We start from the raw sequence: 56,479 nt of genomic DNA, 5'->3' as shown, positions 1-56,479 counted from the left end.
ATGGCTCCGTTAACGGAGCCGCCATGGCGAAACGAAGGGGGGTGCGGTGGCTCGGTGAGGTTCAAGAACCTGAACATGTCCATTTCCTTATTGGTCAGTGCGGCCACGCCTCTCGGTGGCGCGCCAGGTATACGCCATCAGGCCCCCGCGCCACCAGCGGCTTGCCAATGCTTCATTTCCTCAGCGATGAAATGGCCCACCAGGTCGCTGTAGAGCTTTTCGATGGCATCGGCGCTCAAGCCTTCGGCTTCAGCCCATTGCCGGCGTTGTAGCAGCATCGCCTGCAAGCGCTGCGGGGCGCGCACCGAGGTGGCGCTGGTCTTGAATTTCGAGGCGGCGAGCACGTATTGGAACCGCTGGCCCAGCAGGGCAATCACGGCGCGGTCCAGGGCATCGATCTCGTGGCGGATATCGTCCATGCCGGTGCATTCGTCCGGGCGTTTTTGAGCTTCCATGTGCAGCACTCCGAAAGTGGGTAGGCCGGGGATTTAAGCACATCCCAGGCCCAGGCCCGCGTTGCACCGCTGGCCCCACGCCGCTACATTGCCCCTTCGCCGCAGCCCTCTTCCCCACGCATGGAGCGCCCCGTGTCCCAAGCCCTTTTCCTGCGCCACTGGCGCCTGTCGGCCCTGACCCTGCTCGCCACGGGCGTCATCACCCTCGGCGCTTGCCACGCCCCGGCCTCCCACGATTTACCGCCGGAAGTGCCTTCGGGCTATCGCAGCGACCTGCGCTCACAGCACGCCACCAAGCACATGGCCGCAGCCGCCAACCCACTGGCCGCCGAGGCGGGGCGGCAGATGCTGCGCGAGGGCGGCTCGGCCATCGACGCCGCCATTGCCATGCAAGCGGTGCTGACCCTGGTGGAGCCGCAATCCTCCGGCATTGGCGGCGGGGCGTTGATCGTGCTGTGGGACGGCCAGCAGGTGCGCGCCTACGATGGCCGCGAAACCGCGCCGGCGGGGGCCACCGGCGAGATGTTCCTGCACGCCGACGGCAAACCCATGACCTTCGCCCAAGCCCAAATTGGCGGGCGTTCGGTGGGCACGCCCGGCGTGTTGCGGGCGCTGAAAATGGCCCACGACAAACACGGGCGCCTGCCCTGGGCGCGGCTGTTCGAACCGGCCATCGAGCTGGCCCGCAACGGCTTCGCCATTTCCCCACGGCTGCACACCCTGATCGCTAGCGACCCGCATTTGCCGGGTTCGCCGCAGATGGCGGCCTACTTCCTCAACACCGACGGCAGCCCCAAAGCCGTGGGCACGCGCCTGCAAAACCCGGCCCTGGCCAAGGTGCTGGCGCGCATCGCCAGCGAAGGCCCCGATGCCCTGTACCGCGGCGTCCTCGCGGAACAAATCGTCAACCAGGTGCAGCGCCACGCCAACCCCGGCAGCCTGTCCTTGGCCGATCTGAGCGCCTACACCGCCGTGGAGCGCACGCCCCTATGCAGCGACTACAAACGCTGGCAGGTGTGCGGCATGCCGCCGCCGTCCGCGGGCGGCATCGCCGTGGCGCAGATCCTCGGCACCTTGCAGGCCCTGGAGCAGCGCGACCCGCGCTTGGCCCTCGCCGCCCTGGCGCCCCGTACCGCCGACACGCCGCTGGGCCTGGAACCTGCGCCCGAGGCCGTGCACCTGATCGCCGAAGCCCAGCGCCTGGCCTACGCCGACCGCGCCCAGTTCATCGCCGACAGCGACTTTGTACCCGTGCCGGTGGCCGGCCTGCTCGCCCCGGATTACCTGGCCCGGCGCGCCGCGCTGATCGGCGAGCGCAGCATGGGCACGGCCCGCCCCGGCAACCCGGTCGGGGTGCAAGTGGCCTACGCGGCGGACCGCTCGCCGCTGCGCATCTCCACCTCACAAGTGGTGGCGGTGGACGACCAGGGCGGCGCGGTGTCGATGACCAGCAGCGTGGAAGCGGCGTTCGGCTCGCACCTGATGGTCGAGGGCTTTTTGCTCAACAACCAGATGACCGACTTCTCGTTCATCCCCCAGGAAAACGGCCAACCCGTGGCCAACCGCGTCGAGCCGGGTAAACGCCCGCGCTCCTCCATGGCCCCCACCCTGGTGTTCGACCGCGCCAGCGGGCAGTTCCTCGCCACCGTCGGCTCGCCGGGCGGCTCGCAAATCATCGAATACGTGACCAAGTCCCTGGTGGCGATGCTCGACTGGAACCTCGACCCGCAAACCGCCATCAACCTGCCCAACTTCGGCAGCCGCAACGGCGCCACCGAATTGGAACAGGGCCAGTTCAGCCCCGACCTGGCCAAAGCCCTCAAAGCCCGCGGCCATGAGCTCAACCTGATCGACATGACCAGCGGCACCCAAGCCATCCGGCGCGTACAAGACAACCAAGGCCGCCCCGCCCTATCCGGCGGCGCCGACCCACGGCGCGAAGGCGCGGCATTGGGGGATTGAACGGGTGTGGGAGCCCGCATCGCGAGTAGCCGACAGGGCCCCATCGCGGGCGGGCCCGCTCCCACAGTTGCACTGTGATTTCTCCTCTGGGGGAGCGAGCCTGCTCGCGATGGCAGCACTGAGTGACGGTGACAAAGGGTAGGACCGGTTTGTCGGTGATTTAGCTGGCGGCTCGCTCCTACCCCGCTCAGGCCTTGGCATATCGCAAATGCACCAACGCCACTCGCTCCCCCTGTTTGTTGGCGCGTTCTTCGATGGCGTAAGGGGTGAAGCCGAGTTTGGGGTAAAGCAGCAGGCCGGCGACGTTGCTGTTGAAGCACGACAGGGTGATTTCCCGAGCCTGGTGTTTGTGCTGGGCGATGCCGATCATGTGGCGGATCAGCGCGGCGGCCACGCCAGTGCCGCGGGCCTGGGGATCGACAATGACGTTGCCGATGGTGCAGGTGCCGTGTTGTTCCCACTGATAGAAGTTGGCAAAACCCACCGCTTGCCCGGCCTGCTCGATCACAGTGGAGTCGCTGCGCTGGTCGATGGCGTCTTGCAGTTGCTCGGCAGTCAGGGGCCAGGTGGCGGCGGGGAAGAAAAAGTACAGTTCTTCCACGCTGCCGGCAAAGCTGCAAATGCGGGTTAAGTCACGGGGCTCTACCGGGCGGAAAGTGAAAGTCATCGGGGCGCTCCTTGTCATGGTGAAAGTCATCTGGCTGACCTTTCTACCCCATCACGGGCGTTGCTGACAGAGGGCGCCACGCAGGTTACCGTGGCGGGCACCGCGCAAGGAGAATCCCCATGGCCAAGCCAACCCGCGCCCACGATTGGGTTTACCGCGCCCCTTCAAGCGGCGGCGTGGAGCGTATCGAAGCGTTTTTCGCCGGCCACGGTTTCGCGCCGCACCGCCATGACACCTACGCCATCGGCCGCACCCTCAAGGGCGTGCAGAGTTTCCAATACCGTGGCGATTGGCTTCACGGCTTGCCGGGCACCACCATGGTGCTGCACCCCGATGAACTGCACGACGGCGAGGCCGGCACCGAGGCGGGGTTCCACTACCGGATGATGTACATCGAGCCGGCGCTGATCCAGCAGATCCTTGGCGGCCAGCCCTTGCCGTTTATCCAGCAAGGCGTGTCCAGCGACCCGCGCCTGGCCGCCGCCACCGAGGCCTTGTTGCGCAGCCTGGACGATGCCCCCGACCCGTTGCAGGAACAGGACGCCCTCTACGACCTGGCCCAGGCCCTGAGCCTGGCAGGCGGCACCCGCGCCAATGAGCAGCGCTTCGATTACCTGGCAGCGCAACGGGCGCGGGAGTTTATCCACAGCACCCTGGAGCGCACCGTGACCCTGGAGGAATTGGCCGAGCACAGTGGCCGGGACCGCTGGAGCCTGTCGCGGGATTTTCGCTTGCTGTTCGGCACCAGCCCCTATCGCTACTTGACCATGCGGCGCCTGGACCTGGTGCGGGCCTCACTGCTTCAGGGCCTGCCGTTGATCGACGCGGCGATGAACGCCGGGTTCACCGACCAAAGCCACATGACCCGCCAATTCGGCAAGGCCTACGGCCTGTCGCCGGCGCGCTGGTTGCGCATGCAACGGCGCTGAAGGCCGCTAGCAGCGCGGCGCTCAGGTCGACAGTTGGTTGGCGAACTGGCCCACGGCGCTGACCACTTTCTGCGCGCCGTCCTGGATTTCCACGATCACCGTGCCGGCCTCAGCGGTCAGGGCCAGGCCTTGTTCGGCCTGGACGATGCCGTCGCTCATCAGCGCCACGGCGTCGCGGGCCATGTCCTGGTTTTGGCGTACCACGCCGACGATTTCCTCGGTCGCCTTGCTGGTGCGCGAGGCCAGTTGCCGCACTTCGTCGGCGACCACGGCAAAACCACGGCCCTGCTCGCCGGCACGCGCCGCTTCGATGGCGGCGTTGAGCGCCAGCAGGTTGGTCTGTTCGGCGATGCCGCTGATGGTCTTGACGATGCTACCGATCACCTGTGACTGGGCGTTAAGCGCCTCGATGCCTTCCCCGGCCTGTTGCATGTGGGTGGCCAGGTCGCGCATCACCTTCACGGCCTCGGTTACCACCGCCGTACCACGCTGGGCGCTGCTGTCGGTTTGCAAAGAGGTGCTGTAGGCGATGTTGGCGGCGTCGGCCACCGCTTGTTCCTGGTTGATCTGGTCGGTAATCACCGTGGCGAACTTGACCACTTTGTAGAGCTTGTTGTTGGCGTCCACCACCGGGTTATAGGACGCCTCCAGCCACACCACGCGGCCATGGCTGTCGATACGTTTGAAGCGCTCGGCGACGAACTCGCCGGCGTTCAGGCGTTTCCAGAAGGCCTGGTAGTCGGCGCTGTTGGCGTCTTCCGGGGTACAGAACATGCGGTGATTCTTGCCCTGGATCTGCGCCAGGGTATAGCCCATACCGCTGAGGAAGCGCTCGTTGGCCGTGAGCACGTTGCCATTGAGGTCGAACTCGATCACCGCCGTCGAACGCACCAAGGCGCCGATCAGGTTTTCGTGCTCGCGGGAGGCCTCGATGGTGCGGGTCAGGTCGCTGGAGTAGATCGAGAAATTCCGGATATCGCCGCGCGAGCCGCGTACCGGCTGCATGATCGAGCGCAGCCAGGCTTCCTGGCCGTTGCCGCGCAGCAGGCGCACCGCCCCGGCAAAATGCTCGCCGCGGGTCAGGGCGTTCTTGAAGCGGCGGTGGAACTCATCGTGTTTGAGGTGGGCCGGCACGAAATCCTCGATGTGCCGCCCCAACAAATCGCTGCTCTTGTAGAACATCTCGCCCAGGAAGTTCTGGTTGACCGACTGCACGCGCCCCTCGGGGTCGAGGGTCAGGACCAGCATCTCGCTTTCCAGGCTGTCCTTGACCTGCAGGAGGCTGGAGAGTTCTTCGCGAAGAGCCGAGAGCTCCTGCTTCAAGCGTTTGTTGAACATGGGGGATGCACCGATGGGCAAGATTAAGAGCAGCATTCGCCTAGCCATCGGCCTACGGGGGATTTTCTGAAGAGCGCGTAGGGGTTGCCCTACAAAAATAAATTTACGGGCACACCGCCCAACCTGGGGAACGGGCTTGTATGGGAGCAGTCTTGACCCCCCTCGTACGCAAGCCCGGCCCCCGCCGGGCAGGAAGGGAAACTACCAAAGCGCCACATCGTACGTCAGGTACAACCGGTAGTTATCGCGGTCACTGGCATAGGTGGAGCGGTAGGTGGCCTTGCGCAGTTCCACGCCCAGGCCTTTGAGGGCGGTGTTCTGGACCACGTATTTGAGGTGGGTGTCCGATTCCCACTCGCGGGTTTCGCGGCCCTTGAGTTCACCGTTTTCGCCCTTGTAGTAACGGGTCATAAACGTCAGGCCCGGCACCACGGCGGCGAAGTCGTAGTCGTAGCGCAGCATCCAGGTCTGTTCGCCGGCCTGGATGAACTTGCCCACGCCGGCGTTGCTGAATGAGTACACCGTCGACACGGCTGCGTAGGGCAGCGCGGTGTCGCCCCGCACTTTCTGGTAGCCCAGGCCCAGGGACTGGGCGCCGAGGCGGTAGGTGAACAGGCCACTGAACATGTCGGCATCGACCTTGCCGCTACGCGCCTCGCCGGCCTGGTCGCTGATGAAGTAACGCAGGTCGCTGGTCAGGCTACCCGCGCCCACGGGTTGCTTGTGCACCAGGCCGAGGAAGTTCTGCCGGTAGAAGTCGCGCATTTCCCCGTAATACCAGATGCCGCTGAGGTTGGGGGTGAACTTATACACAGCCCCGGCGAAGTCGAAATCGGTGCCTTTGCCGCCGTAGCCCTGTGGGTAAATATCCACGCTGTCGGTGGAGTTGCGCTGTTTGAACTTGTCCAGGTGGCCGGCGTGCAGGTACAGGTCGGAAATGCCCTTGTACTCGATCTGCGTGCCGCGATAGGTCTGGGGCAGCAAGCGGCCATCGTTCTGCACCAGCACGGGGATTTTCGGCAGCAGGGTGCCGGTTTTCACCACGGCATCGCCAAAGCGCAGCTTGGCGGTCAGGCCCAGGCTGGAAAAACCGTCCGCCGCATGGCCGTCATCGTGCACCGGCAACAGCCCGGTGCCGGCGTGGGTCGGGCTGGAATCAAGCTTGAGCCCGGCCAGCCCCAAGGCATCCAGGCCAAAGCCCACAGTGCCTTGGGTGAAACCCGATTGCAGGTTGAGCAAAAAGCCTTGGGCCCACTCTTTGCGGTCTTCGCCACCGTCGCGGTAGCCATCGTTGAAGTAGTAGTTGCGCAGGGTCAGTCGGCCCTGGGCGTCGTCGAAGAATCCCTCGGCCAACAGGCCCGGCGAGAAGCTCGCCAACAGGCCTGCACAGGTCAGGCCGCGGGGGGTGAAAAGCTCACGCATGCTGATGTTCCTCAGTGCCGTTTTATCGGTTTTATCGGGCAGTGGCCGGCGCCGTCGTGCTGGACGCAACGCCGTGTCGGGGCGGACACTAACGGCTCGCCTTGACCTGGACAACGGTATGCGCGAAGCGCATCGGGCTATGCGCAAAACGGCTTGCGGGCACACGGACCAGAGGACAACCAGGATGAATCTCAAACAACTCGAAGCCTTCAAAGCCATCATGGCTACCGGCTCCACCATCGGTGCCGCAGCGCGCCTGGGCCTGTCCCAGTCGGCGGTCAGTCGCCTACTGACCCAGCTCGAAGAGGCCCTGGGCTTTGCCCTGTTCCTGCGCAAAAAAGGCCGGCTGATGGCCACTGCGCAAGCCGACGAACTGCTCGGCGAAGTCGCCGCCCTGGTGGACGGCATGCAGCGTGTGCAGCGCCTGGCCGACGAACTGCGCATCGGCCGCTCGCAAAAGAGCCTGCTCAAGGTTGCCGTCCCCACCAGCATGGCCCAGGAGTTGTTGCCACGCATCGTCGCCGAGTTTCTCAAGGGCCACGACGAGATCGTGGTGGAGTTGCTCACCGGCTCCTACGACATGATCGAGCGCGCCGTGCTGGACCGCTCCGCCGACCTGGGTTTCGTGCGCCTGCCCACCGAGCTGGCGGACTTCGACACCGAGCCACTGCTGCACAGCGAAGGCGTATGCGTGATGCCCGCCGACCACCCGCTGGCCCGCCACGAATGGATCGAGGCCCGCCACCTGCACGATGTACCGCTGGTGATGCTGGGCCGCCAACGGGCGGTGCGTGCCGAGTTGAACCAGGTATTCCGCGCCGCCAACCTGACGCCCCAGGTGCGGGTGGAAGTGCACTCGGTGGGCGCCGCGTGCAGCTTCGTCGCTGAAGGCCTGGGGGTGTCCATCGTCAATGGGTTGCTGGCCAGCCATTTCAGCCACTTGCCCATCGTCACCCGGCCCTTCCGCCCGGCCCTGCCCTATGCCTTCGGCCTGGCGTTTCGCCGCGACGAAGCGCGCTCGCCGGTGGTCAGTGCGTTTGCCCAGCACCTGAAACATCGCCTGGGCGATGGCACGCGCTGAGGAGGGCCCTGGAGGGGAGAACTCCCCTGTGGGAGCCACGCTAGCGCCCACACAAAATAGCTCGGCAATGGGCCATCAACCCCCGAAAACGCATAGCCCGACCCGCTCCACGCATAACGTTGTCGGCCCCCGACGTTTGCCCTAGTGTCCGCGTCACCAAGCATCACCAGCCAAAACAATAACAGCGCATGACACCCGCCAGACGGGGCGCGAACCGGGGCCACCGCCATGACCGAACCACGTCACACCACCATCACCCAACCCGCCGCCGGGGCCTCGCCCGGCAAGCCGGATGCCATTGGGCAACGCAAGCAAATCAACCCGGCCATCATCTTGCTGAGCATCGTCCTGCTCGCAATTGCCTTCACCTACGCGGTCAATTCCGGCAAGTTCCAGCGCCAAAATGGCCTGGTGGTGCCGGGCTCCTACCAGGTGCTGGAAAAACACGATTCCCTGAGCCAGTTGTTCTCCATCGAGCCGCGCAAGGCCGGTGATGCGGCGCGCCCCGTGTCGCTGGTGGAAGGCTTCATGGCCATTCCCCAGGGCATCGAAAAACGCGCCGGGCTGATTTTCATGGTGCTGTTCATCGGCGGCATGTTCGGCGTGCTGAACAAGGCCGGGGCCATCGACGCCGGGCTGGAGCGGCTGCTGGGGATGACCCGGGGCAATATCTACGTACTGGTGCCCACCTTGATGCTGGTGTTTTCCGCCGGCAGTACCTTTATGGGGCTGGCCAAGGAATTCATCCTGATCGTGCCGCTGATGGTGGCCATGGCCAATCGCCTGGGGCTGTCGAACCTGATCGGCCTGGCCATCGTCACCATCTCGGTGAAAATCGGCTACCTGGCCTCGATCACCAACCCGGTAGCGCTGTCCGTGGCGCAACCGATGGTGGGCCTGCCGATTTTCAGCGGCATGAGCATGCGTATCGCCGCCTACGCCACCTTCTTGCTGGTGGGCATCGTGTTCGTGCTGTGGAGCATCCGCAAGCAGGGCTTCGACGCCACCGCGCAGATCAGTTTCGAGCACAAACCGTTGTCGGTACGCCACCTGCTCAACCTGTTGGTGCTGGGCAGCGGCGTCGGTTTCATGGTCTATGCCTCCAATCGCTGGGGCTGGAAATACCATGAGCTGTCGGCGTTCTACCTACTGCTCAGCGTGGTATTCAGTGTGATCGCCGGCCTGGGCGCCAGCGTCGCCGCCAGTGCCTTTGTCGATGGCATGAAAAAAGTGCTGATCGCTGGTGTGTTGATCGGTTTGGCCACTGCCGTGGAGATCATCCTCAGCACCGGCCAGGTGCTGGACACCATCGTCAACAGCCTCGCCAGCGTCGTCGCCGACCACGGCCCGATTGTCTCGGCTTATGGCATGTTCCTCGCGCAACTGGGCCTGGATGTGCTGATCCCGTCCACCTCCGGCCAGGCTGCCGTGACCATGCCGATCTTCGGGCCGCTGGGCCAGTTGTCGGGGGTCAGCCCGCAGACCACCGTCTACGCCTTCCTCCTGGGTAACGGCCTGACCAACATGATTACCCCGACCTCCAGTGGCTTGCTGGTACTGCTGGCCACCGCGCAAGTGGGCTGGGGCCAGTGGGCGCGTTACATCCTGCCGCTGTTTTTGATCTACACCGCGCTGGCCATGGTCCTGCTGGCCATCGCCGTCACCACCGGCTACTGACCTCGATTGTGTAGCAAGCGGGCGAGCCCGCTTGCTACATCCGCATATTTTTACAAGACGAGTGCCTGCAACGATGCTTATTTTGCGCAACCAAATGATCGCCATGCGCGACGGCGTCCATCTGGCCACCGACATTTATCTGCCCGACCCAAAGTCCGGGCCATGGCCGGTGGTGATCGAGCGCACCCCTTATGACAAATGCAAGCCGTCACGCTCCGAGAAGCAGCTCGACGGCCAGCACCTTTCCCGCGAGGCCATGGCCCAAGCCTTTACCGCCCAGGGTTTCGTCGCCGTGTTCCAGGATTGCCGCGGCCGCTACGCCTCTGAAGGGGTGTTCACCAAGTACACCGCCGAAGGCGAGGACGGTTTCGACACCCTCGCCTGGCTCATGGCCCAACCCTGGTGCAATGGCCGCATCGGCAGCATGGGCCTGTCCTACGCCGCCCACACCCAACTGGCCATGGCCTGCCTGCACCCGCCGGGCTTGAGCAGCATGGCCCTGGATTCCGGCGGCTTCGCCAATGCCTTCCAGTGCGGTATTCGCCAGGGCGGTGCCTTCGAGCTCAAGCAAGCCACCTGGGCCTGGCGCCAGGCCAAGGAAAGCCCGGCGGCCCTGGCCGACCCGGCCATCGGGCATGCCTTGGCCGCCGAAGATATCCATGAGTGGTTCGCGCGCATGCCCTGGCAAAGCGGGCAATCGCCACTGCGCCATGTGCCGGAGTACGAAGCCTACTTGTTGGATCAATGGAGCCAGGGCTGTTTCGGCGAATATTGGCAAAAACCCGGGATCTACGCCCAGGGCCACTACGCCAACCTGCCGGATATCCCTGTGCTGTTCATGTCCAGTTGGTATGACGCCTACGTCAGTTCGACCCTGGCCAACTACGCCGCTTTCCAGGCCAACACTCAGCGCGCCCAGCGTTTGGTGATGGGGCCGTGGTTGCATGGCGACCGCAACATCACCCACAGCGGCGATGTCGAGTTCGGCCCGCAGGCGGCCTTCGACGGCCAGGTCGGCGCCACTTGGTTGAGCACGCGCCTGGACTGGTTCGAGCGCTCCCTCAAACCTGGCACCGAACCCGCCCCAACGTCGGTGCAGGTGTTCATGATGGGGGGCGGCAGCGGCGCCAAGGATCACAATGGCCGCTTGCAGCACGGCGGGCGCTGGCTGCACGGCCAGCAATGGCCCCTGTCGGGCAGCGAGCCGCTGACCCTGTACCTTACCGAGCAAAAATGCCTGAGCCGCACCCCGGCCACGCAACCCGAGGCGCACCTGAGCTACCTCGCCGACCCCGCCCACCCCGTACCAACCATTGGCGGCGCGCTGACCTCCGGGGCGCCGGTGTTCGTCGGCGGTGCCTTCGACCAGCGCGAACGGGCCGACTTCTTCGGTACGCGGGGCGACAACCGGCCGCTGGCCGAGCGTGATGACGTGCTGAGCTTTCAGACGGAACCGCTGACAGAAGACCTGATCGTCGCCGGCCCCCTGCGCATCGAGTTGTGGATCGACAGCGACGCGCCCGACACCGACTTCACCGCCAAGCTGCTGGACGTCTACCCGCCCAGCGCCGATTACCCCGAAGGCTTTGCAATGAACATCACCGATGGCATCCGCCGCTGCCGCTATCGCGACTCCTGGGAAGCCCCGACCCTGCTGCCCCCCGGCGAGCGAGTCAAAGTGGTCATCGAACCCTTTGCCACCTGCAACCTGTTCCAGCGCGGCCATCGCCTGCGCCTGGACATCGCCAGCAGCAACTTCCCGCACTTCGACGTCAACCCCAACAGTGGCGAAGCCGAAGGCCAGGCCCGCCACCCGCGCGTCGCACGCAACACTTTGCACCTGGGGGCGAACAATCCCTCACGCCTTGAACTGACCGTATTGCCCCGCAGCGCCCTACCGTTGCCGCAATAAGCAGGCCCGCCCCGGGCGGCGTTTCGACGCTCGGGGCACATGCCGCAACAGTCGTCTACAACTATGTACCGCTCCTGTTCGCCCACGGCTGCGCACCCTTGAAGGCTCAATTAACGCCTCAAGGATGATGTACTTAATGAGTTGGCTCACCCCCCCGCTTCCCGAACTCTCCGCTGCCGAGCTCAAGCCCCGGCTGATGCAAATCGGCCATCAGCTCGGTGCCATCGACGCCCAAGCCCACCCGCTGGACACGCCCTCACCGGAACTCACGCGCCTGAACGCGCTCAATGAACGCCTGCGCAAGGAGAACCTGTGGATATTCCAGAACGCGCAACTCAAATACTTGTCCGTCGGCGCCCCAACGGTCACCGATGACAGCCGTCCACTGGTGCTTGAACGCAGCAAGACGGCCCTGCGCAACTACCTCGCCGAGGCCGCCGAAGCAGTGTCCGACGCGGGGCAGGCCCATGGCCAATTCGTACTCGAGGCCCACCGCCAAGCGCTGGAGGCGGAAGCCGCGCTCAGGGTGCAGGACCTGACGCTCAGCCCCAGCGATCAACTGCTGGTCGACAACCTGCTGCGCGGCCCCCAATCGCGCCCGGGCCTGTATGCGCTGCGCTTCACCTATCAAGGCCAGGACGTCGAGTGGGCCGGGGCTTTCGTGGTCACCACCGCGACCACCGCGGTCACCACCCTGGACACCGATACCCAGGTCGGCGATGTGCTGCTGTTCACCCCGCGCCATGGCCTGGAGTCCTTCACGTCCCTTAGGCAACTGGATCGCAACCTGCGCCAACGCATGGAGCATCCGCTGTCGCGCAAGGCCTTCCTGAGCCTGCTGCCGCGCAGCTATCAAGGCCTGGACAGTGACGGAATCTGGCCCCTCGAACTGGCTCCCATCAGCGACAAACCACTGTTCGAGCACACCGAGGCAGCGCTGCGCCATAAGCAGAGTCTGGACATCGATTTCGCCTTCGCCCAGCCCAGCACCGAGCAGATCATGAGCGAGCTGGACGACGCCGTGCGGTGCGCCGAGCTGGACCTGACGTCACGCCTGCAAGCCCGGGCCCAACGCCTGCTGGAACGGCTGGTGCGCCTCTCTGCACCCGACTGGTACCGCAGCGCCAGCGAAGCACAGCGTGAGACCGTCGCACAGCGCATCCAGGCCTACAACCAGGCAAGCATGGAGGTCCTCACCGTCATGGGGCCGGCCCTGTCGCCCCAGGCCCTGGCCATCGTGCAACTGACCCAACGCCTGGAGGCCGACCTGGACATCGACAACCTCAACCCTGACGAAGTGCAGGTCAGCACCGATCGCATCATCCCCAACGCCGGCGTCTACAGCCAAACCCTGAGCCTGCCGGAACTGGCCCTGCAAGGGCTGCTCAAGGGCGATGAGCTGGAGGGTTCGGACTTCCTCACCCGCAGCCACATCACCTATGCCGGCCAACCGCTGCCCGAGGCCTACGAAGACCTGACACCCGCCTACCTGGCCGAAATGCTGCCAGCCCTGCAACCGCGCATCGATTTCGCCCCCCTGCAAATCCAGGCCCTGGCTTCGCAGACGGTGCAAAGCGCCACGGCGGCCCTGCTGGACGCGCGCCTGATGCTGCTGGCCTACACCGCGCGCCTGCAAAACCACCTCACCGAGGCCGACTACCAACTGTTCGAAGCCCTGCGCAGTGGCGCCGATGCCAGCCTCACGGCCAGCAGCGTGCTGCTCAACGCCTCGCCCCTCAAGGATATCTGGGTATTGCGCCACACCAACCCGCAAGGTGCGACCGTGCGCGTGCTGCTATGTACGCCACAAGCGCCGCGGGCCGAGCAGTTTCTGGCCTTCGACAGTGAGCGCGACTGCCAGGCGCACATCCTGGGCTGGAGCCTGGACAAGCATGCCGACCCGGACACGCCGAGCATGCACCGCTACCTGCTCGACCAGTTGCTCACCCGCGTGCGCCCGGAATGGAATGAGATGCTCAACGCCCTGTCGTTCAAGCCCGACGTGCAGGAGTACCGCAAGGTGACCTTCACCCCGCCGGCGAGCCACGCCGACACCCTCAAGCAAATGGCCGTCGCGCAATTGGCGATGCAGGCCGACGAGTACAAGCACCGCACTCCGGATTGGCTGCGCAGCGCCTCGGCAGCGGACCGCCAGGCCCTGACCACCTACACCTGCCACGCCATCGGCGCCGAACAGACCTACACCCAAAGCCCCGGCTCCGTGGCGCAGCTGCAACCCTTCGACGATTACGTCCACGAGCGCGCAACACCCATTCTCAACCGCTTGCTGGGCAACCCGACGCCAGCGGTCGACCCCGATCACATAGGCGTGGTGACCCGCGATGCGACCTTCTCCCTCACGACTCTGTATCGCAACGGCTACGACAAGAATTTCGATTTTTTTCTGCCCGGCATCGACTACATCACTCGCTTCAAGGGCCCACCCGGCGTCGACCTGAGCCGCCTGACCCCGCAAAACGTTATCGAACCCCTGGCCGACAGTTCGTTTGCCGACGACTACATCACCCTGGTCGAAAGCCGCTTGTTCAATGTCCATGACCAACACTACGGCCTGCGCCGCAACGGTGCGTTGGTGCTCAACCAACTGCGCATGAAACAGGCCGCCCAGGCTGCCCGGATGCAGGGCGTGCTGGCCAGCAGCGACCAGGCGTGGCTGGAACGCAGCATCGATGCGATGGACAGCAACGACCCCCAGGTACGCCTCAATTACCGGATCTATGGCCTGCACATATTCGGCACGCTCATCCACGGCTGCTTTGTATTCCAACACCAGCAGAACCCACCGTTGCTCTACACCCCGGGCGCGCCGGATGGCGTGGATTTTCGCCTAGCCAAGGAGTTCAACGAACGCCTGAAGAACCTCGATGCCATGGAGTATTACTACACGCACCGGGTAGTGCCCTCCGAGCGCGGCTGGTTCGCGCCCAAACTGGCCGAGTACAAAAGCGCCATGGGGCCGCAATTACGTGGGGTCTATTCCAAGCCCCTGTTCGATGAAATCACCCGCACCACCGCACCGCTGAGCGACCTGCGCTTCCAGTTCTACGACCAGTCGGTCAACCACGTCATTGCCGAGGTCAAGCACACCACCACCAGCCAGGCGCAGCGCAACCTCAAGTTGGTGGAGTTCATGGCCGAACTGATTCTCTCGGTGGCCACCAGCCCCTTCCCGGTGCTGAGCCTGGTGGTAGGCAGCGTGCTGGCGTTCAAGGACGCCATGGTCGCGCTGTATCACTACAACCGTGGCGACTCGGCCGCGGCCCTGGGGGCCTACATCGGTGCCGTGCTCAACCTGGGCGGTGCGTTCCTCACCGACCTGCGCCCCGTGCTGGCATCCATTGGCAAGACCGGCAAGGCCGTCAGCCAGGCTCACAAGCCCTTGTTCAAGATCGCCAGCACTGGCGGCAAAGACCAGACCCGCAGCATCGTCGAGCAACTGGACCCGCCGCCCTCGGTCTTCGACAACTTGCAACCTGTGCAATATGGCGGCCGCTCACTGTGGGCACCCATCACTGCCGACAGCCTGGGGCGGCACCTGCTGCTGCGCCATGACGCGGCCAGCGGGAAAATGCTCTCCACCGGCATCCTCGCTCAACGTAACCGCACCGGGCAGTGGGTCCGCACAGGCGTCGCGGGCGGTGCGCCGCAGCCGCCGACCACGTCGCTGAGCAAATATGAATGGCCCTATGAAGCCAGGAATGACATCCGCATGGGCGCCGACAGCCGTTACACGCCTCCCGAGCAGGACTACTTGGGGTACTCCGATGCCCAGATCCACAGGATGACCTCACCCCACGTCGCCAAATACAACAGCCTGTGCCAGGCCTTGTCCCAGGACGCCGATGCCTTCTTCAAGGATCTGCCCCCCTTGGTGCCCAGGGTTGAGACCCCGGCCCCGCCGCCGAACCTGACCGCCGAGCAGATACTGCGCAGGGGGTTCGACGAGGCCCCTGAAACCGATGGCCTCGTCGTGGGCCACGCCGAGGGCGCCCTGGCCGGCATAAAATACCTGATCGACAACATGGGCGAGCTGCAAAAACTGGATGTCCGCACGCTGTACATCGACTTCCTGCTCAAGGACCTCCACGGAGAAAAGCTCAAAAGTTTCCTGAGCAAAAAAAAGTGGTCGTCAAGCACGGTCAAGGATTTCCTGCATACCCTGGACCGCAGAAATGCCATTCCCAAAGGCGCCTACACCTACCGCAAACTGCTCAAGGCGGCCCACGCCCACAAGATTCGCCTACACCCCATTGGCGTCTCCAGCGGCTATGACTTCGAGCGCGGCCTGGGTTACGTCCTGGCAGACGAGGTCAAGAACCTGCCCAATCGCCACCAGATGAAAGTCTTCTTCGCCCACAAGGCTATTGAAGCCGACCGGGCGAGCAACCCCGGCGGCCGCTGGGTGGCCCTGGTCGATCAACGCGCCATGAACAGCCATGGCGGTGTGCCCGGTATCGCCGACCTGCAAAAGAGCGCCAGCATCCGCATTGAAGACGTCGGCCTCGACGCACCCACCGGGATCTGGCCCGACAGCCCCGGCGCAATCCCACTGGACCCCCAGGCCAAGGCAGACTTCAAGCTCAGCCTGGCCACCAACCACAAGGCAGCACCACAACCCGGCCCGGCCCCACGCCCGGCCGTACCCGAAGCCGATGCCCATTTCAGCGACTTCGACCTGTCACCCCAATTCAGGGAGTTCTACACCCTGCATGCGCTCGAACCTAAAACCAGCAAAAGTTTTTTCAGCGGCATCTACAAGGAGCCAAACCAGGGGCAAGCGCTCACGGCGTTCCAACACACCCGCGAGAGACTGGCCCAAGCGGCCGATACCTTCTTCACGGACTACGCCCCGCCACCGCGCGTGGCTCTGCCGGCCGTGGACGACACGCCGCTGCCCAAAGCTTTTATCGACCGGGTGTACGACAGCGGCATCCGCGGCCTGGTGATCGCCGAAGAGCATCGGGCAACCGCCAGCAAGGCCTTGCTCATCGACCACATGAAGTACCTGGCGCGTGAAAAAGAGGTCAAGACCCTCTACCTGGAGCTGCTCACCAGCGACTTGCACCAGGCCGACCTCGATGCCCTGCACCGCAGCCGCATATTCTCCGACAACCTCAAGGCCTACCTCAGGGGGCAGGACCTCGGCCACCAGGTGGACCCCGCCAGCCGCTACAACTACACCAACCTGGTACAAACCGCCGCCAAATACGGCATCCGCGTGCGGGCCATCGACTGCCTGGCGAGCCTGCGCCTGGACAACGCCAGCAACCTGTCGCGTACCCGCCTGATGAACTACTTCGCCCACCAGACCATCGCCGCCGACCAGGCTGCAAACGGCCCGCACCCGTGGGTGGCATTAGTCGGCAGTTCCCACGCCAACCGCTTCCAGGGCAATCCCGGCCTAGCCGAGATGAACAACGCCGTCGCCCTGGAGGTGCGCAACGTTGCCGCCGGCCAGGGCCGGGCCGTGCACCCCGGGCCGCGCTACGTAGGCGAGATCGGCGTGGGCGACCGGGCATCGGTGAAAATCGATTTTCGCCTGGACGTCGACACCCCCGGCAAACGCCCTCCTGCGGCCATGCGCCCGTACGATCGCAGCAAACTGGCCAGCCCCGGCCACTACACAATCGAACAGGTCTCGGACAGTGACATTCACCTGCTACACCACTCCAAGAACGGGGATATCGTCGAAACGCCGATTCAGGCCGACGACAACGGACTGTTCTTCATCGACCGCTGGGAACTGGCCAGCCGCCGTTTCTATAGCATCAAGGAAATCGAATTCGCCCTCGCAACCCTGGTGGCCGGCATGCGCTGGGTTCCCTGACCTCAACCCTGAAGCCGCCTGACAGCGGTGACAAAAAAGGCCCCCGTTCGGTGACGAGCGGGGGCCTTTGCATTGCGCGTAAATCAACCCGGGACGTTGAACGACAGGGTCGCCACATGCACCACGGTGTCGAACTTCTGCCCCTGGACCGTGACCGCGCCGTTGACCTGGGCCACCACTTCCAGCACGTACTGGCCGGGAAACGGCGTGTCCAGGGTCACGCTGCCATCGGCGGCAGGCTTGATCGTGCGGTTCCACTGCCGGGAGGTGTAGACGTTGACCTGGGACGCCGACACCACACCGCCCTTCCAGTACAACTTGAACGTGTTGCCATTGGCGGTGGTGGGCACCAGTTCCAGGTCGTTACGGGCCTTGGTTTCGCTGCGCCCTTCCTTGGCTTCGTAGAGGGTCAGCTTGCCCGGCTCGGTTTGCTTGGCACTCACACGTAAATCCCCGGCCACGCTCTGGGCAATCGGAAAACCATCGCCACTGGCCGCCAGCGGCACACGTTTGCCCTCGCCCAACAACGCCTCGACCTGAATCAGCGTACTCAGGGCCAAGCGCTCGCTGGGCTGGAAGTTACTCAAGTACGCCTTCGCCGGTTGCCCGGCACCGCGCTCCAGCCACAGGTAGTCGGCAAACGCGGCCGGCGTGGCCAGGGTGACAGCCAGGGCAACGCTGCCCAGCCAGAAAGAGCGGCAAGAAGTGACAGGCATGCAAAGTCCTTTTTATGAAGACAAACGCGAAAACGCGTTGGATGGCGTGGGGTTCACTAGATAAGACGAATGAGCCGGCAAAAACCCGCAACCTCAATCCTGATAATTTTGCGCAACCGCGCCGCAGGCCTCGGCACAAGCGAAGACGGGCCCCACCCTTTGACCGTCCGTCGCCAGGCAAAACTTCCCTGCGCAAAAACCGTTTCAGCTCTCGCCCCAGCGGCCGATAAACCGCTGCGATACAACCTTGCTGGCACTTAAAAACAACAACCTTCCAGCCAACCGACGAAAAAAACTCAACGTGACTGGAGCACTTCAATGAATAGCTGGTTCGGCAACATCAGCGTCAACCTCAAACTGGGCCTGGGCTTCGGCCTGGTGCTGGTACTCACCAGCATCCTCGCCCTGACGGGCTGGACCAGCCTGGGCGGGTTGATCGACCGCAGCAACTGGATGAGCGACATCACCCAGCTCAACGCCGGCCTGACCAAGCTGCGCATCAGCCGCTTGCAGTACATGCTCACCAATGGCGATGAAAGCGCCGCGCAAAACGTGCAGGGCACCCTCGACGAATTCAGCGCCCAACAACAGGCCTTGCTCAAGAGTTTCAAGAGCCCGGACAACCTCAAGCTGCTGCGCGAACAAGGCACCACCATCGCCGCCTACCAGCAGTCGCTGAACAAAATGCGCAGCGCCTACCGCGACGGCAACGCGGCGCGCCAGGTCATGGGCCAGAACGCCGAAACCGCCAACAGCCTGATCGAAGCAATCAGCACCCAGGTCAAGCAAATGCCCCTGAGCGACCAACGCTTCGAGCAGTTCCAAACCATCACCCAGGCCCGCGAAGCCTTCCTGCTGGCGCGCTACGAAGTGCGCGGCTACACCGCCGACACCAAGGCCGAGACCGAGCAAAAAGCGCTCAACCAACTGAACCTGGCCATCGCCAGCCTCAAGGACCTCAACAGCCACTTCGCCGACACCCAGCAAGTGGCCCTGCAACAGCTCGAAAGCGCCCTGCTCAACTACCGCGCCGCGTTGCAGGCCTACAAAGCGGCCTACAGCCAAGCCGTGGACGCCCGCGCGGAAATGACCGTGCAAGGCGCCGACATCGTCAAGATCAGCGACCGCCTCTACCAGGTCCAGCTCGACCGTCGCGACAGCGAAAGCGCCCAGGCCCGCAGCCTGCAACTGGTCAGCACCTTGCTGGCGCTGCTGGTGGGCATCCTCGCTGCCGTACTCATCACCCGCCAGATCACCCGCCCGCTGCGCGAAACCCTGGCCGTGGTCGAGCGCATTGCCAGTGGCGACCTGAGCCACACCCTGCACGTCACCCGCCGCGATGAACTGGGCGTGCTGCAACAGGGCATCGCACGCATGGGCGTGACCCTGCGCGAACTGATTACCGGGATCCGCGACGGCGTCACCCAGATCGCCAGCGCCGCCGAAGAACTCTCGGCCGTGACCGAAGAAACCAGCGACGGCGTCAACCGCCAGAAAGTCGAAACCGACCAGGTGGCCACCGCGATGCACGAAATGACCGCCACCGTGCAGGAGGTGGCGCGCAACGCCGAGCACGCCTCCCGAGCCGCCGCCGATGCCGACAGCGAAGCCCGCGCCGGCGACAAAGTGGTGGCCCAGGCCATCGAGCAGATCGAACGCCTGGCCAGCGAAGTGGCGCGCTCCACCGAAGCCATGAGCGTGCTGCAACACGAAAGCGACAAGATCGGCAGCGTCATGGACGTCATCAAGGCCGTGGCCGAACAAACCAACCTGCTGGCTCTCAACGCCGCCATCGAAGCCGCCCGTGCCGGTGAAGCCGGGCGTGGCTTTGCGGTGGTCGCCGACGAAGTACGCGGCCTGGCCCAACGCACGCAAAAATCCACCGAAGAAATCGAAGGCCTGGTGGCCGGCCTGCAAAACGGCACCCAGCAAGTGGCCACGGTGATGAACAACAGCCGCAGCCTCACCGACAGCAGCGTCGAACTGACCCGCCGCGCCGGCACCTCGCTGGAAAACATCACCCGCACCGTGTCCAGCATCCAGTCGATGAACCAGCAGATCGCCACCGCCGCCGAACAGCAAAGCGCCGTGGCCGAAGAGATCAGCCGCAGCATCCTCAACGTGCGCGACGTGTGCGAACAAACCGCCGCCGCCAGCGACGAAACCGCCTCGGCCAGCGTCGAACTGGCGCGCCTGGGCAGCCAGTTGCAGACCATGGTCAGCCACTTCCGGGTGTGAGCAGAACCCGCCCGAGCCTCCTGCGGGAGGGGGCTCGCCCGCGAGGGCGCCGGGTCAGTTAACATTCACGCCGACTGACACTCAGCCATCGCGGGCAAGAGCCCGCGCCCACAAACGCTTGTCTGCGCCAAGGTGCCCCATGAATCGCCACCGCCTGTTCGCCCCTCTCCTGCTTCTGGGCCTGTGCGCCACCGCCCAGGCCAACCCCGACGCCGACAGCCCGGCCTACAGCCAGTGCATGAAAGCTTCCGGCGGCGTGACCGTGGAAATGCTCGACTGCCAGGCCGCAGAGATCAAACGCCAGGACACCCGCCTGAACCAGGCCTACAAAGCCGCGATGGCCGCCCTGGACGCCGACAAAAAAGCCCCGCTCAAGGACGTGCAGCGCCTGTGGCTCAAATACCGCGACGCCAACTGCGGCTTCGTTGCCAGCCTGACCGGCGGCACCATCGATGCCATCAACGCCAGTTCCTGCTTCCTGGACATGACCAAGACCCGCGCCCGGGAACTGGAAAACCTCGTCGGCCCATAACCCCAAGCGCTGTAGCACGCGGGCTTACCCGCTGCTACAGCAGCGGTCTGCCCCCTATCGCGCCCATCCCCTGTAAACTCCCGCCCCCCGTTTTTGTTACCAGATAAATCACCCTGGACCTGCCCATGCTCGCCTCCCTCCAACACCACTGGTTTTCCAATGTCCGCGCCGATGTGCTGGCCGGGCTGGTGGTGGCCCTTGCGCTGATCCCCGAAGCCATCGCGTTTTCCATCATCGCCGGGGTAGACCCCAAGATCGGCCTGTACGCCTCCTTCAGCATGGCGGTGGTGATCGCCTTCACCGGCGGGCGCCCAGGGATGATCTCCGCGGCCACCGGGGCCATGGCCCTGTTGATGGTGACGCTGGTCAAAGACCACGGCCTGCAATACCTGCTGGCCGCCACGCTGTTGTGCGGCGCACTGCAAATCGGCGCCGGGTATCTCAAGCTGGGGTCGCTGATGCGCTTCGTCTCGCGCTCGGTGGTCACCGGTTTCGTCAATGCCTTGGCGATTCTGATTTTCATGGCCCAGTTGCCGGAACTGACCCACGTCACCTGGCACGTCTACGCCATGACGGCGGCGGGCCTGGGCATCATCTACCTGTTCCCCCACGTGCCCGTGATCGGCAAGGTCATCCCCTCGCCGCTGGTGTGCATCCTGGTGCTGACGGCCGTGGCGATGGGGCTGGGCCTGGATATCCGCACCGTCGGCGACATGGGCGCGCTGCCCGACACCCTGCCGATCTTCCTCTGGCCGGACGTACCGCTGAACCTGGACACCCTGAAAATCATCTTCCCCTACTCCGCCGCCATGGCCGTGGTCGGCCTGCTGGAGTCGATGATGACCGCCACCATCGTCGATGAAATGACCGACACCCCCAGTGACAAAAACCGCGAATGCAAGGGCCAGGGCCTGGCCAACATCGCCACCGGCCTGCTAGGCGGCATGGGCGGTTGCGCGATGATCGGCCAGTCGGTCATCAACGTGAAATCCGGCGGGCGCACGCGCCTGTCTACGCTTGTCGCCGGGGTGGCGCTGTTGTTGATGGTGGTGTTCCTCAGCGACTGGGTCAGCCGCATCCCCATGGCCGCGCTGGTGGCGGTGATGATTATGGTGTCCATCGGCACCTTCAGTTGGGACTCGCTGCGCAACCTCAAACGCTACCCGCTGTCCACCAACATCGTCATGGTTGTGACCGTGGCCGTGGTCGTCGGCACCCACAACCTGGCCTACGGCGTACTTGCTGGCGTGCTGCTGGCCGCGCTGTTCTTCACCAACAAGATGGGCCACTACCTGACCGTGGAGTCGGCCCTACAAGACCACGGCCAGTGCCGGGTTTACCGGGTGGTCGGCCAGGTATTCTTCAGCTCGGCAGACAAATTCCGCGCCGCCTTCAACCTCAAGGAACACCTGCCCCGCGTGTGCATCGACCTGACCCAGGCGCACTTCTGGGACATCACCGCCATCGCCGCCCTCGACAGCGTGATCCTCAAACTGCGCGCCAACGGTGCCGAGGTGCAGGTGCTCGGCCTGAACCAAGCCAGCGCCACCCTGGTGGACCGCTTTGGCCTGCACGACAAGGAAGGCACAGCGGCCAGCGCTTAGCTGTCAGCTTGCCGCTCCCCCCTATCCCCTGAACTCCGCCAGCGCATAACCCGCCAGTTTGTCCTGGATAAAGTCCAGGAAGCACTGGATGCGCAACGCCAATTGAGAGTTGCGGTAATACACCGCGTTGATCGGCTGGCGGTAGCCGCTGTTGGCCTCGGCCAGCAGCACCTGCAAGCGCCCGGTGTGGATGTCGTCGCAGGTCATGAAGTGGGACAAGCAGACGATGCCCTGCCCCGCTAGCGCCAGGTGGCGCAGGGTTTCGCCGCTGGAGGCGCTGAGGCTTGCCTCGATCTGCCAGCGGTCGCCGTGGGCGTGGCGCAGGGGCCAGTGGTTGAGGGTTTCGGTCTGGGTGAAACCGAGCAACTGATGGTCGCCCAACTGCTCCACCGTGGTCGGCGTACCGTGGCGCGCCACGTAGTCGGGGCTGGCGAGGATATGCAGCGGGCTACAGCCCAGGGAGCGCGCGTGCAGGGTGGAGTCGGCCAGGGCGCCGATGCGGATGGCGATGTCGGTGCTCTGCTCCAGCAGGTCGATTATCAGGTCGTTGCTGTTGAGTTCCAGTTGGATATCCGGGTAGAGCCCGCGGAATTCGGCGATGTAGGGCACGATGGCGTGCAACATGAAGGGCGCCGCCGCGTTGATCCGCAAGCGCCCGGAGGGGGTTTGCTGGCGGGCACTGAGGCGCTCTTCGAGTTCGTCCATCTGGTCGAGGATGCGCTTGGCGTGCTCGAAAAAGTACTTGCCCTCTTCGGTCAGGTCCATGCGCCGGGTGGTGCGGTTGATAAGCGTGGTGTCGAGCTTGGCCTCCAGGCGCGACAGGCTGCGGCTGACCGCCGAAGGGGTCTGGCCAACCTGCTCGGCGGCGGCGGAAATCGAACCGCATTCGATCACGCAGACAAACATCTGCAACTCATCGGATCTGGCTTTCAACGGGCGTCCTCTGCGGCTGGGGGAGGCTGCTTGTAGCAGGCAGGCGAGCCCGCTTGCTACCGACAACCAGTGCGCCGCAGATAGTAGCTTAAAGGCCGAACACCTTGGCCAGGTGCGCCTCGTAACGCTGCACGTCGCCGGCCACGTCGGGGCGTTTCATCACGTCCACGCACAGGAAGGTCGGCAACGCCTCCAGGCCGAGGAAGGCGTTGGCCTTGTGGAACGGGAAGTACACCGCGTCCACGCCCTTGCCTTCAAAAAAATCCGCGGGGTCGTCGAAGGCTTGCTGCGGGGCGTTCCAGGTCAGCGACAGCATGTACTGCTTGCCCTGCAACAGCCCACCGCTGCCGTACTTCTGCGAGGCGTCGCTGCGGGTGCGGCCGTCGTTGGCGTAGAGGCTGCCGTGACCACGGGTGAAGACCTCATCGACGTACTGCTTGACGATCCACGGCGCGCCCATCCACCAACCCGGCATCTGGTACACGATGACGTCGGCCCAGAGAAACTTCTGCACCTCTTCATCGATGTCGTAGCCGGCGTCGATGTGGGTGACTTTCACATCCACACCGCCACGGTCCAGCACGGCGGCGGCGGCTTCGTGCAGGGTCAGGTTGTAGCGGCCATCGGAGTGGGCGAATTGTTTGCCGCCGTTGAGCAACAGGACTTTCTTCATGGTGAGTAGCCTCATCGGGTATCAATGCGCGCTGCACGGGGCAGCGGATCGAGAAGAGTGAAAAACGATGAGGCCAGGTTATAGAGCGACCGCACGCGGAATAAGCCCGCCATCGGCAAAATACATTTGACCCATAAGCACGAATCGATAGCAGATTGTTGTCGTAAAGTTGGCACCCTCAAACCAGAGGAGATCGCCATGAGTGCATTGCACAGTTTCATCCTGCACGCCCACACCCAAGCGGAAACAGCCGACGCCTTCGAGGCGTTGTTCCGCGCCTATGTGCAGCCCAGCCGCGCCGAGCCGGGCTGCATCGAGTACCACATGCTGCGCGACCGCGAAGACCCGACGCTGTTTATCTTTTATGAGGTGTGGCAAAGCCGCGCGCACTGGGACATCCACGCCAACCTGCCCCACATGCGGCAGTTTTTCGAGCAACGCATGGACTACCTGGCGCGGGATTTCGAGACCCGCATGATCGACATGCTCAGCCCCGCCTCGGCTAGCCGCTGACCAGCAAGTGCGCCCCCAGCAGGCCGAGGCCGACAAAGAACACCCGTTTGAACAGCACAGCGCTGATGCGCTGGCGCAACCATTGCCCCAGCCACATGCCCAACAGGGCCGGCACCAGCGCCAGCAATGACGCCCCCAGCTCAGCGCCGCCCAAGGCACCGCCCCACGCCAGGCCGGCCGCCAGGGCCAGGGTCGAGACGCTGAATGACAGGCCCAAGGCTTGCACCAGTTGATCCCGTTGCAGCCCCAGCGCCTGTAGATAGGGCACCGCCGGGATCACGAACACCCCGGTGGCCGCCGTAATGGCACCGGTCAACACGCCACACAGCGGCCCCAGCCAGGGTTCGTGCCGCGCCGCCAGGCGCAGGGCCGGCAGGCACAACCCGCTCAGGGCATACAGCAACAGCGCCGCGCCCAACCCCCGCACCACCCACGGCCCGCCCTCCATGCCCAGCCACAGCGCCCCCGCCCCGGTGCCCAGGAAGATTGCCAGCAGCATCGGCCACAACCGCCCCAGCAGCCCACGCAAATGCCCGCCAAACGCCAATTGCCAGAGGTTGGTCAACGCCGACGGCACAATCAGCAGCGCCGCAGCCTGCGCCGGCGCCATAGCCAAGCCGAGCAAGCCCATGGCGATGGTAGGCAAGCCGAGGCCGATCACGCCCTTGACCGTACCGGCCAGCAAGAAGGTCAACAGCACCAGCGCCATAAGGGCCGGGCCGAGGTGTTGGTAGTACGCCAGGACAGTATTCATGGCGCCCATAATCCCCCCTGCACGCGAGGCTGGAAATGCGCGATTGGCGCAGGCAGACTCTTGTTTCCCGATAGGCACACGCATCAGTAACAAGCGGGCTTGCCCGCGCTGGAGTGCGTAGCGCGCCTCGGGTTTTAGGGCCGCTACGCAGCCCAGCGCGGGCGAGCCCGCTTTCTACAGGGCCAAACCATGCACTTCGACCTGACTGACCTGCGGCTTTACCTGAACATTCTCGACTGCGGCAACATCACCGCCGGCGCGGCGCGCAGCCATTTATCGCTGTCGGCGGCCAGTGCGCGGGTGCGCGCAATGGAGGTGTCGGCGGGGGTGGCGTTTTTCGAGCGCGGGCGCCGTGGCGTCTACCCGACGCCCGCCGGCCAGGCCCTGGCACGGCATGCCCGGGCGTTGCTGCAACAGGCCGAGCACCTGCAACAGGAACTGGCGGAGTACGCCAGCGGGGCCAAGGGCCAGGTGCGCTTGCTGTGCAACACCACGGCCCTGAGCCAATACCTGCCCGAACGCCTGGCGGATTTTCTACACGCACACCCCAACCTCACTATCGACGTGCAGGAACTGCCCAGCCAGCGCATCACCCACGCCCTGCGCCAGGGCGCGGCGGACCTGGGCATCATCTGCGACGCCGTTGACCGCCAGGGTTTACACAGCCGCGCCTTTTGCGACGACCCGCTGGTGTTGATCCTGCCGCTGGACCATCCCCTGGCCGGCGCCCCTGAGTTGACCTTCGCCCAGACCCTGGGCCACGACTATGTAGGCCTGAACGCCAGCAGCGCCCTAGCGATTTACCTGGAGGAACAGGCTCTGCACTGCGGCCGGCGCATGCAGACCCGCATCCGCGCCGAGGGTTTTGATGGGGTGATACGCATGGTGGCCCGTGGCGCCGGGCTGGGCATCGTCCCCCTGGCCGCCCTTGAACGCGGGCCGGCACCACAGGCATTGCACCGCCGCGAGCTGCAAGAACCCTGGGCACGGCGCAAATTGCTGCTGTGCGCCCGTTCGTTCGAGCAACTGCCCGGCTATGCCCGGGCGCTGCTGGAGGCGTTGACCGCCCCCGCAGGCTTTTCGGCGGCTTGAGAACCGCCATCGCGAGCAGGCTCGCTCCCACTGGGGGATAGGCCCCTCAAGCGCAACCCTTGTTGGAAGTCGTCACGCTAGGTGCCTCTTTATTAGTGTGGTTGCACGCGATTGGGGGTGTATCAGACTAACTTGCCATCCACCCTGTGGGAGCGGGCCTGCCCGCGATGGCTATGCTCCAGCCGCGAGAGTTCTGCTGGCTGTACTGGCCTAATCGCGGGCAAGCCCAGGCCCACAAGGAGTGTCACGTCACGCTATGGCGCACCTGGAATTCTTCCCGGGCCCAGGTTTTCTGGTCGAGGATCTCGCCCAGGATCTCGACCGCGTCGAACACTTCGCTAAAGCGCGTGTACAGCGGCGTGAAGCCAAAACGCATGATCCGCGGTTCGCGGTAGTCGCCGATCACGCCCCGGGCGATCAAGGCCTGGACCACCGCGTAGCCCTCGGGGTGCTCGAAGCTGACGTGGCTGCCGCGCTGGGCGTGCTCACGCGGGGTGACCAGGGTCAGGCCGTGGGTGGCGCAGCGTTTTTCCACCAGCGCGATGAACAGGTCGGTCAGGGCCAGGGATTTACGGCGCAGGCTGGCCATGTCGGTCTGGTCGAAGATGTCCAGGCCGCATTCCACCATCGCCAGCGAGGTGATCGGTTGGGTGCCGCACAGGTAGCGGGCGATGCCGCTGCTGGGCGCGTAGGCGGTTTCCATGGCGAACTGGCGGGTGTGGCCGAACCAGCCCGACAGCGGCTGGTTGACCAGGTCGCACAGGGCCGGCGCCACCCAGACGAACGCCTGGGAACCCGGGCCGCCGTTGAGGTACTTGTAGGTGCAGCCGATGGCGTAGTCGGCACCCGCGCCGTGCAGGTCCACCGGCACCGCGCCGGCCGAGTGGGCCAGGTCCCAGATCGTCAGCGCGCCGCATTCGTGGCTCAGGGCGGTGAGGGCCTGCATGTCGTGCATGTGGCCGCTCTTGTAGTTGACGTGGGTGAGCATCACCACCGCTGTGTCCGGGCCGATGGCTTGCGGCAACTGTGCCGGGCTGTCCACCAGGCGCAGGGAGTAGCCCTGTTGCAGCAGGTCCGCCAAGCCTTGGGCGATGTACAGGTCGGTGGGAAAGTTACTGCTTTCAGTGACGATCACTCGCCGCTCGGGCGCCCGTTGCGCCTGCACTTGCAGGGCCGCGCTGAGCACCTTGAACAGGTTGATCGAGGTGGTGTCGGTAACCACCACTTCCCCCGGCCCGGCGCCGATCAGGCCGGCGAGCCGGTCCCCCAGGCGCTCGGACAAGGCGCGCCAACCGGCGCTGTTCCAACTGCGGATCAGGCCATTGCCCCATTCCTCGGCGATCACCTGTTGGGCCCGGGCCAGGGCCGCCACCGGGCGCGCACCGAGGGAGTTGCCGTCGAGGTAGATCACCCCCTCGGGCAAGGCAAACTGCTCGCGCAACGGCGCCAGCGGGTCTTGCGCATCGAGCGCCAGGCAATCGGTTCTGCTAATCATGGAAGGTCCTGTCAGGGAAACACGCATCGGTGCGGCCAACCGCAGCCGGCCTCGTGAAGCAGATGATGAACCAGGAACCGGAAAATTTTCGTGCAAAGTGCAGCGTTGCATCGGCACTATTGCGAAGAAAATTCGATTCCAACTCCAATAATCGCGGATTTATTCAAACCATGACTCTGGACTCCACCGACCTGCGCATCCTGCATTTCCTGCAACAGGACGGGCGCATCAGCAATCAGGAACTGGCCGAGAAAGTCGCCCTCTCCCCTTCGGCCTGCCTGCGGCGCCTGCGCCTGCTGGAAAGCGAGGGCATCATCACCGGCTACCGCGCGGTGCTCAACGCCGAACGCCTGGGCATCGAGCTGGAAGCCATCGTCCATGTGTCCCTGCGCCAGGACGTGGCCGACTGGCACGAAACCTTTATCAAGAAGGTGCACTCCTGGCCCGAAGTGGTCACCGCCTACGTCATCACCGGCGCCAGCAACTACGTGCTGCGGGTGCAGGCGCGCAACCTCAAGCACTTCTCCGATTTCATCGTCAACCACCTCAACCGCACGGCGGGCGTCACCGACATCCGCTCGGAAATCGTGTTGCAGAAGATCAAGGAAAAGGAAGAGTTGCTGGACTTGGTGGTGCGCAAGTAGGGGCGGTGACCACGCCCCTCATGGCCGCGAGCCTCTGTGGCGTTCAGTTCAACCCTGGTCCCCACCGCCCACCGGCATGACCATGCCGGTGATGTACGAGGCGTCGTCCGAGGCCAGGAACAGGATGGCGGCGGCCTGTTCGTCGATGGTGCCGTAGCGTTTCATCAGGGTGCTGTCGCGGGTCTGGTCGACGATTTGCTGGTACCAGATTTTCTCTTGCGGTGACTGTTCGGCGCTGTTGCGCGGGATGCGCCGTGGCGGCGCTTCGGTGCCGCCCGGGGCGGTGGCGTTGACGCGGATGCCGCGTTCGGCGGTTTCAAAAGCCAGGCACGCGGTCAGTGCATTCACGCCGCCCTTGGCCGCGCCGTAGGGCACGCGGTTGAGGCTGCGGGTGGCGATCGACGACACGTTGACGATCGCCCCGCTGCCCTGCGCCAGCATGTACGGCAGCGCCGCGTGGCAGCACCAAAGCGTGGGGAACAGCGAGCGCTGCACTTCCTTGGCGATTTCGTGCGCTTGGTAGTGCTCGAACGGCTTGGCCCAGATCGTGCCGCCGACGTTGTTCACCAGAATATCCAGGCGCCCGAAGGCCTCGATGGCCGCCGCCATCACGCGGCTGCATTCTTCGTACTGCTCCAGGTCGGCGGTCAGGGCCAGCACTTTGCCGGGCAGTTCATCGCGCAACTCAAACAGCAATTCGGACCGGTCGACCACCACCAGATGCGCGCCTTCGGCGGCCATGCGCTCGGCGACGCGGCGGCCGATGCCCTGGGCGGCGCCGGTAATCAGCGCGACCTTGCCAGCAAAACGTGCAGTGCTCATGGGCTGTCCTCAGGCCGCGCTGGCGGCGAATTTTTCGTAGTAGAAGTTCGCCGGGGCCACGCCCTGTTCGGCGAGGAAACGGCTGACGCCATCGACCATTGGCGGTGGCCCGCACAGGTACACGTCGACATCGCCGCCGTTCAGGTGCTGGGGCTCGATGTGCTGGGTCACGTAGCCCTTGAGCGGGTGGGCGCTGTCGGGGCTAGCCACGCAGGCGCTGAAGGTGAAGTTGGGAATCTGCGCGGCGAAGGCCTGCAAACGCTCCAGCTCGACCAGGTCGTGGTCGTGGGTGACGCCGTAGATCAGGTGCAAGGGGTGCTCGCTGCCCTGCTCGGCAATGCGCTCGAGCATGGCGGTGAACGGCGCCAACCCGGTGCCGCCGGCCAACAGCAGCAGCGGGCGGCGGATATCGCGCAGGTAGAACGAGCCCAGGGGCCCGGCCAGGTTGATCGGGTCGCCGGCCTTGGCCAGTTCGGTAAGGAAGCGGCTCATCAGCCCGCCCGGCACGTTGCGGATCAGAAAGCTGACTTCGCCGTCATGCTGCAACGAGCTGAAGGAGTAGGCGCGGGTCTGTTCGCTGCCCGGCACTTGCAGGTTGACGTACTGGCCCGGCAAAAACGCCAGTTTGCTCAGGGCCTCGCCCTTGATCGACAGCGACAAGGTGCTGTCCGACAACTGGCGCACCTGGCTGATGGCCGCGGCGTAGCTGGCCTGCTGGGTGCGGCACACCTCGGAGGAGGCCGGCACCCGCAGCACGCAGTCGCTTTGCGCGCGCATCTGGCAGGTCAGCACGTAACCCTGGGCGGCTTCGTCTTCGCTCAAGGCGTCGTCGATGTAGTCCTCGCCCAGTTCGTAGCGGCCCGCCTCGGCAAAGCACTTGCAGGTGCCGCAAGCGCCGTCACGGCAGTCCAGGGGGATGTTGATGCCTTGGCGGTACGCCGCGTCGGCCACGGTTTCGCCGGTTTCAGCGGCGATGAAGCGGGTGACCCCGTCTTCGAAATTCAACGCAACTTGATAGGACATGGCCCCAGCCTCACAAATGGTAGATGTCGATGACCTGGCGAACGTAGTCGTTCTTCAGGATGACCTTCTTGGCCTTAATCAGCGGGGTCTGGCCGCGCACATCCAGGGTGTAGAAACTGCTGCCGAAGTAGCTGTCCACGGTTTTGTAGCGAAAGCTCAGGGTGTGCCAGTTGAAGCGCACCTTGCACAGCCCGTCGGCCTGTTCCAGCACCTCGACGTTGCTGATGTTGTGGGAGGTGCGGGTGTCGGGCACGGTGGCGCTGGAGCGCTCGGTCTTGATGCGAAACACGCGGTCTTCCAGGCCGCTGCGGTTGCCGTACCAGATCAGCGAGATTTCGCGTTGGGGGTCTTGGGTCAACTCGTCGTTGTCGTCCCAGGACGGCATCCAGAACGAGGCGTCGGCGGCGTAGAGTTCCAGCCAGTTGTCCCAGTCCTTGTCGTCCAGGTAACGCGCCTCGCGGTAGAGGAAGGCGCATACCGCTTCATGGGCAATGCTCATCACAGGGCCTCCACGGGGATGTGCTTGGCCTGCTCGGCGGCCAGGGCCTTGAGCATGGTTTGCTGCCAGTATTTGTGTTGCAGCACGAACAAGCCTTCGTCTTCGGTGCGCACGCCGCTGAGCAACGGGTGCAGGTCGATTTCCCGGGCGGCGGCGTCGGCGCCTTCGACCCAGTGCTCGGCCCCGCGGGACATGTCGTTCCAGCCTCCGGCGCCCTGGTAGCCGAGCTGGCAGGAGCGGAACTCTTCCAGGTCATCCGGGGTGGCCATGCCGCTGACGTTGAAAAAATCTTCGTACTGGCGGATGCGCTTGGCGCGTGCCTCGTCGCTCTCGCCCTTGGGGGCGATGCAGTAGATGGTGATTTCGGTGCGGTTGACCGAGATCGGCCGGGCAATGCGGATCTGCGAGCTGAACTGGTCCATCAGGTAGACGTTGGGGTACAGGCACAGGTTGCGCGAGTTTTCGATCATCCAGTCGGCGCGGGCCTTGCCGAAGCCTGCGGCGAGTTCGTCGCGGCGCTCGTAGAGGGGGCGGTCCTCGGGGTTGGCCCAGCGGGTCCAGAGCAGCAGGTGGCCCTTGTCGAAGGAGTAGAAGCCCCCGCCCTGCTTGGCCCAGCTCCCGGCGCTCATGGTCGGGTTGCAGTCGCCGGCCTCGCGCTGTTTGCGCTGGTTCTGGGTGGCGGCGTAGTTCCAGTGCACGGAGCTGACGTGGTAGCCGTCGGCGCCGTTCTCGGCGGTGAGTTTCCAGTTGCCCTCATAGATGTAGCTGGAGGAACCGCGCAGCACTTGCAGGCCATCGGCGGACTGGTCGACGATCATGTCGATGATTTTCGCCGACTCGCCCAGGTGTTCCACCAACGGCACCACATCAGCCTTGAGGCTGGCGAACAGAAACCCCCGGTAGGACTCGAAGCGCGCCACTTTGGTCAGGTCGTGGGAGCCTTCGCAGTTGAAACTCGACGGGTAGCCCGCTTCGGCCGGGTCCTTGACCTTGAGCAGCTTGCCGGAGTTGTTGAAGGTCCAGCCGTGGAACGGGCAGGTGTAGGTGGCACGGTTGCCGGTCTTGTGCCGGCACAGCATGGCGCCGCGATGGCTACAGGCATTGATGAAGGCATTGAGCACGCCGTCTTTGTTGCGCGCGATAAAGATCGACTGGCGGCCCATGGTGGTGGTGTAGAAGTCGTTCTTGTTGGGGATCTGGCTCTCGTGGGCCAGGTACAGCCAGTTCCCTTCGAAGATGTGTTCCATTTCCAAGTCGAACAGCCGCGGGTCGGTGAACATCTCGCGCTTGCAGCGGTAGACGCCCTGTTCGGGGTCATCCTCGAGCATGGAATGAAGGTATTCGGGTCGCAAAGACATGGCCAAAGCCTCCGTTGTTATTGTTCAGGCAAGGCTCATGCTAGGCAGGCGCAGGTGGCGGCAATATCCGCTTTGTGCAGATCGCTATCCGTTTTGTGCAGGGAGGGCCTTTGAAATCGCTATCGCAGGCAAGCGCAGCGCCACCCGGCCCGCTCCGTGGGAGCGAGCCTGCTCGCGATGGCGCCCGCTCAGGCGCCACGCAACCTCAATGCCGGCGCTTGAGGGTATCGGAGGGCAACTCGCCAAACTGCTGGCGGTAGCTTTGCGAGAAGCGGCCCAGGTGCAAAAAGCCGTAGTCCATGGCCAGTTCGGTGACGTTGCGCACGTTGCAGGTGTCGTCGCTCAGGCAAGCGCGCACGCGTTCGAGTTTTTTCAGGCGGATGTAGTGGCTCGGTGTGGTGTGGGCGTGGCGCTCGAACAGCGAGTAGAGCGAGCGCAGGCTCATGCGCGCCTGGCGCGCCAGGGCTTCGCCGTCGATGTCCTGCTTCAGGTGCTGGTCGATGTAATCGACTATGTGCTCGAAGGTCGCGTCCCGCGAACTCAGGTGGGCGCGGCGCACGTTGGTCTTCATCAGGCTGAGCATTTTGCCGGCGACAATCTGCGCGTAGTGCTCCTGCACCTTGGGCATCGGCTCGCCCGCCTCGGCTTCCAGGCAGACCATGGCCAGCAGGTTGACGAAGCCGTCCAGCTCGCCAAGGGTGTAGCGGTTTTGCAGGAAGCGCACGCCGGTTTCCGGGTAGAGCCAGCGTTGCTCCAGGCAAGCGGCTTGCATCAGGTGCGTGGGGATCTTGAGGATGAATTTTTCGCAATCGGCGGAATAGGTCAGGTCCACCGGATCGTCGGGGTTAATCAGCAACAGCTCGCCCGGCGCCAGGTAGTGTTCCTGCTGGTGGCCGCGCCACAGGCAGTGGCCGCGCAGCAGCACTTGCAGGTGGTAGATGGTTTCCAGGGCCGGCGAGGTGACGTGCACGCTGCCGCCATAGCTGATGCGGCACAGGTCCAGGCTGGCGAATTTGCGGTGGTTGAGGCTGGCCTCGGGGTTGGAGGCCCTGGGCAGATGGATGCAATGGGCGCCGACATGCTGGTTGACGTAACCGGACACCGCGTAGGGGTCGGCCCGCTCAAACACCAGGCTGCGCTCGCTCAGCAGATGACTTTCCATAACCAGGCACTCTAATTGTTGTTATTTAGCCGCGAGTCTATCCCAGTGGCCTGTACTGCCCGCGCCAATAAAAATGCCGCGAGATAAACGGTCGGTTATCTCGCGGCGGGGCACAGGGCCGGGGTCAGTCTTCCAGGGCGCGCACACGCTCCATGCGTTTTTGCTCCACGGGCGCGGCGGCCGGCTGCAGGGTGAAGTCAAAATCGATCTGCGCGAAACGGCCCTCCACACCCAGTTCACGGGCCTTGGCCTGGTCTTCGCTGAAGCGGATCTCGGCGATCAGCTCATCGCGGGTGGCGTAGGCGAAGTCGTCATGCAGGTACGGGTCGCCCGACAGGTTGATCTGGGTGGTCAGGTGGCGGTGGCCCGGTGCGGAGATAAAGAAGTGGATGTGCGCCGGGCGCTGGCCGTGGCGGCCCAGTTGATCGAGCAGTTGCTGGGTCGGGCCGCTCGGCGGGCAACCGTAGCCGGACGGCACGATGCTGCGAAAGCGGTAGTTGCCTTGGGCGTCAGTCTCGATGCGCCGACGCAGGTTGAATTCCGACTGGGTGCCGTCGAAGTAGGAGTAGGTGCCGCCGGTGTTGGCTTGCCATACATCGACAATCGCGCCCGCCAGGGGCTTGCCGTCGGTGTCGCGCACCTGGCCCTGCATGAACAGCACCACGCCTGGGTCCTGGCCGTCGTCCAGCCGCGCTTCGTACTTGGACAGCGGCGCGCCGGCCACGTACAGCGGGCCTTCGATGGTGCGCGGGGTGCCGCCGGATTTACCGGCCTGCTCGTCCTCGGCGTCCATCAGCAGGTCCAGGTAGTGCTCCAGGCCCAGGCCGGCGGCCAGCAGGCCGGCTTCCTGGCTCTGGCCCAGTTCGTTGAAGTAGTTGACCGCTTTCCAGAATTCTTCCGGGGTCACTTGCATGTCTTCGATGATCGCCACCGAGTCCCGCAGGATGCGGTGGATCAGCGCCTTGGCACGCGGGTTGCCGCCGTCGTTGAGGCTGCCGCTGGCTTCTTCGAGAAACTTCTGGGCGTGGGCAGTGTGGGAGATTCTGACTGACATGGTGTTAGGTCCTCATCTTGTAATTATTGGGTGCAGCACGGCATGGAGCCTGATGCGCTGCCCTGTAGGCACCGCGCCTCAGGCGATGGCCCTTAACGGTCGTCTTCGCGAATCGAGGAAGGGTGCCGGCACAGGGCATTGACCTCGATGGCCATGTAGGGATAAAGCGGCAATTGCATCAGGGTGTCATGCAGTTCCTGCACGCTGTCGACATCGAACACGCTGTAGTTGGCGTACAGGCCGGCGATGCGCCACAGGTGGCGCCACTTGCCCTGTTCCATCAGGCGCTGGGCCAGGGCCTTTTCGTCGGCCTTGAGGCGCGCGGCGTGCTCGGGGTTCATGTCGAGCGGCAGGTTCACGGTCATCTTTACGTGGAACAACATGGGGCTCTGTCCTCAGGCGTGGGAAAGGGTCACGGACGACTTGTCGCGGCGGAAGAACGCCAGGCGTTCTTCATCCAGGCTCAGGCCCAGGCCCGGCTCGGTCGAGACGTGCAAATGGAAATCGCGGTAGACCAGCGGCTCGGCCAGGATATCTTCGGTCAGCAGCAGCGGGCCGAACAATTCGGTGTCCCAGGCCAGTTTGTTCAGGGTCAGGAACGCATGGGCCGAGGCCAGGGTGCCGATGCCGCCTTCAAGCATGGTGCCGCCGTACAGGCCGATACCCGCCGCTTCGGCAATCGCCGCCGTGCGCAATACCGCACGCGGGCCGCCGTTTTTCGCGATCTTGAGGGCGAACACCGAGGCCGCGCCTTCGCGGGCCAGGTTGAAGGCGTCTTCCACGCACTCGATGGATTCGTCGGCCATGATCGGCGCCGGGCTCGACAGGTTGAGGCGGGCCATGCCGGCGCGGTTGTTGCGCGAGATGGGTTGCTCGATCAGGTCGATGCCGTTGCTGCCCAGCACTTGGCAGGCCCGCAGCGCCACGGCTTCGTCCCACGCCTGGTTGACGTCCACCCGCACGCTGGCGCGCTCGCCCAGGGCTTTTTTGATGGCGATGACGTGGGCCAGGTCGTTGTTCACCTCGCCGGCGCCGATCTTCAACTTGAAGATGCGGTGGCGGCGCAGGTCGAGCATTTTTTCGGCTTCGGCGATGTCTTTCTCGGTGTTGCCGCTGGCCAGGGTCCAGGCCACCGGCAGCGCATCACGCACCCGCCCGCCCAGCAGTTCGCTGACCGGCAGGCCCAGGCGCTTGCCCTGGGCGTCGAGCAAGGCGCTTTCAATGCCGGACTTGGCGAAGGTGTTGCCACGGATGCTGCGCTCCAGGCGCAGCATGGCGGCGTTGATGTTGCACGCGTCCTGGCCGACCAGCAGCGGCGCGAAGTGACGGTCGATGTTGGTCTTGATGCTGTCGGGGCTTTCGTTGCCATAGCTCAGGCCACCGATGGTGGTGGACTCGCCGATGCCTTCGATGCCATCGCTGCAACGCAGGCGGATAATCACCAGGGTCTGATGCTGCATGGTGTGCATCGCCAGCTTGTGCGGGCGGATGGTCGGCAGATCGACGATGATCGTCTCGATCGATTCAATGGCGCTTGCGTGCATTTCTATACCCATCAGGTTCTTTACTTGTTTTGCCCGATTCTGCCCGCCATTTTTTTGGGCTGCCAATATAGAATTGGTCTCAATCGATACCTACAGGGTATTGTTCATCGTCATCACCGCGTTGCGAGGACTGTCCATGGAGCTGCGCCATCTGCGTTACTTCCAGGTGCTGGGGGAAACCCTCAACTTCACCCGCGCCGCCGAACGCCTGCACATCGCCCAACCGCCCCTGAGCCGGCAGATCCAGCAACTGGAAGACGAGTTGGGCGTGGTGCTGCTCGAGCGCGGCCGCCCGCTGCGCCTGACCGAGGCCGGGCGCTACTTCTATGAGCACGCCAAGCTGCTGCTGGAACAACTGGGCAAAACCTGTGACGACACCCGGCGCATCGGCCTGGGGCAAAAAACCTGGCTGGGCATCGGCTTCGCGCCCTCGACCCTGTACGGCATGCTCCCGGACCTGATCCGTCGCCTGCGCACCGACGACACCCTGGAGCTGGAACTGGGCCTGTCGGAAATGACCACCTTGCAGCAAGTCCAGGCCCTCAAGGCCGGGCGCATCGACGTGGGGTTCGGGCGGATCCGCATCGACGACCCGGCCATCGTCCAGCAAGTGCTGATCGAAGATCGCCTGGTGGCCGTGCTGCCCACCGGCCACCCGCTGCTGGCCGGGCCGACCACCCTGGCGGAACTGGCCAAACAACCCTTCGTGCTCTACCCCGGCAACCCGCGCCCCAGCTATGCCGACCACGTGATCGCCCTGTTCGACGCCCATGGCCTGGTGGTCAAGGTGTCGCAATGGACCAACGAATTGCAGACCGCCATCGGCCTGGTCGCCGCCGGCATGGGTGTCACCGTGGTGCCCGCCTCCGTCCAGGCCCTGCACCGCGCCGACATCGGTTACACGCCCATCGTGGAAACCACCGCCAACTCACCGATCATCCTCAGCCGCCGGGTCAACGACCAATCGCCGGGGCTGACCCATTGCCTGCAATTGGTGCGGGAGATGCTGTGAGGGGGGATTTGATTGTTGGGTGAACAACACCTGTGGGCGAACCTGGGTGGGAGCGCGCCTGCTGGCGATGGCGATGTGTCAGCTAGCCACTGCAGTGCCAGGTGCGCCGCCATTGCGGGTAAGTCCGCCCTCACGGTAAAAATCCCGACATAACAGAGCAATGCTTCCCACACAAAAAACACCTATTACCTACTATCCGGACTCCCTTCGCCCATTAACCGGATAGACCCCCGCCCCCGCCGGTCCTTCTAATGCACCTACCGATTGGCCCTGGAAGGCGTTCAGCTGTGTTCCGAAAAGTTTACCGAGGGTAATATCTGACCCCTCTGTGAGAGAGGTGTGTCAAACGTGCAGGATTTTTCCGACCACGCCTGAAAAAACAACAAGTAAAAAGGGAATGTAATGGCCGATGACATCGTAAATCCGGTTGGCCTCAAGCGCGGCTTGAAGAACCGGCATATTCAACTGATTGCGCTAGGAGGTGCGATTGGCACCGGGCTGTTCCTCGGCTCGGCGGGCGTACTCAAGTCGGCGGGGCCGTCGATGATCCTCGGCTATGCGATCGCCGGTTTCATCGCGTTCCTCATCATGCGCCAACTGGGTGAAATGATCGTCGAAGAGCCCGTGGCCGGCTCGTTCAGCCACTTCGCCCACAAATACTGGGGCGGCTACGCGGGCTTTTTGTCCGGCTGGAACTACTGGGTGCTCTACGTGCTGGTGGGCATGGCCGAGTTGACCGCTGTAGGCAAGTACATCCAATTCTGGTGGCCGGAAATCCCCACCTGGGTCAGCGCCGTGGTGTTCTTCGTGCTGGTCAACCTCATCAACACCCTGAACGTGAAGTTCTTCGGTGAAACCGAATTCTGGTTCGCCATCATCAAGGTGGTGGCGATTGTCGGCATGATCGTGCTCGGCTGCTACCTGCTGTTCAGCGGCGAGGGCGGCCCGCAAGCCTCGTTCAGCAACCTGTGGAGCCACGGCGGGTTCTTCCCCAATGGCTACAGCGGCCTGCTGATGGCCATGGCGTTCATCATGTTCTCCTTCGGCGGCCTGGAACTGGTGGGCATCACCGCCGCTGAGGCCAGCGAGCCGCGCAAAGTGATCCCCAAGGCCATCAACCAGGTGGTGTACCGGATCCTGATTTTCTACGTCGGTGCCCTCACCGTGCTGCTGTCGCTGTACCCGTGGGACCAGTTGCTGCAAACCCTGGGCGCTTCGGGCGACCCATACAGCAGCAGCCCGTTCGTGCAAATCTTCTCCCTGATCGGCAGCGACACCGCGGCGCACATCCTCAACTTCGTGGTCCTGACCGCGGCGCTGTCGGTGTACAACAGCGGCGTGTACTGCAACAGCCGCATGCTGTTTGGCCTGGCCGAACAGGGCGACGCGCCCAAGGCGCTGATGAAGCTCAACAAACAAGGCGTGCCACTGCGGGCCCTGGGCGTCTCGGCGCTGGTAACGCTCTTGTGCGTGGTCATCAACTACGTGGCGCCCCATAACGCCCTGGAGTTGCTGTTCGCCCTGGTGGTCGCGTCCCTGATGATTAACTGGGCGCTGATTAGCCTGACCCACATCAAGTTCCGCAAAGCCATGAAGGAACAAGGCGTGGAAACCGGGTTCAAGACCTTCTGGTTCCCGTTCAGCAACTACCTGTGCCTGGCGTTCATGCTGGGGATTATTGGCGTGATGCTGGCCATCCCGGGCGTGCGCGCCTCGGTGTATGCCATCCCGGTGTGGGTCCTGATTATCTGGGGCTTCTACCTGCTGCGCATGAGCAAGGCCAAGGCCCTTAGCACCGCGCAGTAACGCCTGAGCGCAACATCAAAAGCCCCGGCACTCGCTGAGTGTCGGGGCTTTTTTGTGGGTGGGTGAATCAAGATCAAAAGCCAAACTTCTAGGCGCATGGCTACCACACGGGCGTGGTTATCACCGCCCTGTGGGGGCTGGCTCCGCCTGCCATGGCGATTTCAAGCCTGCGCCCACAAAAACACCCACGGGCCGTGCTACCGGGCTCGCACGTTTCAGCAGCCCGAAGGCACCGGCTCCTGGCTGGCGCCGGGCAGGCGGGTGCCGAAGTACAGGGCGCTGGCGATACCCACCGCCCCCATCACGGCGCTATAGATCACGCACACCCACGGGCTCCAGGGCATCAGGCCGATCAGCAACAGCGGCGTGGTACTCGCCCACAAGGCATAGGCGATGTTGTAGGTGAAGGAAATGCCCGACACCCGGATGCGCGCCGGGAACAGGCTGACCATCACCGACGGCACCGCCCCCACTACGCCGCAGCCCAGGCCTGCGATGGCGTAGGCCAGGCCCACCCACGGGCTGCCCGCAATCAGGCTGCTGTAGAGCACACCAATCCCCAGCGGCAGCAGCAGGCTGTAGAGCATCACCGTGCGCCAGGCGCCGATGCGGTCGACGATCAGCCCCGCCAGCACGCAGCCGATGTTCAGGAAGACGATGCCCAAAGCGCTGAGGGCAAAGGTGTGGCTGGCGCTCATGGCAAAGGTTTTTTGCATCATGGTCGGGGTAATGACCACGAACACCACCACCGCCGACGTCAGCACGCAGGTGAGGATCATCGCCGGCAGGATGGCCAGGCGATGCTCGCGCAGCACGGTGCGCAGGGGCAGTTCGAGGTCGGCTTCGCGGCGTTCCTGCATGGCCATGAACACCGGGGTTTCACTCAGCCAGCGGCGCAGCCACACGCCAATCACGCCGAACACACCGCCCAGCAGGAAGGGGTAGCGCCAGGCGTAGTCGAGGATTTCCGCCGGGCTGAACAGTTGGGCCAGGGCCGTGGCCGTGAGGGCGCCTATCAGGTAGCCGAAAGTCAGCCCGGCCTGTAGGAAGCCCAGGGCATAGCCGCGATGGCCCCGGGGCGCATGCTCGGCGACGAACACCCAGGCGCTGGGCACCTCGCCGCCCACCGCCGCCCCTTGCAGGATGCGCAGCGCCAGCAACAGCAGCGGTGCGAGGTAACCGATCTGCGCGTAGGTGGGCATGATGCCGATCAGCAGGCACGGCAGCGCCATCATCAGGATGCTCAGGCTGAATACCTTCTTGCGCCCCAAGCGGTCGGCAAAGTGCGCCATCAGGATGCCGCCCAGGGGCCGCGCCAGGTAACCGGTGACGAAAATCCCGAAACTTTGCAGCAGGCGCAGCCATTCGGGCATTTCCGGGGGGAAGAACAACTGGCTCAGGGTCAGGGCGAAAAAGACGAAGATGATGAAATCGTAGATTTCCAACGCGCCGCCCAGGGCGGCCAAGCCCAGGGTCTTGTAGTCGGACCGGGAAAACGGTGCCGGGCGCGGGTCAGGGGTGGCGGTCATGCAAATACACTCGCAAGTGGGGCAAAACGATGGCGCCAATGGTCTACGCAAAAAACCGCCGAAACAACCCAAACACAGCGCTGGGTCGGTTTTTAGCCCCAGGCTGTGCATTGAATCGCGCCGCCGGCGGCCAATAATCGGGCGCTTTCCCACCCCGCAGGAGAGCCGCCATGAGCACTCATTCACGCACCACCCGCCTGACCGTGCCGCAGTTGGTGGCCATGAAAGGCCAGCAGAAAATCGTCTCGCTGACCGCCTACAGCAGTGCATTTGCCCGTTTACTCGACCCCTTCGTCGACTTCATCCTCATCGGCGATTCCACCGCCATGGTCGGCTACGGCCGCGCCAGCACCCTGGACATGAGCCTGGAAGAAATCATCGGCCACACCCGCGCGGTGGTCGCCAGCACCCGCCAGGCCTGCGTGATCGCCGACATGCCGTTCGGCAGTTACCAGGAATCGCCGCAACAGGCCTACCGCAACTGCGCCCAGGTGCTGGCCCGCACCGGGTGCGACGCGCTCAAGCTCGAAGGCGGCCAGGCCCTGGCCGGTACGGTGGAGTTTTTGGTGCAGCGCGGCATTCCGGTGATGGCCCATATCGGCCTGATGCCCCAGTACGTCAACGCCATGGGCGGGTTCAAGGCCCAAGGCCTGAGCGACAGCGGCGCCAGCCTGATCGAGCAGGACGCCCGCGCCCACCTCGACGCCGGGGCGTTCAGCCTGTTGCTGGAGGGAGTGGCCGAAGGCGTGGCGCGGCGCATCAGCGGGTTTTCGCCGATGCCGACGATTGGCATCGGCGCCTCCCCGGCCTGCGACGGCCAGGTGCTGGTCACCGAAGACCTGCTGGGCCTGGGCGGCTCGCGGGTGCCGCGGTTCGTCAAGCAATACGCCGACGTCGGCGCGCTGATAAGCCAGGCCTGCGAAGCGTTCGCCCATGAGGTGCGCAGCGGCCAATTCCCCGAGCCGCGCCATTGCTACGGGGTCAGTTGAGCGCTTCTTGATCCAGGGCGTGGGCCAGGTGTTGCAGGGCCGTGGCGATGTCTTGCTGCCAGTCCAGGGTGAAACTCAGGCGCAGGTGATGGCGCCAATGCCCGGCCTGGCTGAACACTGCCCCCGGCGCAATGACGATGCGCTGCGCCAACAGGCGCTCGAACACCCGGGCCATGTCCACCGGGCGCCGCGCCCGAGCCCAAAGCGTCGCACCACCGGCCGGGGCGAGCCAGTGCAGGCGTTCGCCGGTGTGTTGGCTGAGCATCTGGGCCAGGTGTGCCGCCCGCCCCTGCAATTGCCCGCGCAGTGCCGCGAGGTGGGCGCCCATGCGCCGCGAGCCGAGGAGCCGGGCGATGGCTTTCTGGCGCATCGGTGACAGGCGAAAGGCCCGCGCCAGACATTCGCGCTGCAACGCGGGGGCGAGTTGGCGGCTGAGCAGGTAGCCGAACGGGGCTTCGGCGCCGATGGTTTTGTCCAAGGCCGAAAACACCATCAACCGCTCAGGGTCGGCGAAGTCGCGAAACCGCGCCGGTTGTGGCCCGAAGTACAACTGGCCGTAGCTGTCGTTCTCCAGCAACCAAATGCCCCGCGCGCTCAGCCAGGCGCACAGTTGCTGCTTGTCGGCGGCGGGCATGAGGCTGGCGTGGGGGCTGGCGAAGGTGGACGAAAACACCGCCAGGGCCACGGACCGGCGTTGCAGCAGGTGCTCGACCTGCATCAGGTCCACCCGGCCATCGTCGCCCAACGGCAGTTCGACCACCTCCACCCCGGCGCTGTGCAATTGGCGCAGCACGGCCCAAGAACAGGGCGACTCCACCAACGCCACGCGGCCCTTGGCCGCCAGCGCCGCCAGGGCAATCTGCAAGACGCTGTGCAGGTCGGCGCCCACATACACCTGCTCGGTTTGCCAGGCCTGGTCGGGCGAACGGGTGTACTGCGCAGCCACTACGGCGCGCAACTGCGCCTCGCCAAACGGTTGGTACAGCGGCGCTGGCGGGCGCGGGTACTGGCGGGTGAGTTCGCGCTCGGTCATCAGCAGCGGGTTTTCCAGGGACAGCAGCATCGCCGGGCTGTCGCTGGACAGCGCCAACATGCCCGGTTGCCGGGCGCTGGCGTAGACCCGGTCGAGCAGGCTGGCGGGCGCGGCGCCGGTGGCCGGCAGTGGCGCTGGCCGGCTGAAGTAACCCAGGCGCGGCCGCGACAGGATACGGCCCTCGTCTTCCAGCAAGGCGTAGGCGTATTTGGTGGTGGACACCGACACCCCGAGGCGCTGGGCCAGTTGCCGCAGCGAGGGCAGGCGCTGCTCATGGCGGTGGCTGGCGATCAGCTCCAAGACGTAGCGATAGACCGCTTGATACGCAAACCCCGCGCCGCCCTTCAACGGCTCAACGCGCCTTGGCCATGGCAATGGCCGCTTGAATCGCCGCCCGCGCCTGGGGGCTGTTCTTCCAGCACGTCGACCCCACCAGGGCCGAAGCATTGGTGACAATCTCCAGGGCATCGGCCTCGGCCAACTGGCCCAACGAGGCAAAGCCCATTTGCTCCAAACGGCTGACCACCGTCGGGCCAACGCCTTTGACGGCCAGCAGGGCAAGGCGTTCTTGATCGGTAAAAGCCATGGTTCAGTCCTTTGATCGATGATGAGCGGACGGCATATTGCCATGATTTGTGGCCATCTTGCCCCCGGTCGTGCAGCGCCCGCCTATTCTTCACGCGCAACACCCGCCCCTCACTCAAAATGTCGACAAGGAGTCCCCCATGCACAAACTCGCCGCCCTGACGTTGACCCTCGCCACCCTGGGCTTGAGCAGCCATGCCTTGGCCGACGCCGAACTGGCGCTCGGCAGTACCGAGCGGGTCACCCGCCTCTTCGCCTACCCGAACAATTGCGCGGTGATCTGCTACCGCGACTGGACCCTCGCGCAAACGGTGGAGCATTACCTCAAGCAAAGCGTGAAACGCGACGGCTACGACACGGCGACAGTGCGCGTCACCGCCGACAACCAGCAGCTCTACGCCAGCATCACCGGGGTGCCCGCCAGCTACGGCAAGCCCTTGGCGGCCCTGCTGAAGGCCGGCGACCTGGCCTACGAAGGGGCGCGGCGCCTGAATGCCGAGGGCAAGTGGGCCTATGACTGGTATTTCTTCCTGCCCCTGGGCATGGCCCTGGAAAAACGCAAAAGCGTCGAACTGCTGCACTTCCCACCCGATTACTCCCTGACCCGCGCCCAGGACTATCTCGACTCGGCCACCACCGACCGCTGGGCCACGCTGCTCACCGCCAATGGCATCCCGGCCGAGCAAACACCCGCGTTCCAGACCATTGTCGATATCGCCCCGGTGGCCGCACCCTCCAGTGCAGGCAAGGATCTAGAGGGCATTTACGACTATTTCAAGGACTATCAGGCCACGATGGTGCGCGAACTCAGCCGTGGCGAGGGGGATACGGGCCTGCCGATGGTGGCTTTTGGCGCGCCGGTGCGCAATTGGCTCAAACAGCAATACGGGGTCACGGTGACCGTGCTGGGCCTGGCGCAGATCAACCCGGTGGCCGCGGTGAAGGTGCCGGTGCTGGGGGCCAATCACCCCAGCTATATCTGGTATGCCGCCGACCCCGAGAACTATGACGGCGACCAGGCCCGCGCCGACGCCGTGGGCCTGAAAACCATGGGCCAGGACCTCAGTGCCGCGTGCTGGCAGGCTGCGATGGGCTCCCAGCCCGGCGCCGACCCCGCCGCGCAACTGCAACGCTGCACCCAAACCTGGCAGGACAGCCAGAAAACCCAGACCTGCGAACTGTTCTATACCTCGATCCGCAAGCTGTCGCCGGCCGACGCCCAAACCCAGTGCGCGACCCCGGCCGTCAGCGTACAACTCCAGCAACTCCAGGCTCCCGCCACCGATGCAGCCGTCACCCCGGCCTTGTGATAACACCTCGCGTCAGCCATGGCTGACGCGATAACTAGCGGATATCTACTGTCAGAAATGACAGTAGACCCTGGTGCTTTTTTGCGCGAGGCTTGGCCAGCACCGACTGCTGCACCAGGGCTGGAGCGCTCTGGATGGCATTGATGCACCCGTGCCGGAACAAGGACCGTTATGAAAATGGACAAGCTCGGCAAAAGCACCCGCGACTGCCTCTATCCTTTTGACGAACTGCAGGTCAGCGATGGCTATCCCTCCAGGCAAGACTTCGCCGTCAGCACGCCCACGGGCGGGCAGATTTCGGGGCTCAGCAGCCTGCAAACAGTTCGGCATATCTGCCGCGTGTGCCGGTTTTCCGGGGTAATGGTGCCGGCCCGCGGCCCCTGGACCCGGCAGATGATGCACGGCGTGCACCTGCACGACCCGTGGTTCACCGGGTTACTGGCGCACTCCTGCGACCCCAATGTGTTTTTGGACATGAGCGAGCTGTGGATGTGGTCGCTCAAGGACATCGCCCGGGGCGACCTGCTGTATATGGACCTGGCCAGCACCGAGGAGCAATTGCCGGCCCAGTTCGCCTGCCAATGCGGCTCGCCCCAGTGCCGTGGCTGGATCACCGGTTACGAAGAGGCCCCCAACGCCCAGGGGCAACTCTTCCTACAACACTGGTACCGGCAGAGCCGTTGTTGACGCTCCCTACGGTGCGCCCGCCGGACGCAGCCGATACTGCGGCGGCAATTGCTCGAAACCGCTGATGGTGGCGTTCAGGCTTTTCCAGCGCCCGTCCTTGATCCCGTAGATGCAGCCATGGATCGACAGGCTCTGGCCGCGATGCCAGGCGTTCTGCACGATGCTGGTATGGCCGACGTTGGCCACTTGCTGGATCACGTTCAACTCGCAGAGGCGGTCAACCCGCTCTTCTTCGGTGGGCAATTGGCCCAGCGCTTCGCGGTGTTCGTAGTACAGGTCGCGGATCGAACGCAGCCAACCGTCGATCAGGCCCAATTGGCGATCCTGCATCGAGGCACGCACACCGCCGCAGCCATAGTGGCCGGTGACGAGGATGTGTTTGACCTTGAGCACGTCCACCGCGTACTGGATCACCGACAGGCAATTGAGGTCGGTGTGCAACACCACGTTGGCCACGTTGCGGTGTACGAACAGATCGCCCGGCAGCATGCCGACGATCTCGTTGGCCGGCACCCGTGCGTCGGAACAGCCGATCCACAGGTACTCGGGGGTTTGCTGGCGGGCCAGTTTGGCGAAGAAATCCGGGTCTTCCTGGGTGATCGCGTCGGCCCAGCGCTCGTTGTTATCAATCAGGTCTTGTAGTTCGTTCATGCTGTGAAGCCTCAAGAATGATGCGCAGCTTTGACAGACGAGCGCCGTTCGGCGTCACGTTGGCCAGGCAGATCGTCGCACGCCTGGAAAATCTCTGAATCTTCGGGGGGTGTGCCTGTCCACCGTACACACCCTGGGAGCAATTGCCATGACCGAATCACGACGCCCCTACGGCGCGCCGCAGCCCGAACCCATCGATGACAACGAGGATCGCATGGGCTCGATGAACGAACTGGACTTCGACCGGGACGACAGCGGCGAACACCTCAATGAACTCACCCCCGAAAGCGAACGCCAGCGTGACGCCCCACCACCGCGGCATCATGAAGCCGGAATGACCGGTGCTACCACGCCCGACCACGAACTGACCGACGACGACCTCAGCAGAGAAACCCTGATCCTCGAAGACGGCGCCCGCGACGCCCAGGAAGCCGGCGAAGACAACCCCGCCGATTGGGACCTGAGCATAGTGGACGAAGACGACATCGGCGGCGGCAATGGCTGGGACGAAGCCGAACTGGCCGAGCGCGAACCGGTGGATGGCAACCGCTAGCCAAGCGGTACCTGGGCTGACGCCATCGCGGGCGAGCGGAGCGCTGCCCGGCCCGCACCCACCAAAGCGCAGAGTCTTGTGGAAAACCCTTGTGGGAGCAGGCTTGCCCGCTCCCACAACAAACCCTCTCACAGAAGGTTGTTGAGCCGGCCACAAAGCCCCTGCTCGCGATACTTTCAGTCAGTCAACCAAGGTACAAGCCATCACCACCGCATCCTCGCGCCCGCCCACGGCCGGGTAGTAGTCGCGGCGGCGGCCGATTTCGTTGAAGCCGTAGCGCTCATAGAGGCGAAACGCCGCGCGGTTGCTGTCGCGCAGTTCCAGGAAGCACTCGCGCGCCTTGGCCTTGTAGGCGATGGACATCAGGTGTTCCAGCAGCGCCAGGCCCAGGCCACGGCCCTGGTTTTCCGGTTTGACGGTGATGTTGAGCAGGTGCGCCTCGTCGAGGATGATCTGCACCACCCCGTGGCCGACCTGCTGCTGGCCCTCGAACATCAGCCAGATGTGGTACTTGCCCAGGCCGTCGAGGAAGATCCCCCGGGTCCAGGGGTGGCTGAAGGCGGCGTATTCGATCTTCAGTACAGCGTCCAGGTCCGCCTCGGTCATCGGGCGGAAGGTTACAGCGTCACTCATCGGTGGGTTTCCAGCGCGCCATCAGCCGGCGCATCGCTTGCCAGACATCAGCCTTACGCTGTGGCTCTTCCATTAACAGTTCAAGGCCGGGCAAGGCCCAGGCAACGCCCAGGCCTTCGATCTCAAGTTCGCGGTGGTACGACTGCGCATCGGCCTCGCCGGCAAAACGCACCGCCGGCAGGCCGATCAGCCATAGGCAAGCACAGGCCTCTTCTTCCAGGCGCGCGGCGACGAAGCCCTGGACGAAGTCCCGTGCCGCCTCCGGGCCCTGGTCCATGGTGCCGCGCACCAACAGCGGCCAGCGCACCGGCTCGCCGACGATCTGCGGGCTGTCCGGCAGGCCGGCGGCGCGCAGCATGTCTTTGAGCAGCAGGTAAGCCGGGTCGCGGCTCTGGAAGGGCTCGCCGGTGGGCAGTTCCACCAGCAGCAGGCAACGCCCAGCGCGCAGCAATTGCAGGGCAAAGCGCGGCGGTGGCACCTGGGGTGCGCGGGCCGGGGCGGCGGGCTTGGCCTCCTCCACCGCTTTGCTCGCCGGGCGTGCCACCGCAGGCACAGGCCGGGGCACTTCGACCCGGGGGCGCTCGCTCGGTGGCGTGGGCGTGGGGGTTTCGATCAGGTTCGGCACGTCGGGCGCGGCTTCTTCGCCCAGCAGTTCGGGCATCGCCAGCAGCTCTGGCCGCGACGGCGCGGCAAAGGGCAATTCGGTGCGCGGTAGCCAATTGACCACCTGCATGGCGCTTAGGTAAGCGCGGCGACGGGACTCGATAAGCAAAGCTCGGCCACTTTTGGATAACGGAAAGTGCGGGGATTCTACCGCCCTTCGCCCAAGATCGCCCGCAGTTGATCGCCACAAAAGCGGCTACTCGTCTCAGCGATTGACCCGCGGCGCTTGCGGACCCGTGCGATGCAGTACAATCGCCGCTTTTAATCGCTAACCAGCCGGCCATTTTGATGATCGAACCCAAGCGCGTCTTGCGCGCCCTCGCTGAACACTGGGCCCTCCTGGAGCCGCTGTGCGAGCACTTCGACCAGGGCACCCTGAGCCTCAACGAATTGCGTTCACAGTTGGCCGCCCAGCAACTGGACAGCACGCCGCAGGACATCACCAGCCTGTTGGACGTGTGGATCCGCCTGGACATCCTGGTGCCCGTGGCCAAGAGCCCGAACCGCTTCGAGCTCAACGCCCAGATCCACGACTTCCTCGCCTACCTGCGCCGCGAGCATCGCCTGGGCCTGTGCCTGGAAATCGAAGCCTACCTGCGCCACCTCGAACGCCTGGCCGGGTACATCCAGGATGCTTTCGACATCCGCGACGGCAATGACCTGGCGCGCCAGTTGCGCCTGCTGGACATGCGCGTGCGCGATGTGCTGAAAAAGCTCGCCAACGACGAGCAGGCCCTGGTGGCCGTGGCCGAGCGGGCCAAGACCAGCGACCGGCAGATCCCCCTGCGCCAGCGCTACGCCGAAGTGCTGGCGACCTGGGACGAGTACGTCGAGCCGATGATCCAATTGGTCAACGCCGACGGCGCCTTCGAGCAAGGCGTGCGCAAAGTCGAAAACGTGCTGCTCAAGATGCTCAGCGAGCAACAGCGCCTGGGCCACCTGGTGGACGACGACATGCTGCTGCGCACCCACGCGCGCATCTTGGAAATGCAAACCAGCGCCCAACTGACCCTGCGCCACGCCCGCGAGCTGCTGTTGCCCCTGCGCGAAGAAGCGCGCCGGCACAACGCCGTGACCCGCGGCGCGGCGCTAGCGCTGGCGGCGATCCGGCGCAAAGGCATCGACGCCGTGCCCCAGGCCGCCCTGCCGCTGTTCACCCGCCCGCAGAGCACCTTCCTCGGCAGTTCCGGCCAGGTCGAAGCCTACGTCTATGCCCTGGCCCGTTTCGAGCCCAAGCCGGCACGCTTCCCCAAGGCCCACAAGACCCACAAGGGCGAGGCCCCACGGGCACCGCGCACCGTGCGCGAGATGCTCGAGCGCTGCGAAGGCGCCCTGCCGATGCCGGACCTGATGAGTTGGCTGCTGGAACAGGAGCCCGACGGCGCCACCGACGAATTGCTCTACTGGTTCTCGCGCCTGTCGCGGGAAAAACGCTTCAAACGCGAGCGCCTGGAGCGCCGCGACTACCACACCCACGAGCACCAGGTCAGCCTGCGCTCCTTCGCCCTGCTCTCGGCCAGCGACGATACGCCCGAGCATTCTGCGAGCACTCCTCATGCATCTTGATCTTTCCGAACTGTCCCAACTGGCGCCGATCTTTCGCGAGTTGTTCAAGGGCTACCACGTCAGCCGCCGCGACCCGGAGCTGTATGCCCAACTGTCCAATTGCCAGGACCAGTACCGCACCCTGTTCAAGGCCCTGGGCTTTGAGCTGGTGTGCGACACCCGCGGCTTCTACTACTTCGTCCCGGAACTGGCCGCCGCGGCGGTGAACAAAACCGCGCAGCGCCTGGCGCTGTTCACCTTCATCCTCGTCGAGCACCTGGCCGACCAGGGCCGCGACCCGGTGGCCGTGCTCGATGGCGGCAGCCTGGGCCGCGACGAGTTGCCCTCGCTGCTGGACAAGTACCGCGACCTGTTTATCCAGGCCGAAGTGCAGACCCAGGAAGAGCTGGAAGAAAAAATCATGCGGCGCATGACCCAACTGGGCTTTGCCGGCGAAGAGAATGGCGTCTACCGCTTCCTGCCGCCGATGCACCGCTTCCTCGACGTGTGCCTGTCGGTGCAACAAGACCGCGACCTGGCCGCCAGCCTGCACAGCGTGCTGCCGTTGCCGGCGCCGGTGCTGGTCGATGACGACAGCGACGAACACCTGCTGCACACCGACGACCCCCTCGACCTCAGCCCGTTCGGCGCCGCGGACGAAAGCGAAGAAGACGCCCTGGCCCGCGCCATTGCCGAAGAACAGGAGAATGAAGCATGAGCCAGGAACGCTACGGCATCCGCCGCTTTGCCCTGTTGAACACCGCCGGCTACAGCCTGGGCCTGTTCCCCCTGGAAGAGCCGCTGTCGGTCTACGGTGCGAACAACCTGGGCAAGTCCGCCTCGATCAACGCCTTGCAGTTCCCGATCCTGGCGCGCATGTCGGACATGAGCTTCGGCAAGTACAGCCTGGAGCAATCGCGGCGCTTCTACTTCGCCTCCGACACCAGCTACATCCTCGTCGAAGTTGCCCTGCCCCACGGCCCTCACGTCATTGGCGTGGTCGGACGCGGCCCGGGCGGCGGTTTCGGCCACCAGTTCTTCGCCTATGCCGGCAAGCTCGACCTGGCCCATTACCAGAAAGACGACACCTGCCTGCGCCACAAAGAGCTGTTCAACAACCTCGAACGCCTGGGCATCAAGGCCTATGACCTCAAGCCCGACGAGCTGCGACGCCTGTTGGTGGGCGGCCACACCTCCATTCCCCTGGACCTGACGCTGATCCCGCTGCGCTCGACCAGCGAACAGAGCCTGAAAACCTTCCGCGCCCTGTTCATCAACCTGCTGCACATGCGCGAAATCACCGCGGCCAAGCTCAAGCAATTGTTCCTCGATGCCTTCGAGCACAGCCTGCGCTCCGGCAGCGTCGACTACATCGCCGCCTGCGAAGAGGCGTTCCGCGACGTGCGGCGCATGGAGCAGGACTACAACTCGATGGTCGCCGCCGGGCCACTGGTCGAGGCGCTGGCCGCCGGGGTCAGGCAGCGCGATGTGCTGCGTGGCAAGTTGCATCGCCTGTCACCGCTGCTCGACTCCCTGCTGGGCACCTGGTCGGACTACGCCGGTGCACGCAAGGAAGAGCTGCTGATCCAGTCCGAGCATTACCGCAACGAGCAAGACGCCCTGCAAAACGACCAGCGCGGCGGCACCCAAGAGCTGATGCGCCTGGAGCGGGAAATCAGCGGCATCCAGCGCTGGCTCGGCGAACTGGCGGTGCTCAAGCATCGCTTCGCCCTGGTGGACGACGTGAAAGTGCTGGAGCAGCAACTGCTGGCCGCCAAGGACGCCCACGACGAATTGGCTGGTGCCCTGGCGCAGTCGCGCCAGTTCAGCGCCGAAGACCTCGAAGAACGCCTGCGGGACCTGGAAAAACGCCTCAAGTCGGTCAAGCAGCAACTCGACCACGCCGATAACAACAGCTATGCGCGCCTGCGTGAAGAGTTCTCCCAGCAGGACGTGGAACGCCTGATGCGCCTGTTCAACAGCGCACTGTTCAGCCTGCCCCTGGGCGAGCACGGCATTGCCCTGGACGAGGACGGCCAGTGGGTCAAATCCCTGGAAGTGATCCTCGACGGCTTCAAGGGCGAACGCTTTGAGGTGCCAGGGTTAGCCATCGACTTGACGCACATCGAGCCGCCGGCCCTGCAAGCCCTGGCCGACCGCGCCGCGCTGCGCGACCAGAAGGATCGCCTGGACAAAGAACTCAAGCAGCTCAAGACCCAAGCCGCCGTGGCCGCCGACCGCGCCGCGAGCAAGACCCAGACCGAGGCCCTGTACCAGCAGGTGCTGGACGCGCAAAAAGCCTTGGAAGACTTCCGCCGCGCCCAGACCTTGAGCGCTGAAGAAGACGAGAAACTGGAAAACCTCGCGCAGATGGAAGCCGCCCAGGACGAGTTGAAGCGTTCCAGCGACGCCTTCACCGAGCGGGTCCAGCAACTGTCGGCCAAGCTGCAACTGGTCGGCCGCCAGATCGGCGACATGGAAGCCAAGCAGCGCACCCTCGACGACGCTTTGCGCCGCCGCCAGTTGCTGCCCGCCGACCTGCCGTTCGGCACGCCGTTCATGGACCCGGTGGACGACTCCATGGACAACCTGCTGCCGTTGCTCAATGACTATCAAGACAGTTGGCAAGGCCTGCTGCGCGCCGATGGCCAGATCGAGGCGCTGTATGCCCAGGTGCGCCTCAAGGGCGTGGCCAAGTTCGACAGCGAAGACGACATGGAGCGGCGCCTGCAACTGCTCATCAACGCCTACGCGCACCGCACCGACGAAGCCCTGACCCTGGGCAAGGCGCGCCGCGCGGCGGTCACGGACATCGCCCGGACCCTGCGCAACATCCGCAGCGACTACGACAGCCTCGAACACCAGTTGGCGCTGTTCAACCGCGAGATCAACAAACGCCAGGTATCCAACCTGCAAAGCTTTCGCATCGTGCTGGCGCCGAACAAGGAAGCCCTCAAGCACATCGACCAGATCATCCACAGCGCCGGCCAGTACGAGGAAGGCGAGACGCTTTCGGTGTTCGACCTCAGCCAAAGCGCCGACCAGGACAGCAAGAACGAAGAGGCTAAGGAATACCTGGCGCGCCTGGTGGCGGCGAACCACAACCAGTTGGGGCTAAAGGATTTGTTCGAGCTGGCGTTCGAGATCACCAAGATCAACGGCCAACCGGTGATCCACACCGACATCGACGGCGCGGCGTCCAACGGCACCACCATGACCATCAAAGCGCTGACCAACATGTACCTGTTGCTGCACTTGATGGACCGCGACCAGGCCGGGCGCGTGCGCTTGCCGTACTACCTGGACGAAGCGGCGGACATCGACGAGAAGAACCAGGCCGCGCTACTGGAAACCAGTCTGCAACTGGGCTTCGTGCCGATCCTGGCCAGCGTCAAGCCGCAGGTCTGCGCCCACGTGGCCATCGACCTGGAAGGCGGCAGCGGGCCCAATGGCATCTACATCGACGAGTCGGACTGGAAGTTCATTCGCCGCCATGACGAGGTAAAGGCGTTGCAGCCTGTCGAGGCGCTGGCGCCGGAGTTGGACGAGGTCTGATCGACCACGCTGAAACGCGAAAAGCCGCGACCCATTGGGATCGCGGCTTTTTTGTGGGTTCGCGTGTGTGAGGGCGCCATCGCGGGCAGGCCCGCTCCCACATTTGGCCTGCAAATACATTCAAGCGTGGGAGCGGGCCCGCCCGCGATGAACGATAACGCGGTTCCTTTATTTACCCAGCGCAATTTTCGGCGCCCACAGCAGCCACTCGTCCTCGAACTTGTCGAACAACGGGAATGTCTGCTGGGCCAGCGCTGGGTTGCCCATGCGCTCGCCGTCCGGGGTGGCGAAAGCAATGCCACCCTGGATCAGGGTTTCCAGGGACTCGGTGCGCACCGTCGCCCCCTTGAACAGGCTGAAGTCCACGCCAACGCCACTGCTGTTCCAAAACCGGCTACCGCCACGCACCAGTGGCGCGTACTTGGGCTCGATCAGGATGTGGATCAACACCCGATCAGCGGTCTGGCCCAACTCGTACCCCGTGACCTTGCCCACCGTGATCTCACGGTAAGTGACCGGCACACCCACCTTGAGCGAGCCACGCCGCGCCGCGCTCAGCACCAGGCTCAGGCCTGGCTCGGCAACGGCGACCTGCGGCGGCTGGACTAAGGCAACGAAAGCTTTCTGTGGCCCGAGGTCTTTGACTGCCGGTTGCACCTCCAGGTAGCGCCCAGTGACCAGGGTTTCCAGGTTCGCGGTCTTCATCAGGCCCAGCTCGGGCTTGACCACCCAGAACTGGCTGCCGACCCGGGCGATGCGTTCCGGTACTTCGGTGATGCGCGCGGTGAGCAGCACCGATTGCAGGTCGTCGCTCAAATCAACGTCTTCGACCTTGCCCACATCCAGGCCCTTAAAGCGGATCGGTGTGCCGCTGCTCAAGCCATCGGCGCGCTCGACCCGGATGGTGACCACAGTGCCCTTCTGCATGGCCTCTTCGTGGTTGGCGTAAAGGCGGAAACGCGGGATGCGCTTGGTCAGCGGCACCTTGGCCTCTGGGGTCTCGAAGGCAATGCCACCGGCCATCAGGCTTTGCAGCGATTCACTCTTGACCTGGATACCGGCAGTCAGGCCGCCGGAAAGGGTGATGCCACTGGCATTCCAGAACCGGGTCGAGCCGTTGACCAGGCCTTCGTACTCTTTCTCGATGTGCACGCCGATAATCAGTTGCTTGCGGGTGCGGGAGAACTGGTAGCTCTGCACCGAACCGACCTTGACCTGCTTGTACAGAATCGGGCTGCCGACCTCCAAGGAGCCGAGGCTGTCGGTGAACAGCACCAGGTGCAGGCCGGGGGCACGCAGGTCCAGGGGCGGCGCCTTGGCCCGCGCCTCGAACTCGCGTTGTGGCGCGGCGCCCTTGTCACCCGGGCGAATGGCGATGTAGTTGCCTTTGACCAGGGCTTCCAAACCCGTGATGCCGGCCAGGGAGATGGAAGGTTTGACCACCCAGAACTGGGTGCCGTCCACCAGGTAGTCTTCGGCGAGCGGGTCGAGGGTCAGGTCGGCGCTGGCGCTGGACAGGTCCGGGTCAACCTTGAGGGCCTTGAGGCTGCCGACCTGGATACCCTTGTACATGACCGGCGTGCGCCCGGCCTGCAGGCCCTCGAAATCGCTGAGTTTGACCTTCACGCGGATACCCGCGGCGGCTGCGTCGAAGTCTTCATACAGACGGAACGGCAGGCTCGGGTCGGTCGGCGGGCTGTCCTTGCGGTTCTCCGGCGTGGCGAAGGCAATGCCGCCGGCAACGATGCTCGACAACGACTCACTGCGCACCTTCACCCCAGACAGGTTGGCGTCGATGCTGATGCCACTGGCATTCCAGAAACGCGTGTGTTTGCGCACCAGTTTGGCGTAGGTCGGTTCAATGTAGACCTTGACCTCGACAGTATTCTGATCCTCCGAGAGTAGGTAGCTTTTCACCTCGCCGACCTGGATCTGCTTATAGAACACCGGGCTGCCGCGATTGAGCGAGCCCAGGCGTTCGGCCTTGACGGTCAGGTGCAGCCCGGGCTTGGAATCGGATAGCGGCGGCTCTTCGCCCAGGGCCTTGAACTTGCGCGTCGACTCGCCTTCACCGGGGCTGACCGCGATGTAGTTGCCCGAGACCAAGGTTTCCAGACCGGTGATACCGGCCAGCGACACGCTCGGTTTGACCAGCCAGAAACGGGTACCGGTGCGCAGGTATTGTTCGACGTCCTTGTTCATCTCAACGGTAGCGATCACCCCTTTGCTCTTGCCCTGATCGTCCAGGGCGAGGGTCTTGACCTTACCCACAGACATGCCTTTGTAGACCACTTCCGTCTTGTTAACTTGAATGCCCTCGCCGCTTTCAAAGCGGACCTGGATCGAAATACCGGTGTCGTTGTAGGCACGCCAACCCAGCCAGCCACCGATCACCAGGGCGATCAGGGGCAGCACCCAAATGGCCGACCAATTGGACGCGGGGCGGGTTTTAGCGGTAGGCAAATCAGTCATGGTCGTCGTCCGACTCCGTGTTATCCCAAATCAGTCGGGGATCGAAAGTTACTGCGGCAAGCATCGTCAAAATCACCACACTGGAAAAAGCCGCCGCACCGAGATTGGCCTCAATGCTGGCCAGCCGGCCAAAGTTCACCAACGCCACCAAGATGGCGATCACAAAGATATCGAGCATCGACCAGCGGCCGATGAACTCGATGAAGCGGTACATGATGATGCGCTGGCGAGCCGAAAGCGGCTGGTGCCGTTGCACCGAGAACAACAACAGGGCGATGCCCACCAACTTAAATGTGGGCACCAGGATACTGGCGATAAATACCACGGCCGCGATGGGCAACATGCCGTGCTGAACCAATTGGATCACCCCGGACATGATGGTGCTCGGTTCGCCCTTGCCCAATGAGCTGACCGTCATAATGGGCAGCAAGTTAGCCGGGATGTAGAGGATGGCGGCCGTCACCAATAAGGCCCAGGTGCGCATCAGGCTGTTGGGGCGGCGTGCGTGAACCAGCGCACCGCAGCGGGTGCAGGTTTGCTCGTCGGTGTCCGGCACCTGCCGGTTCAACTCGTGGCATTCCATACAAATCAGAATGCCTGCATCAATCGCCCGCATGAATATCCTCCCCCGACAACGCCTGCCAGATCTGGTGCGGCGACATCACCATTTCCAACCGTACTTGAACCAGCAACAAGCTGATAAAACACACCAACCCAAGGCCAACGGTGATGGCCGCCATATCCGCCAACTTGACGATGGCCACCAGTACGCCCATCAGGTAGACCTCGAGCATCCCCCAATCGCGCATATGGTGATAAAAGCGGTAGAGCAATAGGCCGTAACTGCGGCCGACGTTCCAGCGGATACTCAGCAACACCGCCAACTGGCACAGCAGCTTGAGTAGCGGAATGCCCATGCTGCACAAAAACACCACGACTGCGACGCCTTGCATGCCGGTGTTGAACAAACCGAGCACGCCAGACCACACGGTATCTTCAGACGATTGCCCCAACAGATTGAGCTGCATGATGGGCAGAAAGTTCGCCGGGATGTACAGCAACAACGCCGCAATGACCAGAGCCAGGCTGCGTTCGACGACATTGTGCCGGTGGGCGTACAACTCATAGCCACAACGCGGGCACTGCGCTTTCTCGCCATGGGCTAGGTGCGGTTTGCGCATCAGCAGGTCGCATTCATGGCAGGCCACCAGGTCATCCAGCGGTAAGTCTGATACCTGCTGGGCGTCAACTGGATCAGACATAAAAGACTCTGGTCTCGGAAGGAAAAAGAGGGGAGCTATTCTAGTGCTCTGTCTTGAAAATAACTGTGCAAAATTGTCCGCAATAGATCGCCATAACAATGAGCACTTTTCCATCGCGCAAAAACAAAACCCCATCTGCTTTCGCAAATGGGGTTTCGGAATTTAATCTTGACGATGACCTACTCTCACATGGGGAAACCCCACACTACCATCGGCGATGCATCGTTTCACTGCTGAGTTCGGGATG

General features: G+C 64.2%; 46 protein-coding genes and 3 pseudogenes. 22 read left to right on the top strand and 27 right to left on the bottom strand.

The window, feature by feature from the left end; genetic code table 11:
- Positions 1–137: 137 nt before the first annotated feature.
- Positions 138–455: an isochorismate lyase gene (locus CKW13_RS06515; protein WP_371856224.1), complete on the bottom strand. Its 318-nt coding sequence runs from the start codon at positions 453–455 to the stop codon at positions 138–140.
- A 132-nt stretch (positions 456–587) separates the two neighbouring features.
- Here CKW13_RS06515 and ggt point away from each other — a divergent pair, with 132 nt between their 5' ends.
- Entirely contained in the window at positions 588–2,417 is a 1,830-nt protein-coding gene (gene ggt, locus CKW13_RS06510) for a gamma-glutamyltransferase (RefSeq protein ID WP_256576521.1), read from the top strand.
- A 187-nt stretch (positions 2,418–2,604) separates the two neighbouring features.
- Here the strand turns inward: ggt and CKW13_RS06505 are convergent, their stop codons facing one another.
- Positions 2,605–3,084, bottom strand: a complete 480-nt coding sequence (locus CKW13_RS06505; RefSeq protein WP_095107774.1) for a GNAT family N-acetyltransferase — start codon at positions 3,082–3,084, stop codon at positions 2,605–2,607.
- Positions 3,085–3,203: 119 nt separating this feature from the next.
- Between CKW13_RS06505 and CKW13_RS06500 the strand changes: the two genes are divergently transcribed.
- Positions 3,204–4,013: an AraC family transcriptional regulator gene (locus CKW13_RS06500; protein ID WP_095107773.1), complete on the top strand. Its 810-nt coding sequence runs from the start codon at positions 3,204–3,206 to the stop codon at positions 4,011–4,013.
- A 21-nt stretch (positions 4,014–4,034) separates the two neighbouring features.
- Here CKW13_RS06500 and CKW13_RS24965 read toward each other — a convergent pair.
- The 3 genes and pseudogenes from CKW13_RS24965 to CKW13_RS06490 all read right to left on the bottom strand — a co-directional run.
- A pseudogene (locus CKW13_RS24965) lies at positions 4,035–4,466 on the bottom strand (methyl-accepting chemotaxis protein); the annotation flags it as partial.
- 156 nt (positions 4,467–4,622) lie between these two features.
- A pseudogene (locus CKW13_RS24960) lies at positions 4,623–5,261 on the bottom strand (PAS domain-containing protein); the annotation flags it as partial.
- A gap of 291 nt (positions 5,262–5,552) precedes the next feature.
- Positions 5,553–6,773 carry an OprD family porin gene (locus CKW13_RS06490; RefSeq protein WP_095107772.1) on the bottom strand — a complete coding sequence of 407 codons (1,221 nt, stop codon included), beginning with the start codon at positions 6,771–6,773 and terminating at the stop codon, positions 5,553–5,555.
- A gap of 184 nt (positions 6,774–6,957) precedes the next feature.
- On the opposite strand from CKW13_RS06490, the gene CKW13_RS06485 reads away from it, so the two are divergent.
- From CKW13_RS06485 to CKW13_RS06470, 4 genes are all read left to right on the top strand, one after another.
- Entirely contained in the window at positions 6,958–7,854 is an 897-nt protein-coding gene (locus CKW13_RS06485) for a LysR substrate-binding domain-containing protein (RefSeq protein WP_095107771.1), read from the top strand.
- Positions 7,855–8,082: 228 nt separating this feature from the next.
- Positions 8,083–9,531, top strand: a complete 1,449-nt coding sequence (locus CKW13_RS06480) for a YfcC family protein (protein ID WP_095107770.1) — start codon at positions 8,083–8,085, stop codon at positions 9,529–9,531.
- A gap of 73 nt (positions 9,532–9,604) precedes the next feature.
- Entirely contained in the window at positions 9,605–11,443 is a 1,839-nt protein-coding gene (locus CKW13_RS06475; RefSeq protein WP_095107769.1) for a CocE/NonD family hydrolase, read from the top strand.
- 136 nt (positions 11,444–11,579) lie between these two features.
- Positions 11,580–17,291, top strand: a complete 5,712-nt coding sequence (locus tag CKW13_RS06470; protein WP_095107768.1) for a membrane-targeted effector domain-containing toxin — start codon at positions 11,580–11,582, stop codon at positions 17,289–17,291.
- An 83-nt stretch (positions 17,292–17,374) separates the two neighbouring features.
- Here CKW13_RS06470 and CKW13_RS06465 read toward each other — a convergent pair whose 3' ends face one another.
- Positions 17,375–18,007 (bottom strand): hypothetical protein, encoded by a 633-nt coding sequence (locus tag CKW13_RS06465; protein WP_095107767.1) that lies wholly within the window; start codon positions 18,005–18,007, stop codon positions 17,375–17,377.
- 318 nt (positions 18,008–18,325) lie between these two features.
- On the opposite strand from CKW13_RS06465, the pseudogene CKW13_RS24955 reads away from it, so the two are divergent.
- The 4 genes and pseudogenes from CKW13_RS24955 to CKW13_RS06450 form a co-directional block, all read left to right on the top strand.
- A pseudogene (locus tag CKW13_RS24955) lies at positions 18,326–19,339 on the top strand (methyl-accepting chemotaxis protein); the annotation flags it as partial.
- Positions 19,340–19,381: 42 nt separating this feature from the next.
- Complete coding sequence (locus tag CKW13_RS24950) at positions 19,382–20,245, top strand: methyl-accepting chemotaxis protein (RefSeq protein WP_371856226.1); 864 nt, start codon at positions 19,382–19,384, stop codon at positions 20,243–20,245.
- A gap of 139 nt (positions 20,246–20,384) precedes the next feature.
- Positions 20,385–20,777, top strand: coding sequence for a lysozyme inhibitor LprI family protein (locus CKW13_RS06455; RefSeq protein ID WP_095107765.1), 393 nt, complete (start codon positions 20,385–20,387; stop codon positions 20,775–20,777).
- Positions 20,778–20,902: 125 nt separating this feature from the next.
- The gene (locus CKW13_RS06450) at positions 20,903–22,381 is read left to right on the top strand and encodes a SulP family inorganic anion transporter (protein ID WP_095107764.1); all 1,479 of its coding nucleotides are present in this window, start codon (positions 20,903–20,905) and stop codon (positions 22,379–22,381) included.
- 21 nt (positions 22,382–22,402) lie between these two features.
- On the opposite strand, the gene CKW13_RS06445 is transcribed toward CKW13_RS06450, so the two are convergent.
- Positions 22,403–23,314 (bottom strand): LysR family transcriptional regulator, encoded by a 912-nt coding sequence (locus CKW13_RS06445; RefSeq protein ID WP_095107763.1) that lies wholly within the window; start codon positions 23,312–23,314, stop codon positions 22,403–22,405.
- An 88-nt stretch (positions 23,315–23,402) separates the two neighbouring features.
- Positions 23,403–23,987: an NAD(P)H-dependent oxidoreductase gene (locus tag CKW13_RS06440; RefSeq protein ID WP_095107762.1), complete on the bottom strand. Its 585-nt coding sequence runs from the start codon at positions 23,985–23,987 to the stop codon at positions 23,403–23,405.
- Positions 23,988–24,185: 198 nt separating this feature from the next.
- Between CKW13_RS06440 and CKW13_RS06435 the strand changes: the two genes are divergently transcribed.
- Positions 24,186–24,500: a putative quinol monooxygenase gene (locus tag CKW13_RS06435; RefSeq protein ID WP_095107761.1), complete on the top strand. Its 315-nt coding sequence runs from the start codon at positions 24,186–24,188 to the stop codon at positions 24,498–24,500.
- Here CKW13_RS06435 and CKW13_RS06430 read toward each other — a convergent pair.
- Positions 24,490–25,254 carry a sulfite exporter TauE/SafE family protein gene (locus CKW13_RS06430; RefSeq protein WP_095108181.1) on the bottom strand — a complete coding sequence of 255 codons (765 nt, stop codon included), beginning with the start codon at positions 25,252–25,254 and terminating at the stop codon, positions 24,490–24,492. The genes CKW13_RS06435 and CKW13_RS06430 overlap by 11 nt on opposite strands.
- Positions 25,255–25,443: 189 nt before the next feature.
- On the opposite strand from CKW13_RS06430, the gene CKW13_RS06425 reads away from it, so the two are divergent.
- Positions 25,444–26,346 carry a LysR substrate-binding domain-containing protein gene (locus CKW13_RS06425; RefSeq protein WP_095107760.1) on the top strand — a complete coding sequence of 301 codons (903 nt, stop codon included), beginning with the start codon at positions 25,444–25,446 and terminating at the stop codon, positions 26,344–26,346.
- Positions 26,347–26,590: 244 nt separating this feature from the next.
- Here CKW13_RS06425 and kynU read toward each other — a convergent pair whose 3' ends face one another.
- Complete coding sequence (gene kynU / locus CKW13_RS06420; protein WP_095107759.1) at positions 26,591–27,841, bottom strand: kynureninase; 1,251 nt, start codon at positions 27,839–27,841, stop codon at positions 26,591–26,593.
- Positions 27,842–28,011: 170 nt separating this feature from the next.
- Here kynU and CKW13_RS06415 point away from each other — a divergent pair, with 170 nt between their 5' ends.
- The gene (locus tag CKW13_RS06415; protein ID WP_095107758.1) at positions 28,012–28,485 is read left to right on the top strand and encodes an Lrp/AsnC family transcriptional regulator; all 474 of its coding nucleotides are present in this window, start codon (positions 28,012–28,014) and stop codon (positions 28,483–28,485) included.
- 48 nt (positions 28,486–28,533) lie between these two features.
- Here the strand turns inward: CKW13_RS06415 and CKW13_RS06410 are convergent, their stop codons facing one another.
- From CKW13_RS06410 to CKW13_RS06375, 8 genes are all read right to left on the bottom strand, one after another.
- A complete protein-coding gene (locus CKW13_RS06410) occupies positions 28,534–29,307 on the bottom strand; it encodes a 1,6-dihydroxycyclohexa-2,4-diene-1-carboxylate dehydrogenase (RefSeq protein WP_095107757.1) in 774 nt (257 codons plus the stop codon).
- A gap of 9 nt (positions 29,308–29,316) precedes the next feature.
- Positions 29,317–30,330, bottom strand: coding sequence for a benzoate 1,2-dioxygenase electron transfer component BenC (gene benC, locus CKW13_RS06405; protein ID WP_095107756.1), 1,014 nt, complete (start codon positions 30,328–30,330; stop codon positions 29,317–29,319).
- A 10-nt stretch (positions 30,331–30,340) separates the two neighbouring features.
- On the bottom strand, positions 30,341–30,829 hold the full coding sequence (gene benB / locus CKW13_RS06400; RefSeq protein WP_095107755.1) for a benzoate 1,2-dioxygenase small subunit: 489 nt from the start codon (positions 30,827–30,829) through the stop codon (positions 30,341–30,343).
- Positions 30,829–32,187 carry a benzoate 1,2-dioxygenase large subunit gene (benA, locus tag CKW13_RS06395; RefSeq protein WP_095107754.1) on the bottom strand — a complete coding sequence of 453 codons (1,359 nt, stop codon included), beginning with the start codon at positions 32,185–32,187 and terminating at the stop codon, positions 30,829–30,831. Before benA ends, benB begins: the two co-directional genes overlap by 1 nt.
- Positions 32,188–32,392: 205 nt before the next feature.
- Complete coding sequence (locus tag CKW13_RS06390) at positions 32,393–33,349, bottom strand: AraC family transcriptional regulator (protein WP_095107753.1); 957 nt, start codon at positions 33,347–33,349, stop codon at positions 32,393–32,395.
- Between the two features lie 124 nt (positions 33,350–33,473).
- Complete coding sequence (catA, locus tag CKW13_RS06385; protein ID WP_095107752.1) at positions 33,474–34,403, bottom strand: catechol 1,2-dioxygenase; 930 nt, start codon at positions 34,401–34,403, stop codon at positions 33,474–33,476.
- A 92-nt stretch (positions 34,404–34,495) separates the two neighbouring features.
- Positions 34,496–34,786, bottom strand: a complete 291-nt coding sequence (gene catC / locus CKW13_RS06380) for a muconolactone Delta-isomerase (RefSeq protein ID WP_095107751.1) — start codon at positions 34,784–34,786, stop codon at positions 34,496–34,498.
- 12 nt (positions 34,787–34,798) lie between these two features.
- The gene (locus CKW13_RS06375) at positions 34,799–35,947 is read right to left on the bottom strand and encodes a muconate cycloisomerase family protein (protein WP_176465071.1); all 1,149 of its coding nucleotides are present in this window, start codon (positions 35,945–35,947) and stop codon (positions 34,799–34,801) included.
- 136 nt (positions 35,948–36,083) lie between these two features.
- Between CKW13_RS06375 and CKW13_RS06370 the strand changes: the two genes are divergently transcribed.
- Both CKW13_RS06370 and CKW13_RS06365 read left to right on the top strand, forming a co-directional pair.
- Positions 36,084–36,959 carry a LysR family transcriptional regulator gene (locus tag CKW13_RS06370; RefSeq protein ID WP_095107749.1) on the top strand — a complete coding sequence of 292 codons (876 nt, stop codon included), beginning with the start codon at positions 36,084–36,086 and terminating at the stop codon, positions 36,957–36,959.
- A gap of 402 nt (positions 36,960–37,361) precedes the next feature.
- On the top strand, positions 37,362–38,765 hold the full coding sequence (locus tag CKW13_RS06365; protein WP_095107748.1) for an amino acid permease: 1,404 nt from the start codon (positions 37,362–37,364) through the stop codon (positions 38,763–38,765).
- A gap of 215 nt (positions 38,766–38,980) precedes the next feature.
- Here CKW13_RS06365 and CKW13_RS06360 read toward each other — a convergent pair whose 3' ends face one another.
- Positions 38,981–40,294: an MFS transporter gene (locus CKW13_RS06360; protein ID WP_095107747.1), complete on the bottom strand. Its 1,314-nt coding sequence runs from the start codon at positions 40,292–40,294 to the stop codon at positions 38,981–38,983.
- Between the two features lie 170 nt (positions 40,295–40,464).
- Here CKW13_RS06360 and panB point away from each other — a divergent pair, with 170 nt between their 5' ends.
- Positions 40,465–41,283, top strand: coding sequence for a 3-methyl-2-oxobutanoate hydroxymethyltransferase (gene panB, locus CKW13_RS06355; RefSeq protein ID WP_095107746.1), 819 nt, complete (start codon positions 40,465–40,467; stop codon positions 41,281–41,283).
- Here panB and CKW13_RS06350 read toward each other — a convergent pair.
- Positions 41,276–42,664, bottom strand: coding sequence for a PLP-dependent aminotransferase family protein (locus CKW13_RS06350; RefSeq protein WP_256576520.1), 1,389 nt, complete (start codon positions 42,662–42,664; stop codon positions 41,276–41,278). The genes panB and CKW13_RS06350 overlap by 8 nt on opposite strands.
- A gap of 4 nt (positions 42,665–42,668) precedes the next feature.
- Positions 42,669–42,902: a Pathogenicity locus gene (locus CKW13_RS06345; RefSeq protein ID WP_095107744.1), complete on the bottom strand. Its 234-nt coding sequence runs from the start codon at positions 42,900–42,902 to the stop codon at positions 42,669–42,671.
- Positions 42,903–43,041: 139 nt separating this feature from the next.
- Between CKW13_RS06345 and CKW13_RS06340 the strand changes: the two genes are divergently transcribed.
- Together CKW13_RS06340 and CKW13_RS06335 are read left to right on the top strand one after the other, a co-directional pair.
- Positions 43,042–44,211, top strand: coding sequence for a hypothetical protein (locus CKW13_RS06340; RefSeq protein WP_095107743.1), 1,170 nt, complete (start codon positions 43,042–43,044; stop codon positions 44,209–44,211).
- A gap of 171 nt (positions 44,212–44,382) precedes the next feature.
- Positions 44,383–44,898 (top strand): lysine methyltransferase, encoded by a 516-nt coding sequence (locus CKW13_RS06335; RefSeq protein WP_095107742.1) that lies wholly within the window; start codon positions 44,383–44,385, stop codon positions 44,896–44,898.
- Positions 44,899–44,904: 6 nt separating this feature from the next.
- On the opposite strand, the gene can is transcribed toward CKW13_RS06335, so the two are convergent.
- On the bottom strand, positions 44,905–45,549 hold the full coding sequence (can, locus tag CKW13_RS06330; RefSeq protein ID WP_095107741.1) for a carbonate dehydratase: 645 nt from the start codon (positions 45,547–45,549) through the stop codon (positions 44,905–44,907).
- Between the two features lie 148 nt (positions 45,550–45,697).
- Between can and CKW13_RS06325 the strand changes: the two genes are divergently transcribed.
- Entirely contained in the window at positions 45,698–46,102 is a 405-nt protein-coding gene (locus CKW13_RS06325) for a serine kinase/phosphatase (RefSeq protein ID WP_095107740.1), read from the top strand.
- A 180-nt stretch (positions 46,103–46,282) separates the two neighbouring features.
- Here the strand turns inward: CKW13_RS06325 and rimI are convergent, their stop codons facing one another.
- On the bottom strand, positions 46,283–46,735 hold the full coding sequence (rimI, locus tag CKW13_RS06320) for a ribosomal protein S18-alanine N-acetyltransferase (protein WP_095107739.1): 453 nt from the start codon (positions 46,733–46,735) through the stop codon (positions 46,283–46,285).
- Positions 46,728–47,507, bottom strand: coding sequence for an energy transducer TonB (locus CKW13_RS06315; protein WP_095107738.1), 780 nt, complete (start codon positions 47,505–47,507; stop codon positions 46,728–46,730). Before CKW13_RS06315 ends, rimI begins: the two co-directional genes overlap by 8 nt.
- A gap of 179 nt (positions 47,508–47,686) precedes the next feature.
- Between CKW13_RS06315 and mksB the strand changes: the two genes are divergently transcribed.
- From mksB to mksF, 3 genes are read left to right on the top strand one after another with little or no spacing between them, the layout of a single operon-like run.
- Positions 47,687–48,964 carry an Mks condensin complex protein MksB gene (gene mksB / locus CKW13_RS06310; RefSeq protein WP_176465070.1) on the top strand — a complete coding sequence of 426 codons (1,278 nt, stop codon included), beginning with the start codon at positions 47,687–47,689 and terminating at the stop codon, positions 48,962–48,964.
- Entirely contained in the window at positions 48,954–49,661 is a 708-nt protein-coding gene (mksE, locus tag CKW13_RS06305) for an Mks condensin complex protein MksE (RefSeq protein WP_095107736.1), read from the top strand. Before mksB ends, mksE begins: the two co-directional genes overlap by 11 nt.
- Entirely contained in the window at positions 49,658–52,498 is a 2,841-nt protein-coding gene (gene mksF / locus CKW13_RS06300) for an Mks condensin complex protein MksF (protein ID WP_095107735.1), read from the top strand. The genes mksE and mksF overlap by 4 nt, the downstream gene beginning before the upstream one ends.
- A 168-nt stretch (positions 52,499–52,666) precedes the next feature.
- Here mksF and CKW13_RS06295 read toward each other — a convergent pair whose 3' ends face one another.
- From CKW13_RS06295 to CKW13_RS06285, 3 genes are read right to left on the bottom strand one after another with little or no spacing between them, the layout of a single operon-like run.
- Positions 52,667–54,970, bottom strand: a complete 2,304-nt coding sequence (locus CKW13_RS06295; protein ID WP_095107734.1) for a PqiB family protein — start codon at positions 54,968–54,970, stop codon at positions 52,667–52,669.
- Positions 54,963–55,586, bottom strand: a complete 624-nt coding sequence (locus tag CKW13_RS06290) for a paraquat-inducible protein A (protein ID WP_095107733.1) — start codon at positions 55,584–55,586, stop codon at positions 54,963–54,965. Before CKW13_RS06290 ends, CKW13_RS06295 begins: the two co-directional genes overlap by 8 nt.
- Positions 55,573–56,232: a paraquat-inducible protein A gene (locus CKW13_RS06285; RefSeq protein ID WP_095107732.1), complete on the bottom strand. Its 660-nt coding sequence runs from the start codon at positions 56,230–56,232 to the stop codon at positions 55,573–55,575. The genes CKW13_RS06290 and CKW13_RS06285 overlap by 14 nt, the downstream gene beginning before the upstream one ends.
- Between the last annotated feature and the right edge of the window lie 247 nt (positions 56,233–56,479).

The organism is Pseudomonas sp. Irchel 3E20, assembly GCF_900187645.1.
GTDB lineage: Bacteria > Pseudomonadota > Gammaproteobacteria > Pseudomonadales > Pseudomonadaceae > Aquipseudomonas.
Note: the sequence above shows the minus strand (reverse complement) of the source record. Positions and strands in the feature narration are given on the sequence as shown.

What these genes read in the sequence shown, in the direction of transcription:
- mksE (WP_095107736.1), top strand. Translation starts at nt 48,954, where the DNA reads ATGCATCTTGATCTTTCCGAACTGTCCCAACTGGCGCCGATCTTTCGC.
- CKW13_RS06285 (WP_095107732.1), bottom strand. Translation starts at nt 56,232, where the DNA reads ATGTCTGATCCAGTTGACGCCCAGCAGGTATCAGACTTACCGCTGGAT.
- CKW13_RS06475 (WP_095107769.1), top strand. Translation starts at nt 9,605, where the DNA reads ATGCTTATTTTGCGCAACCAAATGATCGCCATGCGCGACGGCGTCCAT.
- CKW13_RS06485 (WP_095107771.1), top strand. Translation starts at nt 6,958, where the DNA reads ATGAATCTCAAACAACTCGAAGCCTTCAAAGCCATCATGGCTACCGGC.
- panB (WP_095107746.1), top strand. Translation starts at nt 40,465, where the DNA reads ATGAGCACTCATTCACGCACCACCCGCCTGACCGTGCCGCAGTTGGTG.
- CKW13_RS06430 (WP_095108181.1), bottom strand. Translation starts at nt 25,254, where the DNA reads ATGAATACTGTCCTGGCGTACTACCAACACCTCGGCCCGGCCCTTATG.
- CKW13_RS06465 (WP_095107767.1), bottom strand. Translation starts at nt 18,007, where the DNA reads ATGCCTGTCACTTCTTGCCGCTCTTTCTGGCTGGGCAGCGTTGCCCTG.
- CKW13_RS06340 (WP_095107743.1), top strand. Translation starts at nt 43,042, where the DNA reads ATGCACAAACTCGCCGCCCTGACGTTGACCCTCGCCACCCTGGGCTTG.
- CKW13_RS06415 (WP_095107758.1), top strand. Translation starts at nt 28,012, where the DNA reads ATGACTCTGGACTCCACCGACCTGCGCATCCTGCATTTCCTGCAACAG.
- CKW13_RS06410 (WP_095107757.1), bottom strand. Translation starts at nt 29,307, where the DNA reads ATGAGCACTGCACGTTTTGCTGGCAAGGTCGCGCTGATTACCGGCGCC.
- CKW13_RS06390 (WP_095107753.1), bottom strand. Translation starts at nt 33,349, where the DNA reads ATGGAAAGTCATCTGCTGAGCGAGCGCAGCCTGGTGTTTGAGCGGGCC.
- catC (WP_095107751.1), bottom strand. Translation starts at nt 34,786, where the DNA reads ATGTTGTTCCACGTAAAGATGACCGTGAACCTGCCGCTCGACATGAAC.
- catA (WP_095107752.1), bottom strand. Translation starts at nt 34,403, where the DNA reads ATGTCAGTCAGAATCTCCCACACTGCCCACGCCCAGAAGTTTCTCGAA.
- CKW13_RS06360 (WP_095107747.1), bottom strand. Translation starts at nt 40,294, where the DNA reads ATGACCGCCACCCCTGACCCGCGCCCGGCACCGTTTTCCCGGTCCGAC.
- CKW13_RS24950 (WP_371856226.1), top strand. Translation starts at nt 19,382, where the DNA reads ATGGGCGTGACCCTGCGCGAACTGATTACCGGGATCCGCGACGGCGTC.
- CKW13_RS06335 (WP_095107742.1), top strand. Translation starts at nt 44,383, where the DNA reads ATGAAAATGGACAAGCTCGGCAAAAGCACCCGCGACTGCCTCTATCCT.
- CKW13_RS06375 (WP_176465071.1), bottom strand. Translation starts at nt 35,947, where the DNA reads ATGCACGCAAGCGCCATTGAATCGATCGAGACGATCATCGTCGATCTG.
- CKW13_RS06470 (WP_095107768.1), top strand. Translation starts at nt 11,580, where the DNA reads ATGAGTTGGCTCACCCCCCCGCTTCCCGAACTCTCCGCTGCCGAGCTC.
- CKW13_RS06490 (WP_095107772.1), bottom strand. Translation starts at nt 6,773, where the DNA reads ATGCGTGAGCTTTTCACCCCCCGCGGCCTGACCTGTGCAGGCCTGTTG.
- kynU (WP_095107759.1), bottom strand. Translation starts at nt 27,841, where the DNA reads ATGATTAGCAGAACCGATTGCCTGGCGCTCGATGCGCAAGACCCGCTG.
- CKW13_RS06505 (WP_095107774.1), bottom strand. Translation starts at nt 3,084, where the DNA reads ATGACTTTCACTTTCCGCCCGGTAGAGCCCCGTGACTTAACCCGCATT.
- CKW13_RS06515 (WP_371856224.1), bottom strand. Translation starts at nt 455, where the DNA reads ATGGAAGCTCAAAAACGCCCGGACGAATGCACCGGCATGGACGATATC.
- benA (WP_095107754.1), bottom strand. Translation starts at nt 32,187, where the DNA reads ATGTCTTTGCGACCCGAATACCTTCATTCCATGCTCGAGGATGACCCC.
- CKW13_RS06435 (WP_095107761.1), top strand. Translation starts at nt 24,186, where the DNA reads ATGAGTGCATTGCACAGTTTCATCCTGCACGCCCACACCCAAGCGGAA.
- CKW13_RS06440 (WP_095107762.1), bottom strand. Translation starts at nt 23,987, where the DNA reads ATGAAGAAAGTCCTGTTGCTCAACGGCGGCAAACAATTCGCCCACTCC.
- can (WP_095107741.1), bottom strand. Translation starts at nt 45,549, where the DNA reads ATGAACGAACTACAAGACCTGATTGATAACAACGAGCGCTGGGCCGAC.
- benC (WP_095107756.1), bottom strand. Translation starts at nt 30,330, where the DNA reads ATGTCCTATCAAGTTGCGTTGAATTTCGAAGACGGGGTCACCCGCTTC.
- CKW13_RS06370 (WP_095107749.1), top strand. Translation starts at nt 36,084, where the DNA reads ATGGAGCTGCGCCATCTGCGTTACTTCCAGGTGCTGGGGGAAACCCTC.
- CKW13_RS06345 (WP_095107744.1), bottom strand. Translation starts at nt 42,902, where the DNA reads ATGGCTTTTACCGATCAAGAACGCCTTGCCCTGCTGGCCGTCAAAGGC.
- benB (WP_095107755.1), bottom strand. Translation starts at nt 30,829, where the DNA reads ATGAGCATTGCCCATGAAGCGGTATGCGCCTTCCTCTACCGCGAGGCG.
- CKW13_RS06295 (WP_095107734.1), bottom strand. Translation starts at nt 54,970, where the DNA reads ATGACTGATTTGCCTACCGCTAAAACCCGCCCCGCGTCCAATTGGTCG.
- mksB (WP_176465070.1), top strand. Translation starts at nt 47,687, where the DNA reads ATGATCGAACCCAAGCGCGTCTTGCGCGCCCTCGCTGAACACTGGGCC.
- CKW13_RS06290 (WP_095107733.1), bottom strand. Translation starts at nt 55,586, where the DNA reads ATGCGGGCGATTGATGCAGGCATTCTGATTTGTATGGAATGCCACGAG.
- rimI (WP_095107739.1), bottom strand. Translation starts at nt 46,735, where the DNA reads ATGAGTGACGCTGTAACCTTCCGCCCGATGACCGAGGCGGACCTGGAC.
- CKW13_RS06455 (WP_095107765.1), top strand. Translation starts at nt 20,385, where the DNA reads ATGAATCGCCACCGCCTGTTCGCCCCTCTCCTGCTTCTGGGCCTGTGC.
- CKW13_RS06425 (WP_095107760.1), top strand. Translation starts at nt 25,444, where the DNA reads ATGCACTTCGACCTGACTGACCTGCGGCTTTACCTGAACATTCTCGAC.
- CKW13_RS06365 (WP_095107748.1), top strand. Translation starts at nt 37,362, where the DNA reads ATGGCCGATGACATCGTAAATCCGGTTGGCCTCAAGCGCGGCTTGAAG.
- CKW13_RS06325 (WP_095107740.1), top strand. Translation starts at nt 45,698, where the DNA reads ATGACCGAATCACGACGCCCCTACGGCGCGCCGCAGCCCGAACCCATC.
- CKW13_RS06480 (WP_095107770.1), top strand. Translation starts at nt 8,083, where the DNA reads ATGACCGAACCACGTCACACCACCATCACCCAACCCGCCGCCGGGGCC.
- CKW13_RS06450 (WP_095107764.1), top strand. Translation starts at nt 20,903, where the DNA reads ATGCTCGCCTCCCTCCAACACCACTGGTTTTCCAATGTCCGCGCCGAT.
- CKW13_RS06500 (WP_095107773.1), top strand. Translation starts at nt 3,204, where the DNA reads ATGGCCAAGCCAACCCGCGCCCACGATTGGGTTTACCGCGCCCCTTCA.
- mksF (WP_095107735.1), top strand. Translation starts at nt 49,658, where the DNA reads ATGAGCCAGGAACGCTACGGCATCCGCCGCTTTGCCCTGTTGAACACC.